52 protein-coding genes, 3 pseudogenes and 1 other annotated feature (2 of these 56 running past the window's edge) are annotated in these 57,671 nt (G+C 47.3%); of the genes and pseudogenes, 49 read left to right on the top strand and 6 right to left on the bottom strand.

Features of this window, described 5'->3' with window-relative positions; translation table 11 throughout:
- From BR63_RS10445 to BR63_RS10375, 15 genes and pseudogenes are all read left to right on the top strand, one after another.
- Window positions 1-154 (top strand): annotated as a pseudogene (locus tag BR63_RS10445) (ABC transporter ATP-binding protein) (its annotated part extends 563 nt beyond the left edge of the window); the annotation flags it as partial.
- Between the two features lie 13 nt (window positions 155-167).
- Window positions 168-594, top strand: a pseudogene (locus BR63_RS10440) (ABC transporter ATP-binding protein); the annotation flags it as partial.
- Window positions 580-1,056, top strand: a complete 477-nt coding sequence (locus tag BR63_RS10435; RefSeq protein ID WP_161781848.1) for an AAA family ATPase — start codon at window positions 580-582, stop codon at window positions 1,054-1,056. The pseudogene BR63_RS10440 and the gene BR63_RS10435, both read left to right, overlap by 15 nt.
- Complete coding sequence (locus tag BR63_RS10430) at window positions 1,047-2,081, top strand: magnesium chelatase ATPase subunit I (protein WP_034420040.1); 1,035 nt, start codon at window positions 1,047-1,049, stop codon at window positions 2,079-2,081. The genes BR63_RS10435 and BR63_RS10430 overlap by 10 nt, the downstream gene beginning before the upstream one ends.
- Window positions 2,078-2,869: a magnesium chelatase ATPase subunit I gene (locus BR63_RS10425; protein WP_153801995.1), complete on the top strand. Its 792-nt coding sequence runs from the start codon at window positions 2,078-2,080 to the stop codon at window positions 2,867-2,869. Before BR63_RS10430 ends, BR63_RS10425 begins: the two co-directional genes overlap by 4 nt.
- On the top strand, window positions 2,818-3,930 hold the full coding sequence (locus tag BR63_RS10420; protein WP_153801994.1) for a VWA domain-containing protein: 1,113 nt from the start codon (window positions 2,818-2,820) through the stop codon (window positions 3,928-3,930). Before BR63_RS10425 ends, BR63_RS10420 begins: the two co-directional genes overlap by 52 nt.
- Before the next feature lie 28 nt (window positions 3,931-3,958).
- On the top strand, window positions 3,959-7,690 hold the full coding sequence (locus BR63_RS10415; RefSeq protein WP_034420039.1) for a cobaltochelatase subunit CobN: 3,732 nt from the start codon (window positions 3,959-3,961) through the stop codon (window positions 7,688-7,690).
- A 33-nt stretch (window positions 7,691-7,723) separates the two neighbouring features.
- Entirely contained in the window at window positions 7,724-8,929 is a 1,206-nt protein-coding gene (locus tag BR63_RS10410) for an ABC transporter substrate-binding protein (RefSeq protein WP_051965393.1), read from the top strand.
- Window positions 8,848-9,441 carry a hypothetical protein gene (locus tag BR63_RS10405; protein ID WP_034420037.1) on the top strand — a complete coding sequence of 198 codons (594 nt, stop codon included), beginning with the start codon at window positions 8,848-8,850 and terminating at the stop codon, window positions 9,439-9,441. Before BR63_RS10410 ends, BR63_RS10405 begins: the two co-directional genes overlap by 82 nt.
- Window positions 9,442-9,652: 211 nt before the next feature.
- Complete coding sequence (locus tag BR63_RS10400) at window positions 9,653-10,180, top strand: FmdE family protein (protein ID WP_034420035.1); 528 nt, start codon at window positions 9,653-9,655, stop codon at window positions 10,178-10,180.
- Window positions 10,181-10,182: 2 nt separating this feature from the next.
- On the top strand, window positions 10,183-11,004 hold the full coding sequence (locus BR63_RS10395) for a class I SAM-dependent methyltransferase (RefSeq protein ID WP_034420033.1): 822 nt from the start codon (window positions 10,183-10,185) through the stop codon (window positions 11,002-11,004).
- The gene (locus BR63_RS10390; RefSeq protein WP_081907996.1) at window positions 11,001-12,104 is read left to right on the top strand and encodes a FecCD family ABC transporter permease; all 1,104 of its coding nucleotides are present in this window, start codon (window positions 11,001-11,003) and stop codon (window positions 12,102-12,104) included. Before BR63_RS10395 ends, BR63_RS10390 begins: the two co-directional genes overlap by 4 nt.
- The gene (locus BR63_RS10385) at window positions 12,101-12,853 is read left to right on the top strand and encodes an ABC transporter ATP-binding protein (RefSeq protein ID WP_034420031.1); all 753 of its coding nucleotides are present in this window, start codon (window positions 12,101-12,103) and stop codon (window positions 12,851-12,853) included. The genes BR63_RS10390 and BR63_RS10385 overlap by 4 nt, the downstream gene beginning before the upstream one ends.
- Before the next feature lie 29 nt (window positions 12,854-12,882).
- Entirely contained in the window at window positions 12,883-13,989 is a 1,107-nt protein-coding gene (locus BR63_RS10380; RefSeq protein ID WP_034420030.1) for an iron ABC transporter substrate-binding protein, read from the top strand.
- A 282-nt stretch (window positions 13,990-14,271) separates the two neighbouring features.
- Window positions 14,272-15,252: a hypothetical protein gene (locus tag BR63_RS10375; RefSeq protein WP_034420028.1), complete on the top strand. Its 981-nt coding sequence runs from the start codon at window positions 14,272-14,274 to the stop codon at window positions 15,250-15,252.
- Window positions 15,253-15,337: 85 nt separating this feature from the next.
- Here BR63_RS10375 and BR63_RS10370 read toward each other — a convergent pair whose 3' ends face one another.
- A complete protein-coding gene (locus BR63_RS10370; RefSeq protein ID WP_338055979.1) occupies window positions 15,338-16,561 on the bottom strand; it encodes a DUF438 domain-containing protein in 1,224 nt (407 codons plus the stop codon).
- Window positions 16,562-16,724: 163 nt separating this feature from the next.
- Here BR63_RS10370 and BR63_RS10365 point away from each other — a divergent pair, with 163 nt between their 5' ends.
- The 3 genes from BR63_RS10365 to BR63_RS10355 all read left to right on the top strand — a co-directional run bounded on the left by BR63_RS10365 (window position 16,725) and on the right by BR63_RS10355 (window position 20,682).
- The gene (locus tag BR63_RS10365; RefSeq protein ID WP_034420025.1) at window positions 16,725-18,791 is read left to right on the top strand and encodes a thioredoxin domain-containing protein; all 2,067 of its coding nucleotides are present in this window, start codon (window positions 16,725-16,727) and stop codon (window positions 18,789-18,791) included.
- A 126-nt stretch (window positions 18,792-18,917) separates the two neighbouring features.
- Complete coding sequence (locus tag BR63_RS10360) at window positions 18,918-19,061, top strand: hypothetical protein (RefSeq protein ID WP_153801992.1); 144 nt, start codon at window positions 18,918-18,920, stop codon at window positions 19,059-19,061.
- Between the two features lie 22 nt (window positions 19,062-19,083).
- Window positions 19,084-20,682, top strand: coding sequence for an NAD(P)/FAD-dependent oxidoreductase (locus tag BR63_RS10355; protein ID WP_034420023.1), 1,599 nt, complete (start codon window positions 19,084-19,086; stop codon window positions 20,680-20,682).
- A gap of 37 nt (window positions 20,683-20,719) precedes the next feature.
- Here the strand turns inward: BR63_RS10355 and BR63_RS10350 are convergent, their stop codons facing one another.
- A complete protein-coding gene (locus BR63_RS10350) occupies window positions 20,720-21,283 on the bottom strand; it encodes a GNAT family N-acetyltransferase (RefSeq protein ID WP_051965392.1) in 564 nt (187 codons plus the stop codon).
- An 814-nt stretch (window positions 21,284-22,097) separates the two neighbouring features.
- Between BR63_RS10350 and BR63_RS10345 the strand changes: the two are divergent.
- The 3 genes and pseudogenes from BR63_RS10345 to BR63_RS10335 form a co-directional block, all read left to right on the top strand.
- A pseudogene (locus BR63_RS10345) lies at window positions 22,098-23,861 on the top strand (sigma 54-interacting transcriptional regulator); the annotation flags it as partial.
- A gap of 8 nt (window positions 23,862-23,869) precedes the next feature.
- Window positions 23,870-24,325: an AAA-type ATPase lid domain-containing protein gene (locus BR63_RS19995; protein WP_476718258.1), complete on the top strand. Its 456-nt coding sequence runs from the start codon at window positions 23,870-23,872 to the stop codon at window positions 24,323-24,325.
- 291 nt (window positions 24,326-24,616) lie between these two features.
- A complete protein-coding gene (locus BR63_RS10335; protein ID WP_034420021.1) occupies window positions 24,617-24,838 on the top strand; it encodes a hypothetical protein in 222 nt (73 codons plus the stop codon).
- 11 nt (window positions 24,839-24,849) lie between these two features.
- Here the strand turns inward: BR63_RS10335 and BR63_RS10330 are convergent, their stop codons facing one another.
- The gene (locus tag BR63_RS10330) at window positions 24,850-26,307 is read right to left on the bottom strand and encodes a transposase (protein ID WP_243269974.1); all 1,458 of its coding nucleotides are present in this window, start codon (window positions 26,305-26,307) and stop codon (window positions 24,850-24,852) included.
- 618 nt (window positions 26,308-26,925) lie between these two features.
- Here BR63_RS10330 and BR63_RS10325 point away from each other — a divergent pair.
- Genes BR63_RS10325 through hycI form a run of 13 tightly spaced genes read left to right on the top strand, consistent with a single transcriptional unit; the run spans window position 26,926 to window position 40,502 of the window.
- On the top strand, window positions 26,926-27,501 hold the full coding sequence (locus tag BR63_RS10325) for a beta-class carbonic anhydrase (RefSeq protein WP_243269977.1): 576 nt from the start codon (window positions 26,926-26,928) through the stop codon (window positions 27,499-27,501).
- Between the two features lie 56 nt (window positions 27,502-27,557).
- Window positions 27,558-28,463, top strand: coding sequence for a formate/nitrite transporter family protein (locus BR63_RS10320; RefSeq protein ID WP_034423982.1), 906 nt, complete (start codon window positions 27,558-27,560; stop codon window positions 28,461-28,463).
- Between the two features lie 53 nt (window positions 28,464-28,516).
- Complete coding sequence (gene fdhF / locus BR63_RS10315) at window positions 28,517-30,853, top strand: formate dehydrogenase subunit alpha (RefSeq protein ID WP_476718247.1); 2,337 nt, start codon at window positions 28,517-28,519, stop codon at window positions 30,851-30,853.
- Window positions 30,846-31,409 carry a 4Fe-4S dicluster domain-containing protein gene (locus BR63_RS10310; RefSeq protein ID WP_034423986.1) on the top strand — a complete coding sequence of 188 codons (564 nt, stop codon included), beginning with the start codon at window positions 30,846-30,848 and terminating at the stop codon, window positions 31,407-31,409. Before fdhF ends, BR63_RS10310 begins: the two co-directional genes overlap by 8 nt.
- 5 nt (window positions 31,410-31,414) lie before the next feature.
- A complete protein-coding gene (gene hyfB / locus BR63_RS10305; RefSeq protein WP_034423988.1) occupies window positions 31,415-33,436 on the top strand; it encodes a hydrogenase 4 subunit B in 2,022 nt (673 codons plus the stop codon).
- A 14-nt stretch (window positions 33,437-33,450) separates the two neighbouring features.
- Window positions 33,451-34,392, top strand: coding sequence for a respiratory chain complex I subunit 1 family protein (locus BR63_RS10300; protein WP_034423991.1), 942 nt, complete (start codon window positions 33,451-33,453; stop codon window positions 34,390-34,392).
- A 22-nt stretch (window positions 34,393-34,414) separates the two neighbouring features.
- Complete coding sequence (gene hyfE / locus BR63_RS10295) at window positions 34,415-35,065, top strand: hydrogenase 4 membrane subunit (protein ID WP_034423993.1); 651 nt, start codon at window positions 34,415-34,417, stop codon at window positions 35,063-35,065.
- Between the two features lie 8 nt (window positions 35,066-35,073).
- A complete protein-coding gene (locus tag BR63_RS10290; RefSeq protein ID WP_034423995.1) occupies window positions 35,074-36,552 on the top strand; it encodes a hydrogenase 4 subunit F in 1,479 nt (492 codons plus the stop codon).
- A gap of 5 nt (window positions 36,553-36,557) precedes the next feature.
- Window positions 36,558-38,285: a hydrogenase large subunit gene (locus BR63_RS10285; RefSeq protein WP_034423997.1), complete on the top strand. Its 1,728-nt coding sequence runs from the start codon at window positions 36,558-36,560 to the stop codon at window positions 38,283-38,285.
- A 26-nt stretch (window positions 38,286-38,311) separates the two neighbouring features.
- Window positions 38,312-38,866, top strand: a complete 555-nt coding sequence (locus BR63_RS10280) for a formate hydrogenlyase complex iron-sulfur subunit (RefSeq protein ID WP_034423999.1) — start codon at window positions 38,312-38,314, stop codon at window positions 38,864-38,866.
- A gap of 1 nt (window position 38,867) precedes the next feature.
- Window positions 38,868-39,647 (top strand): NADH-quinone oxidoreductase subunit B family protein, encoded by a 780-nt coding sequence (locus tag BR63_RS10275; RefSeq protein WP_034424002.1) that lies wholly within the window; start codon window positions 38,868-38,870, stop codon window positions 39,645-39,647.
- Entirely contained in the window at window positions 39,637-40,035 is a 399-nt protein-coding gene (locus BR63_RS10270) for a formate hydrogenlyase maturation HycH family protein (protein ID WP_034424003.1), read from the top strand. Before BR63_RS10275 ends, BR63_RS10270 begins: the two co-directional genes overlap by 11 nt.
- The gene (gene hycI / locus BR63_RS10265) at window positions 40,032-40,502 is read left to right on the top strand and encodes a hydrogenase maturation peptidase HycI (protein ID WP_034424005.1); all 471 of its coding nucleotides are present in this window, start codon (window positions 40,032-40,034) and stop codon (window positions 40,500-40,502) included. The genes BR63_RS10270 and hycI overlap by 4 nt, the downstream gene beginning before the upstream one ends.
- Window positions 40,503-40,676: 174 nt before the next feature.
- Here the strand turns inward: hycI and BR63_RS10260 are convergent, their stop codons facing one another.
- Window positions 40,677-41,288, bottom strand: coding sequence for an NUDIX hydrolase (locus BR63_RS10260; protein ID WP_207724712.1), 612 nt, complete (start codon window positions 41,286-41,288; stop codon window positions 40,677-40,679).
- A gap of 130 nt (window positions 41,289-41,418) precedes the next feature.
- Here BR63_RS10260 and BR63_RS10255 point away from each other — a divergent pair, with 130 nt between their 5' ends.
- The 5 genes from BR63_RS10255 (at window position 41,419) to BR63_RS10235 (ending at window position 44,609) form a co-directional block, all read left to right on the top strand.
- Entirely contained in the window at window positions 41,419-42,009 is a 591-nt protein-coding gene (locus BR63_RS10255; RefSeq protein ID WP_034424007.1) for an LOG family protein, read from the top strand.
- A 68-nt stretch (window positions 42,010-42,077) separates the two neighbouring features.
- The gene (gene fdhD / locus BR63_RS10250) at window positions 42,078-42,845 is read left to right on the top strand and encodes a formate dehydrogenase accessory sulfurtransferase FdhD (protein WP_034424009.1); all 768 of its coding nucleotides are present in this window, start codon (window positions 42,078-42,080) and stop codon (window positions 42,843-42,845) included.
- The gene (gene mobA, locus BR63_RS10245; protein WP_051966024.1) at window positions 42,845-43,432 is read left to right on the top strand and encodes a molybdenum cofactor guanylyltransferase; all 588 of its coding nucleotides are present in this window, start codon (window positions 42,845-42,847) and stop codon (window positions 43,430-43,432) included. Before fdhD ends, mobA begins: the two co-directional genes overlap by 1 nt.
- Window positions 43,433-43,452: 20 nt before the next feature.
- A complete protein-coding gene (locus BR63_RS10240) occupies window positions 43,453-44,322 on the top strand; it encodes a DMT family transporter (protein ID WP_034424011.1) in 870 nt (289 codons plus the stop codon).
- Window positions 44,323-44,390: 68 nt separating this feature from the next.
- Window positions 44,391-44,609 carry a DUF378 domain-containing protein gene (locus tag BR63_RS10235; RefSeq protein WP_034424013.1) on the top strand — a complete coding sequence of 73 codons (219 nt, stop codon included), beginning with the start codon at window positions 44,391-44,393 and terminating at the stop codon, window positions 44,607-44,609.
- 96 nt (window positions 44,610-44,705) lie between these two features.
- On the opposite strand, the gene BR63_RS10230 is transcribed toward BR63_RS10235, so the two are convergent.
- Window positions 44,706-45,371, bottom strand: coding sequence for a lysophospholipid acyltransferase family protein (locus BR63_RS10230; protein WP_034424015.1), 666 nt, complete (start codon window positions 45,369-45,371; stop codon window positions 44,706-44,708).
- A gap of 220 nt (window positions 45,372-45,591) precedes the next feature.
- Here BR63_RS10230 and BR63_RS10225 point away from each other — a divergent pair, with 220 nt between their 5' ends.
- From BR63_RS10225 to BR63_RS10215, 3 genes are all read left to right on the top strand, one after another.
- Window positions 45,592-46,236, top strand: coding sequence for a lactate utilization protein (locus tag BR63_RS10225; protein ID WP_034424018.1), 645 nt, complete (start codon window positions 45,592-45,594; stop codon window positions 46,234-46,236).
- A gap of 212 nt (window positions 46,237-46,448) precedes the next feature.
- Window positions 46,449-47,006 (top strand): LemA family protein, encoded by a 558-nt coding sequence (locus BR63_RS10220; RefSeq protein WP_034424021.1) that lies wholly within the window; start codon window positions 46,449-46,451, stop codon window positions 47,004-47,006.
- A 31-nt stretch (window positions 47,007-47,037) separates the two neighbouring features.
- Window positions 47,038-47,796: a TPM domain-containing protein gene (locus BR63_RS10215; protein ID WP_034424022.1), complete on the top strand. Its 759-nt coding sequence runs from the start codon at window positions 47,038-47,040 to the stop codon at window positions 47,794-47,796.
- Window positions 47,797-47,955: 159 nt separating this feature from the next.
- Window positions 47,956-48,204 (top strand) — a binding site (T-box leader).
- Window positions 48,205-48,415: 211 nt separating this feature from the next.
- On the opposite strand, the gene BR63_RS19850 is transcribed toward BR63_RS10215, so the two are convergent.
- Entirely contained in the window at window positions 48,416-48,706 is a 291-nt protein-coding gene (locus tag BR63_RS19850; protein WP_338055978.1) for an iron-sulfur cluster biosynthesis family protein, read from the bottom strand.
- Window positions 48,707-48,955: 249 nt separating this feature from the next.
- On the opposite strand from BR63_RS19850, the gene BR63_RS10205 reads away from it, so the two are divergent.
- The 7 genes from BR63_RS10205 to BR63_RS10175 form a co-directional block, all read left to right on the top strand.
- Entirely contained in the window at window positions 48,956-49,255 is a 300-nt protein-coding gene (locus tag BR63_RS10205; RefSeq protein ID WP_034424025.1) for a hypothetical protein, read from the top strand.
- A 442-nt stretch (window positions 49,256-49,697) separates the two neighbouring features.
- Complete coding sequence (gene ilvD / locus BR63_RS10200) at window positions 49,698-51,362, top strand: dihydroxy-acid dehydratase (protein WP_034424027.1); 1,665 nt, start codon at window positions 49,698-49,700, stop codon at window positions 51,360-51,362.
- A 22-nt stretch (window positions 51,363-51,384) separates the two neighbouring features.
- Entirely contained in the window at window positions 51,385-53,088 is a 1,704-nt protein-coding gene (gene ilvB, locus BR63_RS10195) for a biosynthetic-type acetolactate synthase large subunit (protein WP_153802138.1), read from the top strand.
- The gene (ilvN, locus tag BR63_RS10190; RefSeq protein WP_034424029.1) at window positions 53,060-53,539 is read left to right on the top strand and encodes an acetolactate synthase small subunit; all 480 of its coding nucleotides are present in this window, start codon (window positions 53,060-53,062) and stop codon (window positions 53,537-53,539) included. Before ilvB (BR63_RS10195) ends, ilvN begins: the two co-directional genes overlap by 29 nt.
- Window positions 53,540-53,586: 47 nt before the next feature.
- The gene (gene ilvC / locus BR63_RS10185) at window positions 53,587-54,582 is read left to right on the top strand and encodes a ketol-acid reductoisomerase (protein WP_034424031.1); all 996 of its coding nucleotides are present in this window, start codon (window positions 53,587-53,589) and stop codon (window positions 54,580-54,582) included.
- A gap of 19 nt (window positions 54,583-54,601) precedes the next feature.
- Window positions 54,602-56,269, top strand: coding sequence for a biosynthetic-type acetolactate synthase large subunit (gene ilvB, locus BR63_RS10180; protein ID WP_034424032.1), 1,668 nt, complete (start codon window positions 54,602-54,604; stop codon window positions 56,267-56,269).
- Window positions 56,270-56,282: 13 nt separating this feature from the next.
- Window positions 56,283-57,671: the 5' portion of a 2-isopropylmalate synthase gene (locus tag BR63_RS10175; protein ID WP_034424034.1), read on the top strand. Its footprint extends 165 nt past the window's final position; the window shows 1,389 of its 1,554 coding nt (coding positions 1-1,389); it begins with the start codon at window positions 56,283-56,285; its stop codon lies off the right edge, out of view.

Below are 57,671 nucleotides of genomic sequence, written 5' to 3'. Positions count from 1 at the left end.
TGTGTTGATGGAACAGGGGAAGATTATGGCTATGGGTTCCCCCCGGGAGGTTATTAACCCGGAGAATTTGCGGCGCCTTTACGGGGTGGAAGTGGAGGTATGCTGGGATCAACAAGGACTGCCCCGCATTTTTATTAAAGGACTGGCCAGATAAGGGAGCTGAAAACATGCCTGTGCTAGAAATAATTAACTGCACAAAAAAATTTGGCAACTTTACTGCAGTGGATGCCGTAAAGCTGAAGGTAGAAGCGGGGGATTTTTTGGGGCTTTTGGGTCCTAACGGGGCAGGGAAAACCACGCTAATCCGGATGGTATGCGGCTTGCTCAAGCCCACAGGGGGTGAAATCAGGCTCTTTGGCCAGATTTTTTCCCGGGATCTTTACAGCATTAAGAGCAAAATAGGACTTATCCCTCAACATAATAACCTGGAAGGTGAATTAACAGCCTGGGAAAACCTGGAGTTTCACGGCCGCCTTTTTCATATCCCGGGAGAGGAAAGGGACCGTAAAATCCGAGAAGTACTGGCATTTACGGGATTGGAAAATTTCAAACCGGCAAGTAGAAAATTTTTCCGGAGGCATGAAAAGGAGGCTGCTTCTGGCCAGGGCCCTCATGCACCAGCCGGAACTGTTGGTCCTTGACGAACCCACGGCAGGTCTGGACCCGGAAATAAGGCAAGAAATATGGCAGCTTCTTTTAGAGTTGAACAGGCAGGGCATGACCATGCTTTTGACCACTCATTATCTGGAAGAGGCCGAAATCCTTTGCCAGCGCATTGTTTTTATGTACCAGGGACAAGTAGTCAGGGAGGGGAGACCCGGAGAACTGGCTAAAAACCTGGGGCAATTTGCCGTAGAAATAAAAGGACGGGAAGGAATGGAAGTCCATTATTTCCCCAGCCATGAAAAGGCCAGGGCTTACCTGGAAAAGGAAGGCAGAGAAGGAAAGCTGCGCAGAGTGAAGTTGGAGCCTTCTTGCTTTATGGCAGTGCTGTCCTGCTATGCCGCAGGGTTGAATAAAAGGAAAAAGAAAGGCGGTTTATATCTATGGAAATAACATCCTATTATCCCTTTTCTGCCCTGGTAGGTCAGGAAAGGATGAAAAAAGCCCTGATACTGAATGTGGTGAATCCTGCTTTAGGCGGGGTATTGATCAGAGGAGAGAAGGGAACGGCTAAATCCACGGCGGTAAGGGCTTTGGCCAGCCTTTTGCCTCCTTTGGAAAAAGTAGCGGGCTGTCCCTTTAACTGCAATCCTTGGGAGGAGAGTTCCCTTTGTCCTGACTGTAAGAAAAAGAAGGAAGATGGACAATTTTCCGTCATCAGAGAAAAAATGAGGGTTATAGAGCTGCCGATAAATGCTACCGAGGACCGGGTAGCGGGGACCATTGACCTGGAGCATGCCATTAAAGCGGGGGAAAAACGGTTTGAGCCGGGAATCTTGGCCTGGGCCCACCGCAACATTCTTTACGTGGATGAAGTGAATCTCCTGGATGACCACTTGGTGGATCTGCTGCTGGATGCCGCCGCCATGGGTGTGAATACTGTGGAAAGGGAAGGCATTTCTTTTAGTCATCCTGCCCGCTTTGTGCTGGTGGGCACTATGAACCCCGAGGAAGGGGAACTCAGGCCCCAGTTGTTGGACCGCTTCGGCCTTTCGGTGGAAGTAAAAGGGGAACAGGGAATTCTTATGCGCATGGAGGTCATCAAAAGGAGAATGGCCTTTGAAGAAGACCCCGCGGGGTTTGCGGCCCGCTACCAGGCAGAGGAGGAAAAGCTGCTCCGGCGCATTACAGAAGCCAGGTCCTTGCTGTCTGCAGTTGTGGTGCCCGAAAGAATTTATGAAAAAACAGCCCGCCTTTCCTTGGTGCTGGAAGTTGACGGTCATCGGGCCGATCTGACCATGATCAAGACGGCTAAAACTCTGGCTGCTTATAAAGGACAGCAGGAAGTAGGGGAAGACGAATTGTGGGAAAGCGCCCTTCTGGCTCTGCCCCACCGTATGAAACGCCTGCCTTTTCAGTCGGGGATCCTGGATGAAGAAGCCGTTAAAAAAATCATCTTTGACGGGGAGAAAAAATGAGCAGAAAACAACTATATCCCTTCGGGGCCGTCGTAGGACAGGAGGAGGCCAAGGAAGCCCTGCTTCTGAGTCTGATTAATCCCCGGGTTCAGGGGGTGCTCCTTTCCGGGGCCAAAGGGACGGCCAAATCTTCCCTGGTTCGTTCTCTGGTAACTTTGGATGACTCCTTGAAAATAGTGGAAGTCCCCCTTAATACCACGGAAGACCGCTTGGTAGGGGGGATAGATTTAGAAAAAATGTTGCAAAGAGGAGAAAAGGTGCTGCAGCCCGGTATCTTAGCCCAGGCCCACGGCCATGTGCTTTACATAGATGAAATAAATCTTTTGCCCCCGTTCCTTGTAAAAAAAATACTGGATGCGGCAGCCACCGGAGTCAACAGGGTGGAAAGGGAAGGGATTTCCCTTTGTCATCAGTCTCGTTTTGTGCTGGTGGGCACTATGAATCCCGAGGAAGGGGAGCTTTCCCCCCAGCTTTTGGATCGCTTTGGTTTATATGTAGAAGTGAAGGGCATAAAAGATGAGGAATTGCGCAAAGAAATAGTCAAGAGAAGGCTGGTCTTTGAAGAAAACCCTGCAGGTTTTCTGGCCTTGTGGCAGGAGGAAGGGGCGGAGCTTGCCCGCAAATTAAAATCAGCCCGCAGGATCCTGCCGGAAGTAAAGACCGGAGAAGAGATCCTGGGTTTAGCGGCAGAACTGGCCCAGGCAGCGGGGAGTAAAGGTCACCGGGGGAGCTGGTCATGGTGGAGTGTGCCAGAGCTTTGGCTGCTTGGGACGGAAGAAAGGCGGTAACGGTCCAGGATGTGAAGAAAGCCGCCGCCTATGCTCTGCCCCACCGTCAAAGCCGGCAGCCCGGGGAGGCTCAGGGGAAACCTCTTCCGCCTGGGGCGGGAGCACCTCCGGAAAAGGAAGATAGAAGGGAAGAAAAAAAGGGGTTACCCCCTGGTAACCACTGGCGTAAGGGCATGGGTCAGGCTGAAGAGCGAAAAGATAACCCTGAAGAAATAGTTCTTTCAGACGGTATTCTTCCCCCCGGCCTGGCAGGGGCAGGAGGAAAGGGGAGAGGAGACTGGCGAGGAACCAGGGAGTGCAGAAAGAAGAGAGGACGGTACGCCGGCTGGACTTATCCCCGGGGAAAGGAATTAAACGCAGGGGATGTGGCCCTTGATGCCACCTTAAGGGCGGCGGCCTTGTGTCAGCCTTGGCGCAAAAAGGAAGGGGGGTTCTTAAAGATAGAGCCCCGGGACTTTCGGGAAAAAATCAGAGAAAATCCTCCCCAGCATTTGCTGGTTTTTGTGGTTGATGCCAGCGGGTCCATGGGGGCCAGGGCCAGGATGGGGGCAGTAAAGGGAGCCCTCCTCTCCCTCCTTAAGGAGGCTTACCGCAAAAGGCAGCAGGTAGCCCTTGTGGCTTTTCGCCAGGATCGTTCCCGGGTTTTGCTGCCTCCGACTCCAAGTCCGGAAAGGGCCCAAAAATATCTGGCAGAATTGGCTACAGGAGGGAAAACTCCTTTGGCCGAAGGGCTGCTCCAGGGCTTAGAGGTTATCACCCAGGCCCGGCGCAAAAACAAAGCCCTGACCCCTATCCTGATCCTAGTCAGCGACGGACGGTGCAACTGGGCCCGAGAAGGGCAAAACCCCCTGGAAGCAGCCTTAAATGCTGCTGGAATCTATAGACAAAAAGGAATTATCTCTTTGGTCCTGGACACGGAAGAAGGGGCTTTTTCTCTGGGTTTAGCCCGCCGGTTGGCAGAAGTCATGGGCGGTCGCTATGTAAGGTTGGAAGAAGTAAGTCACCGGACTGTTAAGCATTGTGTGACCTGTTTTTTACACGAATTTGAACGGGAAAGATAGATACAGCATTATCAGGGGGGTGTAAATTTTGGTAGAGATAACGGTTGTTACTGTTTCTTATGCAGCCCTGGAGGACCTGGTCATCGTCAGGGATAAGCTCCTTAGTCAATATCCCGGGGCCTTCCGACTTCACCTATTTAACGGTGAGAAGAAACTTCCGCCCGCCAAGAAGGAGAAGTTAAACCAGGCCCTGGATGCCTCCCGGTTTTTGATCTTGGACCTGATGGGGGCACCCGGTGAACTCCAGGCTTATCTTTTAAACCGGGCTCAAGCTTTCCGGGGGTTTATCGTACCTTTTGGCGGGGAAAATTCGGGGATCCGCAGTCTCCTCCGGCTGGGGCGTTTGGATGGGTCCAGGATGTCCGGTGAGGGGGGAGAGGCCTCGTTGGCCAAGATGAAAAAAATGATGGAAATAGGGGAAAAGGCCGCCTCCCTGATGCCGATAGGTATTTTGAGGGATTTGCGCAATTATTTGCGTCTTCTGGAATACTGGCGTTTTGCCGGCGAAGAAAATATTAGAAACTTTCTTTTGCTGCTGTTGCGGGAGTACGGCTCCCTGACTTACCTGCCTCGGCCCGGTAATCCTCAGACAGCGGATCCTGTAAGTATTATGGATCCCTTGACAAGGGAGACTTTCCCTGATGCCCGTGCTTATTTTGCCCGTTGGGGCTATGAACAGGGGAAACCTGTCATTGCCCTCCTCTATTACGGCCATAATTATCCGGCCCGGACAGGACCTGCAGTACATAAAATCAGGACGGAACTAAGCCAGATAGCCAATGTGCTGCCGGTGGCCCTGACCTCCTTTACCGGCAGGGAAATCAGGGGTCTGGAAAAGATCCTGCAGGAGGGGGGAGAAAGAAAGCCCCGGCTCCTCCTCAATCTTTTGTCTTTCCGTTTGGGGGCAGGACCCATGGGAGGAGATGCCCAGGCCGGGGTAGAGTTTTTGCAAAGACTTGATGTACCTGTTTTGCATCCCTTTTTTATGAACAGGCGGGAGATTAAAGAATGGGAGGAGGCAAAACAGGGGATTAACAGCAGTGAATTCCTCATTTCTGTCATGCTTCCCGAACTGGACGGCAGCATTCTCACTTATCCTGTGGGCGGGATCGGGCGCCTTACCCATCAGGAGAAGGACGATGTTGATTTAAAAGAAATTGACATAATTGCCGAAAGGGTAGAAAGATTAAAAAAACATGTCCAGAGCTGGCTTAAGCTACAGAGCCTCCCGCGCGGGGAGAAAAAGGCGGCCATTGTTTGTTATAACTACCCGCCGGGAGAAGGCAGTATTTTCGGCGGTGCTTTTCTGGATACTTTCGCCTCGGTGGCCAACCTCCTTCAGTATCTCCAGGAAGGGGGCTATCGTACCAAGGTACTGACGGCCCAAGAATTGAGGGAAATATTTGCTCCGGACAGGCTGGTAAACTCACCCCGCTGGAACAGGGATTACCGGGAAAGGGGTTATATCCTCTATCCGGTGCAGTCTTTTCTGGAAAAATATCAGGGTCCTGTGCCTCTTTCTCGGTTGGAAAAAGAATGGGGAAAAGCCCCCGGGGAGGTTATGACGGCGGACGGGAACTTTTTACTGCCCGGCGTGGTGCTGGAGAATGTTTTTATCGGCCTTCAGCCTACCCGTGGGGTCCATGAAAACCCGGAAAAAGTCTACCATGATGAAAACCTACCCCCTCCTTACCAGTATCTGGCCTTTTACCAGTGGCTGAGGGAAGAATTCGGGGCCCATGTCATTATCCACGTGGGGACCCACGGTACTTTGGAATTCTTGCCGGGCAAGGAGTGCGGCATGTCCGGTTCCTGTTTCCCCGATCTGTGTCTGGGGGAGATCCCCCATATCTACCTGTATTATGCGGGAAACCCGGCTGAAGCCATGGCGGCCAAAAGGCGTTCCCATGCCCTATTGGTGGGTTATCAACCTCCGCCCTTCGGGGAAAGCCAACTTTACGGGGAGTACAGCCAACTGGAGGCTTTGCTTCACGAATACTGGGAAGCCCGCTCTTTGAGTCCAGGCAAGTGTGAGGAAATCAAGGAACTTCTTTTAGAAAGGGCCCGTCAGGTAGGAATCATGGCCGAGGATTTGCCTCAACTGGAAAAGGCACTTTACCGTATGAAAAGGGCCCTCATCCCTTTAGGTCTCCATATTTTCGGCCAGGGTTACGGGGAAGAAGAAGGCAGACATTATATGGAATACGTCCTGCGTTATGACAGGGAGGGGCAAAAATCCCTTTCCCGCCTTTTGGCTGAAGCCCAAGGGTTGGATTACGAGGGGCTCATGGAGTCTGGGGCAACTGCACAACTGGCTTCACTGGCGGGAGAAGCCCAGAGATTGGTGCAAGTTTTCTGCCGGGAAGGTAAACTGCCAAAAGATTTTGGTTATCCGGAGGAACACAAAAAAGAAATAGTACAAGCTTTACAGACAGGTTTCAAGGCCAAAGAGGAGGCCTGCAAAAATCATGAAGGGCAAGGCTTGTTAAAAGCCTTGGCCGGCTGCTACCTCTCGGCTAAACTGGCGGGGGACTGCTTTAAGAATCCGGAAATTTTCCCCACAGGCTACAACCTGTATCAGTTTGATCCCCGCTTAATTCCCGGGGAAATAGCTTGCCGCCGGGGGGCCCTGGCCCGCAAAACATGGGAGGAATACCGGCGCCGCCACGGGGTCTTTCCCCAGAGTACGGCGGTGGTGCTTTGGGGACTGGAAACTTCCCGAACCCAAGGGGAAACTATCGGGCAAATCCTTCACTATCTGGGAATTCGCTTCCGGGGAAGGAAAAGTCTGTACCAGACCCTTTATGAAATAATTCCCCTGGAAGAACTGGGGCGTCCCCGCATTGATGTGGTGATCAATATTTGTGGGTTTTTCCGGGACATGTTTCCCCAGCTGATCCATGATTTGAACAATCTTTTATATGAACTGTCCTTGCGGGATGAACCCGAGGAAATGAATTATTTTTTAGCCCATACCCGCAGGCTCCAGGCTTTGCTCTTAGAAAAGGGCTTCAGCGAAGAAAAAGCCCGGGAGTTGGCCAGGGCCAGGATTTTCGGGCCCCAGGAGGGTGAATACGGCACCAGAGTAACCAAACTCCTGGAAACCAAAAACTGGCAGAGAGAAGAGCAGTTAGGGGAGACCTTTTTTGCCAGCTTACGGAATGTATACAGTGAAAATTTCCGGGGTACCCCTATGCCCGATCTTTATGCCCGGCAGCTGGAAGCGGTGGATGTGGTGGGGCAAATTAGGTCCAGCCATGAGTATGAAGTTACGGATCTGGACCATTATTATGAATTTTTGGGGGGTTTGGCCCAGGCCGTAAAAAGCGTAAAGGGCCGGCCACCGGAAATTTTCATCACCGATACCACAGGGGAGACGGTGGAAACGGAAAAGGCAGACCAGGCCATCGACAGGGGGGTGCGCACCCGTTTCTTAAATCCCCGCTGGATCGAAGCTATGCTTAAGCATCCCTCCCGGGGAGGCCAAGAAATTGCCAAGCGCTTTTTAAATATCCTGGGGCTGGCGGCCACTACCGGTCAAGTGAGGCAGTGGGTGTTCCGGGAGCTCCACAAGACTTACGTGGCTGACGAAAGAATGAGGCAAAGGATGAAAGAAAACAATGCCTTTGCCTATCAAGACCTTTTGGAAACTATGCTGGAATACGATAAGAGGGGTTACTGGCAAGCCAGTGAGGAAGAAAGATCTCTCCTTTATCAGGTATATCTGGAAGGAGAAGGGGATATCGAAGACGGGTTATAAAAAAGACCCTTCATGAATTAGGAGGCGAAAGGAATGGCTATAAACATGAATAAAAAGAAAACCATAGCTCTTATTCTATTGATTGCCTTTTTGGTTTCCGCCCTGGCCGGTTGCGGCAAAAAGCAGGAAACGGCTTCTTCAGCTGCTTTTCTGGAAATCACCGATGATACCGGTAAAAAAGTGAAAATCAAAGAAAAACCCGAGCGGGTGGTAATCTTATCCGATGACTATATCAGCATCTATTATGCTTTAGGGGGCAAAATCATCGGTCGTCCTTCCACGGCCCAGTACATTCCCCAGGAAGCCTTCGCTGCCAAGCCTCTGGGCCATATTGCCAATCTTAACCTGGAGGAACTGACAGCCCTTAAACCTGATTTGGTCATCGGGCGGACGGCCATGCACGAAAATCTGGGGCCGGCTCTGGAAGCCAGCGGGATACCTTTATTGCTTTTAAATATGCGGACTCATCAAGATACTATGGAAAAAGTGAAACTAATGGGAAAAATCCTGGGCAATCCCCAGAAAGCCGAAGAAATTAATAAAGGGTTGGAGCAAAAAATCGGGGAAATTGTGGAAAAGAAACCGGAGAAAAAGAAAAAAGCCTTGATTATTTATGCTTCAGCCCGGGAAATAACCGTAGAAAATGAAACCAGCGTTACCGGAGGTATGCTGAAGCTCCTGGGTGCGGAAAATATTGCGGCGGGTAGCATACCCCTAAAAACTTATCATACCCGCAGTCCCTTCAGTTTGGAGAAAGTGGTGGAAGAAAACCCCGATGTCATTGTGGTTACGGTCATGGGGAGTCTGCCGGAAATCAAAGAAAGAATCCAGGCTGACTTGGGCAGCAATCCTTCCTTCCAGAAGCTGAAAGCTGTTAAGGAGGGCAGAGTCCATTACCTGCCGCCCAGGTGGTTTTTATACAACCCTGCTCTGGAATATCCCCAGGCCCTGGCTTACCTGGCCCAGATAATTTATCCTGAAGTTTATGGTTCCTTGGAAGAAAAGGCGGAGAAACCGGGAGAAGTCAAAGAAACAGCCCCGGCGGCCGGGGCAAATGTCCCTGCGCCGACAGGACAGGCGTCTTCCTTGTCGGGATCATCAGAAAGCAAAAAAGAAGGAGCTCCTGTAACTGAGAGGGCAGCCGCTTCCGCGTGGATATGGTCAATAAAGGGCAGAGCAGCATCAACGTTTTTTGCGATACACCTGGGACCTATGAATTCATTGTTTTACTTGATATAACCAAAACTGTGGGCAGCAGTTCCACCACCCAGACTTATCTGGCCTCTTTCCCTGTGACTTTTGCGGCAGCAGAAGCCCTCCAGAAAAGGGAAAGCGCCCTCTTTTTCGGTGCGTCAGCCTATATGGCGGAAGGCAAGATTTTTTCTGCCGCAAGCCCTCCCCGTTTGGTAGAAGGCGTTACTTATGTACCCCTTGATGCTCTGGAAGGGCTCCTGGATTTAAAAATTAGAAAGTCCACAGAAGATGGGGGCTTTATCTTGGAACGTTTTGAAAAAAAGGTTTTAGTGAAAGAAGGGGAGAAAACCTTCCGTGTTCTTAAGGATTCAGCATCTTCTGAAGATGTAACAGGGGAAATGGGAGGGCTGCCCTTCCGGGAGGGGGATGTGCTGTATCTGCCTTTGCGCAGTATGGCCCAAGCTTTTCTTTATAACCTGGAGGCCCTTGAAAACGAGGAAGGCCTGCTGGCCGGGGTCAGACTGATTTATGAAGGGTATGCTGGGAAGATTTTATAGATTATGTCATTGATTAAAAACTAGACAAAATTTGGCGTCTGATTTACAATGAAAAACAGACAGGGGCCAAGAAGGTTCCGCAACAAAACTTATGACTTTTGCAATACAAAAAAAGTAAGCCATGAAGGTTGGAATGGCGCAGGAAGCGTCAGGTCGACTTTTTATGGCTTTATTTTTTTTTTAAGAATATGAAAGGGGTTGGAAGAAGTTTATGACGGATCTAAAGTTATGGGAAAAAGCAGTAAGTTTCCACGGGCATGAGTGCCCCGGCCTGGCCATTGGGGTCAGGGCTGTAGAAGGGGCCATGGCCAAGATGGGGATTACTTTTTCCCGGGATGAAGAAATCGTTTGTGTTACGGAAAATGATGCCTGCGGCGTCGATGCCATCCAGGTCCTTACAGGATGCAGCCTGGGTAAGGGGAACCTTATCTACAGGGGTACGGGCAAACAGGCCTTTACCTTTTTCAGCCGGAAAACTGGCCAGGGGTTGCGCATAGTCTTAAAACCTTTCCGAGAGGAAATAGAGAGGGATAAACGCCAGGAATATATCCTCCAGGCAGAACTGGAAGAGCTCTTTGACTTCAAAAAACCCCACTTTCCCCTGCCGGAGAAAGCCCGGCTGTTTGCTACATTAGTCTGCGAAAGCTGTGGTGAGGGTGTCCATGAAGGGAAAGCAAGGATCCAGGATGGGAAAAAGGTGTGTCTTGATTGTTTTCAAGACTACAGCCGGGGTTTTTAAAGATGGATATAGCCTATTATGACAGCTTATGGAGGTCAGGGCCGGGAGGGCAGGAGAGTGAATCCTTCTGGGACGGCAGGGCTGATCATTTCGGCACCCATGTTTATAAGGGAACGGAGGGAAAGGAACGCCTGTTGAAGCTCCTTTCCCTGTTAACAGAAAAAGGGTTGCTGACCCCGGAAAGCTCTGTCCTGGATATAGGCTGTGGACCCGGCAAATATGCCGTGGAAATGGCCAGACGGAGCAAGGAAGTTACCGCTCTTGACATTTCTGCCAAAATGCTGGCCTTTGCTGAAGAGAATAAAAAAAAGGAAAAAGTGGAGAATCTCTTCTTTTTCAAACTGGATTGGGGCCAGGTCTCCCTGGAAGAACTGAACTGGGAGAAAGGTTTTGATTTAGTCTTTGCCTCCATGTGCCCTGCCGTGAACAGTAAAAAAGCCCTGGAGAAAATGATTAGGGCCAGCAGAGGCTATTGTTTTATGAGCACTTTCGCCAAAAGGGAGGAAAGCATCCGCGATGTTTTGGCGAAGGAACTGCTGCCTGGCTGGGATCAGCATAAACAGGGGAAAGGGCTCTCTTGCTGCTGCAACATCCTCTGGCTGATGGGTTACTATCCTGAAATAACTTACTGGGACAGCCAGTGGGAAAACAGGTTTACTTTGGAGGAGGCCTATACTTACTACGTTTCTGCTTTGCCTTTGCCGGGCGGCCCCTCAGAGAGACAAAGCAAGTATATCAAAAGTTTTTTGCAAAAGCGGGAAAAAGCTGGTCTGGTGACAGAACAGGTGAGGGCCAAATTTGCCTATGTCTGGTGGAAAGTATGACGAAGATTAAAGGACTGAAGGACATGACAAATAGTGCAGAAACTTCCTACATTACCCGGGGCTACATCCGGTATACGGGCAGGAAAAAAATTGTGCTGTTGTTATTGTTATTTCTGATTGTGCTGCTGTCCCTAGCTGCTATCAATGCCGGGGCCATTGCTTTTAATCCTTATCAGATCTTCCTGGCTATGCTGGGACAGGGAAGCAGTGTTTCCCATGTGGTAATCTGGAATATCCGCCTGCCCCGGGTTCTGGCAGGTGTGATAGCCGGTGCCGGTTTGGCTGTGGCAGGCTGTGTAATGCAGAACAACCTGAAAAACCCCCTGGCTTCCCCTTCAACCCTGGGTATTGCCAGTGCTGCAGCCTTTGGGGCCAATATTGCTATTATTGTCCTGGGTGCCGGCAGCTTCCAGAGCACCAGCACTGATGCAGTAATTATTAATAATCCCTATCTGGTGACCTTCTCAGCCTTTATTTCTGCCATGGCGGCAACCCTGGCCATCCTGACCCTGGCCAAGTTGAGGTCTTTTTCTCCGGAAGCTATGGTCCTGGCAGGTGTGGCCATAAGTTCCCTTTTTTCCGCCGGTACCATCGTTATCCAATATTTTGCCCAAGATGTAAAAGTGGCCGCCGTTGTTTTCTGGACTTTTGGGGATTTAGGCAGAGCTTCCTGGCGGGAAGTGGGCCTGATGGCCTTACTTGTTTTCTTTTCCCTGGTTTACTTCATGACCCGGACATGGGATTATAATGCCCTGGACAGCGGAGAAGAAGGGGCTAAGGGTTTAGGTGTTAATGTGGAAAAAGTGCGCCTGGGCGGTATGTTTGTTTCTTCCCTGATTACTGCTGTTGTTGTTTCTTTCTTGGGGGTTATTGGCTTTATCGGGTTAGTGGGGCCGCAAATGGCGCGGCGCATTATTGGCGGCGATCACCGTTTCCTGGTTCCGGCTTCCGCTTTACTGGGGGCCCTCTTGCTCCTGGCTGCCGATACCGCCGCCAGGACCATAATTAATCCTGTAGTACTGCCCGTGGGGGCTGTTACCTCTTTTTTAGGGGCACCTCTCTTCCTCTACTTACTGATAAGGGGGCCGCAGAGAAAATGATTTTGTCTGTGCAGGGATTAAAATTTTCTTATCCCAGCCGTCCTGTGCTGGAGAATGTTAACTTTGCTCTGGAAAAAGGGGAATGTTTAGCTGTGTTGGGTACTAACGGGGCCGGGAAGTCTACCCTGCTTAAATGCCTGAACAGGATCCTTAAGCCCCAGGGAGGTATAATTTGCCTGGGGGAAGAGGCTTTATTACAATTGAATCTCAATGCCCTGGCCCGGAGAGTAGGCTATGTGGCCCAAAAACAGGAAAATCCCAGGAACACTGTCTTTGATGCCGTGCTCTTGGGACGCAAGCCCTATATCCAATGGGATGTGACCAAAAAAGACCTGGAAATTACAGTCCAGGTCCTGCAGCTCTTGGAATTGGAGGATTTGGCCCTGAGATATTTGGATGAACTCAGCGGGGGGGAATTACAGAAAGTGGTCATTGCACGGGCCTTGGCCCAGGAGCCGGACCTGCTCCTTTTCGATGAACCTACCAGCAACCTGGACCTGAGAAACCAGGTGGAAGTGACAAGACTTATTAAGAAGGTAGTGAAAGAGCGGGGGCTTGCTGCCGTTGTGACCATGCATGACCTTAATCTGGCCCTTCGTTTCGCCGACAAGTATTTGTTGCTAAAAAAAGGCGCTGTCTTTGCTGCCGGCGGGGTTGAAGTGATCACCCCGGAAAATGTGGAGAGTGTCTATGCTGTTCCCGTTGTCATTAATAAATACCAGGAGATTCCTGTGGTTATCCCTCTGTAATTTTTATTTAAAAGGAGGCAGTCAATGATATGAGAAAAATTAAATTATCCCCATTATTTATTACCCTGCTTTTAGCCGCCGTTCTAGTTTTGGGGGGCTGTGTACCCAAGGGTGAACAGGATAAGGCTGCCAATTCTTTTATGGTGACAGATATGCTGGGCAGGCAGGTTACCCTGAAAAAACCGGTCGAAAGGGTGGTGGCTATTGGCCCGGGGGCCCTGCGGCTTTATTGCTACATCAATGGTATAGACAAGGTGGTGGGAGTGGAGCAGTTAGAAAAGAACAATCCCACCGGCAGGCCTTACCTGTTGGCTTATCCTTCCCTGACCAGTCTTCCCGTCATCGGTCCCGGCGGGCCCAACAATGCTCCTGATCCGGAAAAGATTGTGGCAGTCAAACCTGACGTAATATTCACTACTTATAATGCAGACAAGGCTTCTGTCGATGCTCTGCAAGGAAAAACGGGTATTCCCGTAGTGGCCTTGAGCTATGGCAAAGTATCCGCCTTTGATCCGGCCGTTTACAGCTCATTAAAACTGATCGGCGAAATTATGGGTCAGGAGAAAAAGGCTCAGGAATTGATTGGTTACATGGAGAAATGTAAGGAAGACTTGAATAATCGCACCAAGGATATTCCCGACAACAAGAAACCCACTGTGTATGTGGGAGCCTTAGGAGCCAGAGGAGCCCATGGCATAGAAAGCACACAGGGTAAATATTCTTTGCTGGAAGCCATCCACGCAAAGAATGTAGTGGATGAAACGGGCAAAACCGGGTCTATCATGATCGATAAAGAAAAACTCATCCAGTGGAATCCTGATATTATTTTTATTGATTTAGCCGGTTATTCAATTGTACAGGATGACTATCAAAAAAATCCTGCATTTTACAAAGCTTTGTCTGCCGTCAGGAAAGGAGAGCTTTATTCCCAGCTGCCCTATAATTTTTACACCACCAATATTGATACGGCCCTCGCTGATGCCTATTACCTGGGTAAAGTGATCTATCCCCGGCAGTTTGAGGATGTGGATCCGGAGAAAAAAGCCGATGAAATTTATCAGCATCTTCTGGGGAAACCCCTTTATGCCCAGATGGCTAAAGATTTCGGCGGATTTAAGAAGTTGACATTGCCGTAAATCCTGTAGTCTATAGCGGTTTTACGGCCGGAAAAAGATTAGTTTTTTTACTTTTATTGGAACAGATAAAAAACGAAGGTCGCAGCAAGCAGCAGCGGCCTTTATCTATTTTTAAACAATGCCAAACGCTTTTGGTTAACAAAATTTAACTTTGAAAAAGTTGTTGGATTTACACTATAATAGTGCCATAGAAGTTGGAACTTTAGAGAAATAGAAAATACATAGCACATGGAGAGATAAGAGATAGTGGATAAGATAATGAAGCATTTCAAGAGGTTGCAGTTGTCCATATTTAGTCTTATTATTATTGCCTCAGTATTCGGTATAAACCTTACATATCAAAGGTACTCAACCTTAAAACTGGTGGACAAGCCCCCGCAGATTGAGGAGCCTGTGGTTGAAGATTCCCCTTTGCCTGAAGCTCCCACGGAAAATATCGTTAACAAAGAGGATACAATTGGTCGGCTAAAACAAGAAGCGATTGTAAACAGGAAGACGATGTTGGCATCCGCAGAAACGGTCGCAAGGAGTAAGTCTGCAATTCCTGTCCCGGCAACAGGGGAATCTACTGCTAGTCAAGAGCAGAAAGAGGAAAAGCCAGATTCCAGCTACGATACTACGTTGAACAGCTATGTTCTAGATGTGATTAAGAGTTATCCTATAGGACGTTATCCATATTTGCTAAATAAGGATTATGCCAATTATAACGGTGTAACTGTAAACCTTTATTATAAAGATAGACTTCTCCTGAAAGCTCATCCTAGTGGAAATCGTGCCTCACATTGTTCGGGCATAACCTTTGAAGTATTCTTTAAGGCCATGCAGAACCGCAATAAAAAGCTGGGGCTCGATCCTGATGACTTTAATGGAATGTCCTATGACCAGCTCCACGATTTCGTCCTCACCTGGTATGTAGCCAATGGCAACAAAAGTGTGAATAATGTAGGCACCGCCGTAGAGAAATACGGTATTGGCAGAAGAATCACCAGTCTGGAAAATGCAAGAGCCGGGGATTTTATGGATATTAGCCGGGAAAATAACACAGGCCATACGGTGGTTTTTTTAAACTGGCTTAAGGATGAGAAGGGTAGGATTATCGGTTTAAAATACTGGTCAAGTCAGGAATCAACTAATGGTATCAATTACAAAGAAGAGTATTTCAATGTTTCTGACGCCAATGGGCAAAAGTATGGTAACGTGATGATAAATCAGGTATATATCGCCAGAGTTTCCCCGGTTAAGGATTACAAAAAGTTAGACTAGGACTGTTAGTATCAGAAGTTAATGCGACAGCCGAGAACCGTCCCCGCTGTCGCACTTATTTTTATCAACATTGTCTTAATAACGGTTAATCTGCGATTCTTTTTTCTCCGGTAATTGATTGAAGAGGTTTAATATCCTGGGTGAATTCAACAACACCAATAAATTCTCCCTTCTCGTCACGAACAGCAATATACCTTATAAATACATACTTGTCTCCCAGGTGCAGCCAAAAATCTTCGTGCTCCTTTTTACCGCTTGCGAAGTCAGCTACTAGTTTTTCAACAATTTCTACGCTGGCAGGAGGGTGACAGTTTTCTACCTTACGACCGATTATTGATCTAGCTCTTACAAAGATACGATCTTTACTTGCGGAGAAATACTTAACTATACCCTCTTTATCTACGAAGGTAATGTCAACAGGCAGGCTGTTAAAGATGAGCTCAATTTCCTTCGGCTTAAGAACCCCGGTTTCAAATTTGATGTATCCTTTGAATTTATCCGCTTCAGAACCATGTACGCTGTCGCTGACATTGAGATTAACCGGTCTCCACTCATTTTGTGGTTCAATCAGACAGTAGCCAATCTCATCACTGTCTTGCATGATATGGTACCACTCATCTTCCGATAAAACAGTTAAGGCTGTTTCAAAGAGTACTTTTTCTTCTTTTGCGATCATGTCCTGTATTTTCTGCAGTACCAGCTCCAGCTTATTCTCAAGCTCATTTCTTAAATCGGGAGTATAATTTGTCGCCATGCGCTTAGTTTCTTTAAGTAGATCCCTTATCTCGTCATCATGGGACCACATGATTTTAGAAGGCCCCGTTACTTGATATTTCTCCAGGAAGGGGAATAAAAGATTCTCTTTTTTGCTGTAATGCTTTTCCACATCCCAAAGCAGATTAAGTTTTTCGCGAAGTTGCAAAATAACAGCCTGGCTTGAATCATTCCTCAATTGCGAAAGGATGTCTTTTGTTTCCTGGACGAGTTTTTCAATTGCCCGGTTTTCTAGCTTAAAAGTATGGATCGGATGACCCGGCGATAGTTGAGTTTCGGGTGTTTTATCCAATGCTTTCTTAAAAACTGCCAGGTGTACATCACACAGCCTGCGCACTTCTTCCATGGGCAGACCTTCATTTATCAGTTCCTGTTCAATGGCCGCAAGCTCAACCGGGGCGATATCTTTGACAAGCGCATTAAATTTACTTTTCACTTCTTCTACTGTTTTTCCCTGATGCAGTTCAAGGATGATTTCTTTAATTTTCTCTTTGCGGTATTCACGATTATTTATAAGTTCACTCAAAAAAGCCACCTCCCAAAAAATATGCTCTCCAAATAGTTTAACCAGGATTCATGTTTTCAGAGATAATCTCAGTATAAGATTACAAATTTCATTAGAATTGTTTATAGCTGTGTGGAGATGATAAAAGCTGATTTCCACCTCTATTTGGGAATAACTAAAATGAGGTGATCTTATGAAAACAGAACAAAAAGCGAATAGATTAATTAACGAAAAATCCCCCTACCTGCTGCAGCATGCCCACAACCCCGTAGAATGGTATCCCTGGGGTGACGAGGCCTTTGCCAAGGCCAAGGCGGAAGATAAGCCCATCTTCTTAAGCATTGGCTATAGTACCTGCCACTGGTGTCATGTTATGGAGCGGGAGTCATTTGAAGACCCTGAAGTGGCAGAAGTCTTGAATGAGGGATTTGTTTCCGTTAAGGTGGACCGGGAAGAGCGCCCCGATGTGGACCATCTTTATATGACTGTTTGCCAGGCTTTGACAGGCCATGGAGGCTGGCCTTTAACCATCATTATGACGCCTGAGAAGAAGCCCTTTTTTGCAGGGACCTACTTCCCCAAACACAGCCGCCGGGGCATGCCGGGAATCATGGAGATTCTTACAAGGGTTAAGCAAATGTGGATAAAGGAGCGGAACACTTTAATAGAGTCCGGAGAGGAGATTACCCGGTCTCTGGTGCAAAATTACCTGGTACCCGCCTCCGGTGAGCTTTCACCTCAGGTTATTGATAGAGCTTATCACGGGCTAGGGCGCTATTTTGACCATGTGTACGGCGGCTTTGGCTCGGCACCTAAGTTTCCTACGCCTCATAACCTTACTTTTCTCCTGCGTTATGCCAGAATTAAAAAGGAAGAGACGGCCCTGGAGATGGTGGAAAAGACACTGGAACAAATGTATAAAGGGGGGATTTTTGACCACATCGGTTTTGGTTTTTCCCGCTATTCCACGGATAGAAAGTGGCTGGTCCCTCATTTTGAGAAGATGCTTTACGATAATGCCCTGCTGGCCATTGCTTATCTGGAAACCTACCAGGTCACGGGTAAGCCCCTCTACCAGGAAGTGGCGGAAAAGATATTTATCTATATCCTTAGGGATATGACTTCCCCTGAGGGAGCCTTCTATTCGGCGGAGGATGCGGATTCGGAAGGAGTGGAAGGAAAGTTTTATGTCTGGTCGCCGGAGGAAATTAATGAGGTATTGGGCGAGGAAAAGGGTAAACGGTATGCTATCCTGATGGACATAACTCCCCAGGGTAATTTCGAAGGCAAAAGCATTCCCAACTTAATTCAACACAACCTGGCCGGGCTTGATGAACAGGCTAGGAAGTTTTTAGCGGATTGCCGTATTAAGCTGTTTGAGGCCAGAGAAAAGCGGGTCCATCCCCATAAGGATGACAAAATACTTACGGCCTGGAATGCCTTGATGATTGCAGCCTTAGCTATAGGTGCCCGGGCTCTCGATAATAAAACGTACCTTGTTGCCGCTGAGAAAGCTATATCCTTTATTTTTGAGAAACTGCAGCGTGCTGATGGACGGCTCTTAGCCCGCTACCGGGACGGAGAGGCTCTCTACCCCGCTTATGTCGATGACTATGCCTTTTTGATCTGGGCTTTGCTGGAATTGTACGAGACTACCTATCAACCCTCTTACCTGGCCAAAGCTGTGGATTTGAACAAGCAAATGCTGGAGCTCTTTTGGGATGGAGAAGCAGGGGGCTTGTATATGTACGGCAAAGACGGCGAACAACTCCTGGCTCGCCCGAAGGAAATATATGACGGGGCCATGCCTTCCGGGAATTCCGTGGCCGCCTGGAATTTCCTGCGCTTGGCCAGCCTGACGGCTGACTATACCCTGGAAGAAAAAGCCCAGGAGCTTTTCCAGGCCTTTGGCGGTAATGTTAAAGAAAATCCTGCAGGTTATACCTTTTTGCTCCAGGCCTATCTTTTCGCTGCAGAGAGAACCCAGGAAGTCATTATTGTTGCCGGAGAAGAAACAAAAGAAGCCAGGGAGATGGTGGAAATTCTCCAGCACGGCTTTTTACCCCACACTACCAGCCATCTGTTAATCCCCAAAAACCGGGAGGAGCTTATTGATATCATCCCCTTCCTGCAGGAATATCAACCGGAAGAAAGGAAAACCCTGGCCTATGTATGTGAGCACTTTGCCTGCCGTGCCCCCGTTTCTGATACAGCTTCCTTAAAAGAGGCTTTAGGTCTAAAAGAGCTTGTTACTGTATAGTATTTGGTCAATAAGTCACCAGTGGAGTAATTGTCTGGTCACCGGTGACTAAAAGATTCTGCCAACTGGGAACCATCCCACTAGTAACTAAGAACTAGTAACTAGTAACTGACAGGAGGTATTTCCGTGGAAATAAACGAATTAATTAATAAAATAGTCATTGCTTTTTCCCTTTTAGGGATAGTCCTTGCTTTTCGCTATCTTGACGGCAGGGCCAAAGCCAGGAAAAAGTTCCGCAAACCCAAATACAAGCAGTACAAATTGGATTAAATGATAAGGGGATTTCATTGACATGATAAGAGTGGCAGGTCTCAAACTATCGCTGGAGGAAGGGGAAGAACGCCTTCTGCAGTTAATTGCGAAAAAACTGCATGTGAAGACTCATGAGATCAAGGAATGGCATATTTATAAACAGTCTGTCGATGCCAGAAAAAGCAAGATGATTTATTTTATTTATACCGTTGATGTGGTGGTTAAAGATGAAAAATTTCTTCTTAGCAAACTGAATGATCCGGATATCTCCCTTACTCCAGACCTGGCTTATGAGGAGGTGGAAGCGGGGGCGGAAGTTTTAAAACATCCTCCTGTTATTATCGGGACGGGGCCGGCAGGTTTATTTGCCGGTTTGCTTTTGGCCCAGAGAGGGTATCAACCGCTCCTCCTGGAAAGAGGTGATGAAGTAGACAAACGTTCCGATAAGGTCCGGCATTTCTGGAACACAGGGGAACTGGATCCTGAATCCAATGTGCAGTTTGGGGAGGGAGGAGCCGGTACTTTTTCCGATGGTAAACTGACTACCCTCATCAAAGACAAGCGCTGCCGCAAAGTACTGGAGGAACTGGTCCAGGCCGGAGCGCCGCCTGATATCCTCTATTCCTTTAAGCCTCATATTGGCACAGATATTTTACGGCAGGTGGTCAAAAGTTTGCGCCGGCGCATTCAGGAACTGGGAGGCCAGGTCTTTTTCCGGTCCAAGGTTACCGATCTGGTCCTTGAGAACCAGGAACTGCGGGGTTTGGTCATTAATGACAGAGAAAAACTTCCCTGCCAGGCGGCGATTCTGGCTGTTGGTCACAGTGCACGGGATACTTTTCTTATGTTGTTTAAGAGGAAGGTGCAGATGGTGCCCAAACCTTTCTCCATTGGTGTGAGAATTGAACACCCCCAGGCCATGATTGATAAAATCCAGTATAAACACTTTGCTGGGCACCCCCGTTTGGGACCGGCTGATTACAAGCTTGTATATCATGGGAAAAACGGGCGGTCAGCCTATACTTTTTGTATGTGTCCCGGTGGGATGGTTGTTGCTGCTGCCTCTGAACCGGGTCATGTGGTGACCAATGGGATGAGTGAACATGCACGGGATGGTAAGAATGCCAACAGTGCATTATTGGTAGGCGTGACACCCCAAGACTTTGGTGATCACCATCCTTTATCCGGTATTGCTTTTCAGCGCCGCTGGGAGAGCCAGGCTTATCAATTGGGAGGAAGCAATTATAATGCTCCTGCTCAACTGGTAGGCGATTTTCTCCAGCAGAAGCCCTCGGTTTGCTGGGGAGCAGTGGTTCCTACCTATAGAAAGGGAGTCTTTCTTACGGACCTTCGCCAATGTTTGCCGGCTTATGTTACTGCTACCTTAAAAGAAGCCCTGGATAGTTTTAATCAAAAAATGCCTGGTTTTGCCTGGGAGGAGGCTATTTTAACGGGAGTGGAAACACGTAGTTCCTCCCCCGTACGGATTGTGAGAAATGACACATTTCAAGCCAATGTGACAGGAATCTACCCGGCAGGAGAAGGAGCCGGATATGCCGGAGGGATTGTCTCGGCGGCGGTGGATGGGCTGCGGGTGGCGGAAGCTATTATTCACCGGTATCGGCCTTTAAGAATATAAAAACAAAGGATTTAAAAGATGGCTTAATCGCCATCTTTTAAATCCTTTTATGGTAAACAAGTGTTGTAAAAATAGTATCGTTATATTTTTCGTAGCGCACACCGGCCAGGGAATATTTCTGTTTAATGCGAAAATGGAGTGAAGCAAAATTAGGCGTGGGTGCGATGATGGTTTCTGCAAAAATGTTGGTGATTCCGGCTTGGGCCAAGTCAGCAAAAAGGGCCTGGTAAAGGGAGCTGCCAATACCTTTTCCCGTTAAACCGGGAAACATCCCCGTCTGGTTGATTAAGACGAAATCTTCTAAGGCGTGCCGGTTAAATTGAGGATGCCAGAAAATATCTTCTTCCCAGGATGGTACTTCTTTCAACCATTCATCCTTACGGTAAGCAATAAGAAAGCCTTTCACTTTTGTCTCTTCTTCATAAACATAGGTGTAGGTAAGGGTCTTTAAGTCCCCTTCATATTTTTTACGGTGTAAATCTTCATTTACTGTATAGTCACTCATGAGAAAACCCTGAGTAGGGTTTTTATCATTTGTGCCTAGGGCTTTTAAGATTGCCATAATACTGTCCAGGTCATGAACGCTGGCTTTACGGATCATGGACCATCACCTCTCATATTACATACTTAATATCAATTTTAGATTATTCCCCATTCCTTTAAAAATGCAGAGCTTATTAGAGTAATAGTTACCAGTTCCTAGCTGGCGAGCTATTTGCGATGTCTCAGAAGCCAAACGTGATCAGGGTTGAAAAACCATAGAAAAAAGAATTTACCCCGAATAATAGCGAAAAAATGGTCGTTTCAGCCCCCTAATTGAAGGTCAAGCAAAGAATTCACCTCAAGTAAAAAAAGGGAAACAGGTGAGCATCCTCATGGCAAAATAGTAGTGGTCAAACGACTATCTAAACCAATAAAGGAGGTTCACCTGTATGGCTATTATACCACAACTTTGTTTGTTTAAATGTAATGAAATCGAATAACTGGGAGACTTGGAGTGATCCTTTTTACGGCAAAACAGTAAGAAGTCGACAAGAATCCAATCACCTTGGGACTAAAACAGCTCCAGTGAAAACCATCATCCGGGCAGAAAAACGAAAAAATAGCACATCGCAAAAAGCTCACTAAGAACAATGCTTTTGATAAATTATCAACTATGTTAAAATTGAGAGGAAAATAAGATCCAAATCAGCATGGATGGCAAAGGCCGGGTAACCGATAATGCAATTACCGAACGGTTTTTCAGGAATCTCAAGTGGGAGAAAATCTATTACAGGGAATACCGGATGCCCCGAGAGGCTATAATCATGTAGAAGGTAAAAAAAAAACAAGCGGTTACCTCTTTCAAAATGGCTTCTTAAAACTACAATATTTGTAAAAAGAGCCTATTCAAAACAGAGGTGAGTAAAGTGACCATGAATATAGTAACCACCATTAACGGCCTATGCAAAAGATGTTATTCATGTATTAGAAATTGTCCTGCAAAGGCAATAAAGGTTGAGAACGAACAGGCCATGGTGGTGCCCGAACTGTGTATCAGTTGCGGGCACTGTGTGGTAGTCTGTTCGCAAAACGCCAAAAAGATTGCAAGTGGAAGGGAAAGCGCTATTGATGCGCTAAAATCAGATAAAGCAATTGCGTGCCTGGCGCCATCTTTTATAGCTCAGTATAACAGGTTTGCCCCGGGCCAGGTTGTGAGCGCCATAAAAAAGCTGGGTTTTGACGAAGTTTGGGAGGTAGCATATGGAGCCCTCTTAGTTGCCAGGGAGTATGAGAAAAATGTTTTGACTACCAAAGAGAAAAAACATTATATTGCTACTCCTTGTCCGGCTGTAGTAAACATGGTGGAAAAATACTATCCGGAATTAATTCAGTTTCTGGTTCCCATAATTTCTCCTATGATTGCCCTCGGACGATATCTTAAATTGCGTTACGGCAAAGAATGCAGGGTTGTATTTATCGGCCCCTGTGTCGCCAAGAAAGCAGAAGCACAGGATCCCATGGTACAGGGAGCTATAGATGGGGTGTTAACATTTCCGGAGTTGGACATGATGTTACAGGAGGCAAATATCGAACCCGGTAAGTTGGCTCCTGAAGGTTGGGACAGTCCTCCTTCCCGTTTGGGAAGATTATTCCCGGTGACAGGAGGGGTTCTGAGGACTGCCGGTTTTAAAATTGACCCTCTAAATTGTGAGGTAATGACCGTTGAGGGAAGGGAGAATTGTATTGATGTTTTGGAGGGCCTTGCCAGCGGTAAAATTCAAGCTAAGTTTGTTGATATTTTGTTTTGCGAAGGCTGTATCAACGGTCCCATGTTAAATTCTGAAGAAAACAGGTTTGAAAGGCAGCAATTGGTAACTAAATATACCAGGGAAAATTTACAAGCTGCGGAGGAATATCCGGTTGAAATTCCTGCCGAACTTGATCTTACCCGGGGATTCATAAATCGCAGCAAAAGATTACCTGAACCAACTGAAGCACAAATCAGGGCTGTTCTTGCAGAACTGGGCAAATTTACCCCTGAAGATGAATTAAATTGCGGCGCTTGCGGGTATGCCAGCTGCCGTAAAAAAGCAATAGCCATCTTTCAGGGTTTGGCAGAGAGCAAAATGTGCCTGCCATTTTTGGTATCAAGCCTGGAATTCAGTAATATACATCTCAAAAAACAATTAAAAAATTACCTTGGAATGGAAAATATGATAGGAAATTCTTCTGCCATGCAGCAGGTCTATCAAATAATAGACAAAGTGGCACCTACAGACAGTACTGTATTGATAAGGGGTGAGAGTGGAACCGGAAAGGATTTGGTTGCACAGGCTTTACACCACAAAAGCCTTCGCAATGAAAAAACTTTTGTAAGCATAAATTGTGCAGCGCTACCCGAAAATCTTTTGGAAAGTGAACTCTTTGGACATGCAAGGGGAGCCTTTACAGGAGCGGTGAGCGATAAAAAAGGACTATTTGAAGAAGCAAACGGAGGCACCTTTTTTTGGATGAAATAGGGGACCTTAATCCGAATTTGCAGGCAAAATTACTGCGCGTACTCCAACAGGGCGAATTTATAAGAATAGGGGAAACTGTACCCCGTAAGTGCGATGTCAGGATAATTGCTGCAACTAACCAGAACCTTGAGGAACTTATTGAAAAGAAGAAATTCAGGGAAGACTTGTATTATAGATTAAATGTAGTGACCATCAACTTGCCTACTTTGAGGGATAGAAAAGAGGACATACCTGTCCTTACTAAATATTTTCTGGATAAGTTTTGCAAGAAACATGCTAAAAAAATAATTTCAATTGCTAAGGAGGCAATGACGAGCCTGACTGCAGCTGACTGGCCCGGGAATGTGCGAGAACTTGAAAATGCCATTGAGAGAGCTGTAATCCTTTGTGAAGGGACAGAGATTAAAAATGAAGACCTGCCTCCTTCTATAAGTAAAGAGTACCGTAATGGGGAAAGTATTGAAGATGAAACCAATTTAAACAATTTAAATTACAAGCAGGCAGTGGAAGAATATAAGAAAAAATTAGTAAGAAACGCTATAAAGCAGGCGGGTGGAGTACAGGCGAGGGCTGCCGAGATGTTGGGAATAGGGCGAAGCACGTTAAATGAAATAATTAAAAAGCTTAATATAGATGTATAAAGCTTTAAGTACAAAAAACGAATGTGTTCAAAAAAACGAACATCGAAGATTGCTGCTACGGATAAGATTGCCGTAGCTTTTTGTTTTTATGTGTTCAAAAATGCGAACACATAAACTGAAGTTAGGTGCTAAAGTAAATGCGAAAACCATTGTTTATTCAGGAGCACAGTTATTGCTATGAAATTTGGCATGAGATTTGCATGTTAGAAATAGCAAGATGTTAACAACATCAGGGGTTAGTAAATTACTTTTTGGAATTCTATTTATATAATTTAAGGAGGAATTTCGCAAATGTGTACTGGAACCTCATCTTTAGATCATGTCATCGCCATAAAAATAAGTGATACGGAGATAATTATCACTGATGCCACATATGACTGCTTTAAGGAAGTGTGGACACGCAAGAAAAAAGAAAATCCGGCAATAACGGCACATGAAATCTGCCATATTCTAGGACACTCGGGATTATCGGCTGTTGTGAGGCCGTTTATTGATGAAACTAAATTGTTATAATATACCAGTAGTTATGCAGTTTCAGGATAATTTTCCCAATCCCATAACCTAAGTTCCAAAGAATGTGGCCAGAATTTATCAATAAGCCTTGAAAAACGCTGGGTTGCCGTGTCAAAATAGACTTGGATCAACTGCTCGCAACAGCGGATCCGACAACCGGCGTTGAAGAAGTACCTTATCACTTCGCAGAGGGAGGGGGCTTGTTCGGCGCCTTCTTTATTGCACTCCCAAGAGGCATAACAAAGAAGGGTCTTCGCTGTAAACAAGAGCTCCACATGTGCGAAATGAGCTGTTTCAGACTGAGCATAGCAAGATGTTAAACCAAGATTCTGTTTAGCGGTGCGGTAAAAAACTTCTATTCTCCATCGTTTAACATAGGCAGTTGCAGCTTCTTCCGGCGTATCTACGCGATTGCTTATCAGGAGATACGCATCCTTGAAGGTTGCTGGGCATTCTTCCTCCGGAAGAACTATGCTGCCCTCGACAGCCTGCTTCTCATAAGTGGCTGCAATGGCAGCTATGGGTAAAAAACGTTGTCTAGTAATGGGTTTTCCCTTGCGTGTTAAGGTCTCATAGGGCATTTTGATGTAAATGTCCGGAATACTGAGAACCGATTCTTTGCCAAGGACCCGAAGCTGGGAATAAACTTCTCGCAGCAGTTGCTTCGGATTAAGTTTAATGTAGCGTTCCTTTCCTAGTACCGGGTCGTAGATTTTCCTGAATAGCGCTGTGTTACGTTTGGCTTTGGTAACCCAGTCAAAATTTTGACCCATCAGCCAGTTCAGGAACTTTTTACACAAAAACCAGCGATCCATGGCTACCCATAGTCTGGCCTTGTTCAGCTGACGAGCCTCTGCGAGCATCTGTTTAGCAAGATCAAGCTTGCTTTGTTTTTCATTCTCCTGACCGGTTTTAACCCAAAAGCGCCATAACATGGGATATTCAAGACCATTCTTTAAGATAGCCAGGGTCGACACAAGATTAATACACCATACATGGCGCTTATCCGAACTGTCAAAGAGCCAACAGAGAAAGGGGATTTTTTTACCGTGAGGATGCTCAATTTTGGTATCGTCTAAGGCAATGATATCGCCGTCGGTCAGCCTGCTATCCGTATTTTCTTGTAACCTGGCAAATCTGCCCAAAGAGAACCGGAGCCACTGAAAGGGCTTGGAGAGAAACCGGCTGAAGGCACTTTGAGAGATGATTTGCCCGGAAAGCAGTTGTTGTAAAAATGGAGCTTCCGTTGAAAACTTAGCATTTTGATTTGCAGAACTTGAATGATTAACAAGGCCGCAGATGTAGGCAAAAGCCAGGAGCCACGCTGGAATTCCGGAGTGTTTGCGTATTCCGGACTGGGAAAACAGCAGAGACAGGTCAAATAAATCCCAAATTGTCTTGAGTACCGGGATTCCGGCACCTTGACCGTGATCCTTTTTTTCGAAAGTTGGTTTACACAGTTTCTTCATCAGCATCACCCATATCGCTAGAGTGATGGTAGAAAATACCATCCAAAGCGATTATGGGGGCTTTCCGAAAAAGTCAAGCCTTTTTTGTCGAAAATTAGGATCTTTTTTAAAATATTTTTTGAGTTATCATTTTCTATTTATTTCCACCAACTGCATAACTCCTGATATACTTCTATAGTCATGAGCATCTGGTTGGTAAACAAAGCTTAATATAGATGTATAATGCTAGAAGTACAAAAATACGAACATGTACAAAAAAACGAACATGTACAAAAAAACGAACACCGAAAATTTCTGCTACGGATAAGGTTGCCGTAGCTTTTTTGTTGTTATGTGTTCAAAAATACGAACACATAAACTGAAGTTCGGTGCTAAAGTAAATGTGAAAACCATTGTATATTCAGGAGCACAGTTATTGCTATGAAATTTGGCATGAGATTTGCATGTTATACTGGCTGTGTTAGCTATGTGTCGATAAATGTCGAATATCATCGAAAAAAGGAGGTGAAATCTATAGGGACCGTGGGTATTCTTTGTTAGTCCGGTTGAGCAAGCCGAGTGGTTTCAGAGGTTCTTTAGTTTGGTATTTACAAATTTGCGGCGAGGAGGGGATTATAAGTGAACGTGAAATCCGACGCAAAAGCTGAAGTTGGGCAAACTGAAAGCCTCGAAAAGGGGTCTGTTTTAAAAGAAATTCTTGAAGCTAATCAAAAATTTATTCAACAGTTCCAGCCTGTCAAATTAAGTCACCATCCCCGTAAAAAGATAGCTGTGGTTACCTGTATGGATACAAGATTGGTTGATTTCTTGGAACCTGCCATGGGCTTAAAACGTGGGGATGCGAAAATTATAAAAAACGCAGGCAATACCGTCCCGGCAGAAGTTATTCGCAGCTTGGCTGCTGCCATTTATTCGCTGGGCGTAAAAGAAGTTCTGGTTGTGGGTCACACCCACTGCGGAATGGCTCATGTGGATGAACAGAAACTGGCCAATAGCATGCGGGAAAATGGGATATCAGAGGAGGTGATCGCGGGGCTCAACTTAAAGGAGTGGATCGGGGCAATTTCTGATGAGGAGAGCAATGTTAAAGAAATGGTTAAAGAAATCAAGGCGTCTCCTGTTATTCCATCTCAGGTTCCCGTTCATGGTCTGATCATTGATATTGAAACCGGTATGCTTAGGGTTGTGGCTTGAATGCGAGCATAATCTGCAGGTTTCAACAAAATTCACGGGGAGGGAAATAAAGTTTTATGGCTTTCAAATCACCAAATGATATAGCTATGGGCATGGTACAAGTAGGGGTTAAAAAAGCTGCCCTGTCTGTCAAAAAAATGCTTATCCTCGGTTTCCTGGCTGGAGCCTACATTGCCTTAGGAGGATTCCTTGCTGTTCGAGTGGGTGGTGCAGTACCTAATGATGTGTGGGGCAGCCTGCAAAAATTTATTTTTGCCGGCGTATTCCCGGTTGGCCTGATGATGGTTATTATCGCCGGGGCTGAACTTGTTACCGGCAACTTTATGACTCAGCCTATAGCCTTTCTGGACAGAAAAATTGGAATTAGTGGGGTTATCAAAAGCTGGACTTTTGTTTACTTGGGAAATTTTATCGGTTCCATTTTTGTGGCCTTTGTACTTTCTTACTTGACAGGGTTAATTATGGAACCTGTAAAGGCTGGCGATGTAGTAACGAAAATGCCCTGGGCGGCATATATCGTTAAGGTTGCTAATGCCAAAACGGCACTGACATGGTGGGAGGCTTTCTGGCGGGCAGTTGGATGTAACTGGATGGTTGTCCTGGCAGTTTGGATGGCTTTCAGCGCAGAAGACATTGTCGGAAAGATCTTTGCCATCTGGTGGCCGATCATGGCCTTCGTAGCTATTGGCTTTGAGCACTCGGTGGCCAACATGTTTTTCATTCCCCTAGGTATCTTTGCCGGAAGCGATCCAACCTATGTCGCTTTTACCCAGACTGCGCAAGGGATTGCTGCCCAGGCTCCTGTCCTAAAGGCTACGTGGGAAACATTCTTTTTGAACAACCTCATCCCGGTAACCCTGGGTAATATCGTCGGTGCCGGGTTATTTGTTGCAATGGTTTACTGGTATGTATATCTGAAGGCCGAAAAGGGAGAGGTTGCAAGGGTCTCCAAAGGTGCCTGAAGAACTGCGTTGGGATAGAGCAAAAGTTAGTTCTTCCTAAAGAAATTGTTAAAATGACGGTGATGCTGGTGCGAGACAGCGAACTCACCAGTAGCCAGCGTGCCGCCATGATAGAAGTTTCGGAGCGCCAAAAGTTAAGGAGGGAGTTGTCCATGGTAAAGAAAGAGCAAGAACGGGTTTTGACAATATGTCCTTTCTGCGGTGGTGGTTGCGGCATCTACCTGAATATCGAGGATGGAAAAATTACCGGTACCGAGCCTGACAAGCTTCACCCTGTCAATGAAGGGGAATTGTGTGTCAAGGGCTACTACGGATATGAATATGTTCAGGATTCCCGCCGTTTGACTTCACCGTTAATTAAGAAGAACGGAAGTTTTGTTTCCGTTTCCTGGGATGAGGCGCTGGACTACGTTGCCGAGCGGTTAAAGACGATCAAGCAGGAGTCCGGGCCTGATGCCTTTGCTTTGTTTACTTCAGCCAGGTCTATTAGTGAAGACAACTATATGGCTCAGAAGTTTGCCAGAGCGGTAATGGGGACCAATAATGTGGACCACTGCGCCCGTCTCTGACACGCCCCTACCGTCGCCGGTCTGGCGATGACCTTGGGCAGCGGGGCAATGACGAATTCAATTCCTGAACTTAGTGCCCATTCAGACGTTATCTTTATAATTGGTTCTAATACTGCCGAGTGCCATCCTTTGATAGCCCGGCATGTTTTGAAGGCCAAGGAACGCGGCGCCAGGCTGATTGTGGCGGATCCGCGGATGACGGAAATGGCCAACAAAGCAGATATCTGGCTGAGGGTACCTGCCGGATATAACATTCCGCTCATTAACGGGCTGATTAACGTAATCATCAAGGAAGGACTTGCTAAGACCGACTTTATCCGGGAGCATGCTGTGGGCTTTGATGAACTGGCTAAAGCGGTGGAGGAGTATACTCCGGACTATGTTGAGGAGCTAACGGGGATTCCCCAAAAAGATTTGGTCGAGGCGGCCCGCATTTACGGCCGGGCGCAGGCAGCGGCTATTTTGTACTGCATGGGAATTACCCAGTTCAGCCACGGTACAGGCAATGTGGTAAGCCTGTCCAACCTGGCTGTGATTACAGGTAACCTGGGCCGCTCCGGGGCCGGGTTATATCCGCTGAGAGGTCAGAACAACGTTCAAGGGGCTTGTGACATGGGTGGCCTGCCTAATGTCCTGCCTGGTTACCTGGATGTAACAAAAGAAGATAACCGTGCTCGGTTTGAAAAAGTATGGGGGGTCAAGTTGCCGTCAACCCCCGGACTTAAGCTGACAGAGGTTCCCGACGCTATTCTGCAGCATCGTGTTCGTGCCCTGTATGTCTTCGGAGAAAACCCTGTTATGAGTGATCCGGATTCGGAGCACCTGCGCCACGCTCTGGAGCACTTAGATCTGCTGGTGGTCCAGGATATCTTCCTTACTGAGACTGCACGCTTGGCTGATGTGGTATTGCCTGCCGCTTGCTGGGGAGAAAAAGATGGTACTTTTCACAACACCGAACGCCGGGTACAGCGGGTGCGCAAGGCTGTTGACCCGCCGGGTGAGGCACGTCCCGACTGGCAGATTTTCGGGATGCTGGCCCAAAAAATGGGTTATCCCGGGATGAATTACCGCCATCCCCAGGAAATCTGGGATGAATTGCGGAAGCTGGTTCCGGAAAAATTTGGCGGTATCAGTTACGCACGCCTGGAAAAGGAACGGGGGATTGTGTGGCCATGTCCGTCTGAGGACCACCCAGGGACGCCAATCCTGTACCGGGGAGGTAAGTTCCTGACATCGTCCGGTAAGGCTAACCTTTATCCGGTGCTGTTTGATCCCGGTAAGCATGATTCCAAACAGCCCAATAATGTGAAAGGCGCGGCAAAGGTAATTGTGGGTAGTATTGCCGAACTACCCGACCAAGAATATCCCTTCACCCTTACCACCGGCAGGCGGGTATATCATTACCATACCAGTACTATGACCGGTAAATCATGGGCTATTACCCAGGTTGCGCCAGGGGAAATGATAGAGATAAATCCCTGCGATGCCAAGAAGCTGGGCATAAATGACGGTGAGTATATTAAAGTATCCACCCGACGGGGTTCGGTGGTGGCCCGGGCCTGGGTAACCGAGCGGGTTCCGGAAAACACCGTCTTTATGACATTCCACTACTGGGAGGCTTGCAGTAATGAGCTGACCAATACAGCCGCCGATAATATTACCGGTACGCCCGAATTAAAAGTTGCGGCTGCCAAAGTGGAAAAAATATCACCAACAGAAGCCCGGGCCATCCGCCAGGAGAAAAAAGAAAAGTACCTGGTCGGCTTGGAAAAGGAGATTACCGGACCGGCGATGGGGAAGGGAGGAAAAGCAGATGCCTAATCGTTTTATAATTGCTGATCCTGACCGCTGCCTGGGCTGCTATACTTGTATGGCCGGCTGTGCCCTTATCCATAAAAATTACGGGCTGCAGCCTTTCCCCCGGCTTTTTGTTACCCATACTTCTGAAGGAACGATGCCCATTCAGTGCCGGCACTGCGAGGATGCTCCTTGTGCAAAAGTTTGTCCCGTTAAAGCCATCGAGATTAAGGACCAGATGGTCCAATTAAACGAAGGTCTCTGTATTGGCTGTAAGATGTGTGCTCTGGCCTGCCCCTTTGGTTGTATTGAGATTCAGGGCACCCGAGCTCCCTCGGTTGAAGAAGTCGGTCTGGTTAACTTTCACCTAATTCCTCTGCTAGCCGGGGATATCGGACAGAAAACCATTGCTGCAAAATGCGATCTTTGTTCTTTCACAGAGGGTGGCCCCACTTGTGTACAAGTCTGCCCGACCAAAGCGCTGAAAGAGGTTAAAGGTGAGGAGATAGAGCGGCTCAGTAAGCTTAAGAGGGGCGCTAACACCAAAAGTGCGGTTTCCATCCTTAGAAGTGGGAGGTAAATCCTATGGTTGCTGAACAGCTTTTTATAATGTCCATACTCCTTTATGCGGCTGGAGCCGGTGCCTCGCTGCTATTAGGTAAAATGGACAGGCATGCCAACTACGTTGCTGCTATAACTGCTTTCCTTGCGGCTGTTACCGGGATGGCGTGGGCCATCCCGGTATTGGCCGGCGGGGCGGGCTTTACGCTGAATTTCACCGGATTTATTCCCTTTACACAATTTGTTATCCGAGTAGATCAGCTGTCTGCCTTTATGGCACTGGTCATTTCACTGCTGACTGCTGCTACAGCCCTTTATTCGTTGTCTTACCTGGAGGAGTACAGCGGGAAGGGTAAGGGCCTGCTGGGATTTTTTATGAATATTTTTATCGGTTCTATGATCCTGGTGGTTACTGTAGGAGATGCCTTTTATTTTCTGATCTTCTGGGAGCTCATGACTCTTGCTTCGTTTTTCCTGGTAAGTTTTGAGCAGGAGAAAAAGGAATCTACCGGTGCCGGTTTGGTTTACCTGATCATGGCCCACGTAGGTACGGCTTTGATTATGCTATCATTTCTCCTTTTCGTCAGCAAGACCGGTAGTTTTGACTTTGCAACCTTCAGTGAGGCGCCTCTTTCTGAGGGTTTAAAAACGACGGCCTTCATTCTGGCATTTTTAGGTTTCGGGGCTAAAGCAGGTATTATTCCTTTGCATATCTGGTTACCCCAGGCTCACCCGGCTGCTCCCTCAAACATTTCCGCTTTGATGTCCGGTGTCATGATCAAAACGGCAATTTACGGCATTATCCGTGTAGGAGTGGACTTTTTGGGCGCTACCAACTACTGGTGGGGTGTGATAGTTCTTCTTGCTGGCGCCGTCTCGGCTGTTTTGGGTGTAATGTACGCGCTGGCACAGCATGACTTAAAACGGTTGCTGGCTTTTCACAGCGTGGAAAACATCGGCATCATTTTAATGGGGGTAGGGGTTGGCATGTTGGGCGCGGCTTTAGAGCAACCGATGCTGGCCGTGCTCGGATTAATGGCAGGTCTTTACCACCTGATTAATCACGCTACTTTTAAAGGGCTGCTCTTCCTAGGGGCAGGTTCGGTCCTCTACCGTACGCATAGCAAAAATATGGAGAAACTGGGCGGGTTGGTAAAAAGGATGCCCTTTACAGCATTTGCTTTTCTTATTGGCGCGGCAGCTATTTCAGCTTTGCCTCCGCTGAACGGCTTTGTCAGTGAATGGTATACCTATCATTCACTGTTCCTGGCTGCTAAGTCAGGCAGCTGGTGGGTGACCCTGGTTGCTTCTGTTGTTATCGTAATGCTGGCCATTACAGGTGCGTTGGCTGCCATGTGCTTTGTTAAGGCTTATGGCGTCACCTTCGCCGGTGCCGCCCGCAGTCACCACGCTGAGACTGCCAGAGAGGTTCCGCCAACCATGGTGGCAGGCATGTTTGTTCTGGTGGTCGCCATCGTTATTTTAGGGGTGGGCGCACCCTGGCTGGTTCCTGCTTTTACTTCCGTGGCAGCGTCTTTGCTGAACCAACCGGCGGTACCGGCCGCTGCAGGGATGATTATGTATCCTGGCTTTTTAATTCAAGGTACCCTCTCTACTCCGCTGATGGCCATCCTGCTGGTAGGTCTAGTTACTTTACCTTTGCTGCTGGTGGCCCTCGGAGGCGGGTTTGGCACAGGTAGGCGGGTGGATGAAGCGCCGTGGGCGTGCGGTTATGCCTACAACCCCCGTATGGGTTATACCGCTTCATCTTTTGCCCAACCCCTTAGAGTAATTTTCCGGGCTATTTACCGGCCTCAAACTCATGTTAAGGGGCCGCGTTATACTTCTAAGTCTTACTTTGAAGGGCCTGTACATTACGAGTCTCATGCCTCATCGCTATGGGAGGACTACCTTTACAAGCCACTGGTGGCTGCCGTCATGAGAACGGGAACTTATATCCAGAAGCTTCAGGCTGGCAGTATTCACCTGTATTTGCTCTACATCATCATTATTCTGGTGAGCTTCTTGCTTATTGCCACGAGATAAGGGGGGTGTCAGATATGGATTACGGCAAATTAATCCTTGTAGGACTGCTGCAGGCAGCCTTGATTATGCTGGCCGCCCCGCTGTTGGACGGCATATCCCGACGGCTCCGGGCTAGAATTCACAGCCGTCGAGGGGGCAGTATTTTCCAAACTTATTACGACCTTTTTAAATTGTTGAAACGGGAGGAAACCGTTCCGCCCCAAGCCAGTTGGGTGTTTGCTGCTACTCCGTATATCCTGGTGGCAACTCTTCTGCTGCTGGCCATGATAATTCCATCCATTACGCTAATGTCGCCGCTGGGATTAGTTGGCGACTTATTTGCGGTAATATATCTGATGGCTTTAGTGCGATTTTTCTTCTCGCTATCGGGGCTGGATTCCGGAAGTACCTTTGCTGCAGCAGGAAGCAGCCGGGAAATGATGCTGGCTGTGCTTATTGAGCCTGCCATGGTAGTGGTTTTGCTTACACTGGCTTTGTTAGCCGGGTCAACTAATCTGGGGTCAATTAGTGTTCAGGTGGCCTCCGGACAAATATCTTTTTTGCATCCCGCATTTATCATCGGCTTACTCGCGTTTCTTATTGCTACTGCTGTCGAGACGGGAAAACTTCCCTTCGACTTGGCCGAAGCAGAACAGGAACTGCAGGAAGGGCCTCTGACTGAGTATTCAGGGCGCGGCATGGCTCTCATGAAACTTGCCCTGTTAATGAAACAAGTGATTGTGGTTGCACTGTTTTTAGCCCTTTTCCTGCCGTTTGGCGGTGCGGTTGATATTACCTCAGGCTCATTGATACTGGGGAGCATCATCTTCCTGGGTAAGCTGCTGGTTTTTTATACTTTGGTTGCGCTGATAGAAAATGCTGTAGCTAGGTACCGAATTACTGATGTGACGGTTATTACATCGTTATCATTTGGCATCGCCCTGATTTCCTTTGTGTTTTATCTGGCGTTAAGTTAAGTAAAGATGGAGGGGTTTTAAGATGACTGCTACAGCAATTGTAAACAGCCTGGCGGTGTTGCTTATCCTGACCTCCCTTTTGGTGGTAGAAAGCCGCCGGCTGAAGGTTTCGGCTTATTTTTACAGTCTACAATCACTGGTGTTAATTAGCATCTTCCTGTCGCTTGCAGTAATAAACGAGGCCGAACAACTTTACCTCTGGTCTATTACTTCACTAATAACCAAGGTCTTTCTGGTGCCGTTTATCTTGCTCCGGGCAGTTAAGGCTACTGGTATAGTTGAAGAAGAGCCTCCGCTTGTTGGAACCACCTGGTCGGTGATTTTGGCAGCATTAATGGTCGGACTTGCCTTTATTTTGGTACAGCCGTTTCACATGCTGGCGGTGCTTGATTATAAAACGGCGCTGGCGGTTTCTCTGGCCCATTTCCTACTGGGACTTCACTGCATGATTACGAGAATAAATGCCTTGAAACAACTGCTGGGATTTTGTTTAATGGAGAACGGTTCACACCTGACGCTTGCCATTATGGCCTATAATGTGCCCGAACTTGCGGAAATAGGTATTCTTACCGATGCCGTATTTGCTGTGCTGATTATGTCCCTGATAGCCGTAAAACTTTATAAAGCTTTCGGCACTATGGATGCTAGTCAGCTAAAAATGCTGAAAGGGTAGGTGATTTCATGTCCCAGGAATTATTGCTCCTGGTTATACTGACTATTCCCCTGGTGGCGGCGTTGGCTTCTTTTACCTTTCGGTTACGACGTCCCCTGGAGTTTATTCAAGTTGCCGCTACTGCCGGGATTCTGCTTGTTGCTTCTCTTTTGATCAAAGAGGTACTTGTGGCAGGGCCGGTTAGCGCCCTGGGAGGAAACCTTTACCTGGATGAACTTTCGTTCATCGTGCTTATGATTATCGGCGGTCTCGGCTTTATACTAGGCGTATACTCAATTGGCTATCTGGGTTATGATATTAATAAGGGCGAGATCAAACCCAGCGACCTGGGTCTTTACTATGGCCTATACCATTTGTTCCTGTTTACTATGTTGCTTACCGTGCTATCCAATAACGTCTTTATAATGTGGGCGGCAGTAGAAGCTACTACCCTTGCTTCTGCTTTTTTGGTAGGCTTCTACCGGCATCGTTCGTCTGCCGAAGGCGCCTGGAAGTACGTTCTGATCTGCAGTGCCGGAATTGCTTTTGCGCTGTTCGGTACGGTACTCATCTTTGCCAATGCGTATCAGCTGATTGGACAGGTGCACGAAGCCGTCTTATGGACCGAAGTGCTCAAGGTTGCCGGGGAATTGGACCCTGTCGCTCTTAAAATAGCCTTTGTATTTATTTTGATTGGATTTGGTACTAAGACTGGCCTGATGCCCATGCATACCTGGCTTCCCGATGCGCACAGCGAAGCGCCGAGCCCTGCCAGCGCACTCCTTTCAGGAGTTCTGCTCAATTGCGGTCTCTTGCTGGTGATCCGGTATTATGCTCTGACCGGGCAGGCCATTGGATTTGATTTCCCGCGTACTTTATTGCTGTTCCTGGGTCTGGCTTCTGTTGTGATTGCGGCCTTCTTTATCCTGGTGCAGAAGGACCTCAAGCGGATGCTGGCCTACAGTAGTATTGAAAATATGGGTATTATCGCATTTGGTCTGGGTATTGGCGGCCCGGCGGGCATAATGGCTGCCCTCATCCATACGGTCAATCACAGCGCTACCAAGGCTCTTATGTTTGGTGCGGCAGGAAACATAGTCCATAAGTTCGGTACCCGGAATACGGATAAGATTAAAGGTGTGCTGAAGATTGCCCCGGTTACTGGTGTCCTCCTAATTGCCGGTGCACTATCGCTGGGAGGTTCTCCACCCTTTGCTATTTTCGTTAGTGAATTCCTGACAGTGGCGGCGGCTCTCAAGGAAGGATATTTGGTAGTGACCATCATCTTTCTGGCTGCACTGGCTGTTGTTTTTGGTGCTATGCTAAACTTCATTGTTAAGTCAGTTTTTGGGGCTCCTTTGGAAGGAAAAGAAAAAGGGGACCTTAATTTACTGATGTTGGCTCCTCTGGTAGCACTATTGATAATTGTATTAACCTTGGGTATCGGTATTCCTGAATTTCTAAACCAGCTACTGGAGCGATCTGTTGAAATTATCTTGGGAGGTTGATGAATATGTCGTTTAGCAGCCAGATGAAGCGGGGGAAGAAATATCCGGACGCCTTGAAGGATAAATTTGGCACTGCTGTTATTTTGGAAGAGACCTATCAAACACCCGAGCAGCTAACCATTACGGTAGACCGCAACAATCTTCCGGATGTGGTAACCGAGCTTTATTACGGTCATAACGGCTGGCTTTCCAACATGATTGGCAATGACGAGCGCAGTATTAACGGGTGTTATGCTTTGTATTACATTCTCTCCATGGAGGGCAATCAAAACCCTCAAGATAACATGTGGGTAACGGTAAAGACCTTGATTCCTGAAAACGATCCCCAGTTCCCATCGGTCACCCCACGGGTTCCGGCTGCCGTATGGTACGAACGGGAAGTTCGTGATATGTTCGGCCTGGAGCCAGAGGGAATCCCTGATGCCCGGAGGTTGGTACTGCCCGATGATTGGCCGGATAACCTGTATCCTTTGCGTAAGGACGCCATGGATTATCGCTACCGTCCTGAGTCTGTGGAAGAAAAGTACGATTTCATCGAGGTAGAAGGGGAGGGAATTGTGGAGGTTCCCCTGGGGCCACTTCATATTACCTCTGATGAGCCCGGGCATTTCCGCCTGTTTGTAGACGGGGAGTATATCGTTGACGCTGATTACCGCCTTTTCTACATTCACCGTGGTATGGAAAAGACGGCGGAGAACCGTATGGATTACGATCAGGTTAACTTTTTGGCCGAGCGGGTTTGCGGTATCTGCGGCTATACCCACAGTGTGGCTTATTCCGCTGCGGTGGAAAGCGCCAACGGGATTGAAGTACCTCTGCGAGCCCAGTATATCCGAACCATTCTACTGGAAGTAGAGAGGTTGCACAGCCACTTTTTAAATCTCGGGTTGGCTGCTCACCTGGTGGGCTTTGATTCCGGTTTTATGCACTTCTTCCGCGTGAGGGAAAAAGCAATGAAGATGGCCGAGATCCTTACAGGCGGCCGGAAAACCTATGGTATGAACTTGGTCGGCGGGGTACGCAGGGATATTTTAAAAGAAGAGAGAGATCAAATTCTACGATTGATTACAGAACTGCGTAAAGAGTTGGATGAACTGTTGGATATCCTGATAAATACTCCTAACTTTTTAATGCGGACCCGTGGTGTGGGCAAGCTGGAACGGGACGTAGCCCGTGACTTCAGTCCGGTGGGTCCCAACATGCGGGGTTCCGGATATGCCAGGGATAACCGGGCGGATCATCCTTTTGCTGCCTATGACCGGGTACCCTGGGAGGTAGTTAGTAAAGACGGCTGTGATGTACTTTCTCGGGAATTGGTTCGGGCAGGGGAACTCTATCAAGCTTTCAATATCATCGAGAGGTGTCTCCAGGAAATGCCTCCCGGGCCTATCCTGGTTGAAGGGTTCTCCTATAAGCCCTACACTTATGCCCTCGGCGCTACCGAAGCTCCCCGGGGTGAAAATGTTCACTGGGTGATGACCGGGGATAACCAGAAACTGTATCGCTGGAGAGCTAGGGCTGCTACTTATAACAACTGGCCGTCCCTCAGGTATATGTTTAGAGGCAATGCCATCTCTGACGCACCACTCATTGTGGCCAGTCTTGACCCGTGCTATTCCTGTACCGAACGGGTTACCGTGGTAGATGTGCGGAAAAAGAATGTAAAAACCGTTTCTTATAATGAACTGGAAAACTACTGCCGGGAGCGGAAGTATTCGCCGCTTAAACTTTAGTTTAATTACTGAAAGGGGGTCAGAGGATGTTTAAACTGCTTAAGAAAGCGCTGCAGGTGGGGGAGGCTACTGTTGAATACCCTTTCAAGCCGCTGGAAGTTGCTCCTGGCTTTCGCGGGAAACCTATTTACAATTTTCAGCAATGTATAGCCTGCGGTGCGTGTGCGATTGCCTGTCCCGCCAACGCTATTACTATGGATTATAATTTAGAAAAAGGAATTAAATCCTGGAAGGTTTTTTACGGTCGTTGTATTTTCTGCGGCCGTTGTGAGGAAGTTTGCCCGACCGGGGCTATCACACTGTCACCGGATTTTGAGCTGGCGGCTACAGCAAAGGAAGATCTCTATTGTAAGGCGGACTTCCGTTTGACCAGATGCCATTTGTGCGGTGAATATTTTGTCCCGGCCAAAGAACTGGAATATATACTGGCAGCTTTGGAACAGGCCGGGCAACCGGGTTCAGCTTCCCATATCACCAGGCAGGTTATGGAAGTATGCCCTCAGTGCAAGCGTCGGCAGGGAATTAAGACAGCTGTTAAATCCCTGCCCAGGGCAGTTGGCCAACAGCAGGGGAGGGGATAAAATGATAACCGTTAAAGGAGATTTTAACGACAATCGGGATACAAAGCTGGTAGAACTTAAGGAAAAGCTTAAGAAGGTTATCAAGCGGTCGGTGAATGTATACCGGGTCGATTGTGGAGGATGTAACGGTTGCGAAATCGAGATCTTTGCTTCTATCTCGCCGGTCTATGACCCGGAAAGGTTGGGTATTAAAGTGGTTGCTTCACCGCGGCATGCCGACGTGCTACTTTTTACCGGACCTATGACCAGGCCTATGCGCCTGCCGGCGTTGCGGGCTTACCAAGCGACTCCCGATCCCAAAATTGTAATCGCTTATGGAACCTGTGGTTGTAGTGGTGGTATTTTTCACGATGCTTACTCCGTCTGGGGTGGAACTGACAGTATTTTTCCGGTTGATGTTTATATTCCCGGCTGCCCCCCAACACCCGGTGCGACGCTCTACGGGATAGGAGTTGCCCTTGACCTTCTCCAGCAAAAGATTAAAGGTGAGCACCATGTGGAAGACGAGGTTAGCCGGGTTCAACCCAGGCACCCGAATATCCATCCTGACTTGCGTAAAGACATTGAGCGGGAAGCTCGCCGTTTAAGTGGGTACTTGCACGGCAAGCAGATAGCGGATAAGTACCTGCAGTTCCTTGAAGAAGGTGATCTACAGGCGGTTGACGGGAAGGTTAAGGGTTTTTTAAAGAAAGAAAAAGATCCGCGACTGGTAGAGGTTTATTTGAAGTTACACCAGATTTTTACGGCTAGAATGGAGAGGGTGACTGGTAATGTCGGGTAAAGTTGAATTTTACCGGCTGAGTAAAAAGTTTGTTGACGAAAAGGAAGCCCCTCCCCAAGTTAAGCAGTTAGAATATTATGCCTTGGCCATCGGTCATCATGTGGGAGTGGTAGACTGCTTTTCTCCCGTTATGAATATGGCGCGGGAGGAGTATTTAAAATGGATAGCGAAGCTTCCTCAAACAGAGGCCAGGCGTAAGATGGAAGGTGTAGTCAAGTGGGGAGAAGTAGAAATAACTAGAGAGCATGTGCGGCCGTTAATTAAAGCCTTGACCAGCGCTGCTCCCGTATTTCTACCGGAAGAGAAAAAATGGGTCGACTGCCTGCTGCAGCTCCTGTGGTCCATGGAAAGGGAACCGGCAATCTATCTGGTGGTGCGGTCTTTATGAAGAGACTTGTTATCACGGTGGGCAACGACATGATGGGGGATGATGGGGCCGGGCCACTACTGGCCCGGACCCTGGAGCAATCGCCGCTTCAGGGCTGGCAGGTTATCAATGGCGGGCCGGCGCCTGAGAATTACCTGTACGTGGTCAATGAACTTAGGCCGGATGTGGTGGTGGTTGTGGATGCCGCTGAAATGGGGCTTGAACCGGGGAGCATTCGGCTTCTTTCTGAAAAAGATATTGCCGGGCAATTTATTATGACTACGCATAACCTGCCTCTCTCGTTTTTTATCGGTGCTCTCAAGGAAATAGTTCCGGCAGTTTACTTTATCGGCATTCAGCCCCGGGTGGTTGCATTTGGTTTTCCTTTATCAACTGAAATTAAGCGGGCAGTTGAAATTATCTATCAAAAATTACAAGCCGGAAGTTTAGACTTTCCGGCTCTTGAAAACAACCAGGAGATGAGATAATACACATGCTGACCCTAAATAACCTTCTTTGAGTTCATCAATTCGGTTTTCGATATTGGCCCGACCGTTGTAAAAACCATAAAGGTCGACCGGTATCATCTAACCGGTTGCAAGAAAAAAGTCCATTTTTTTACTCAATACTCGTCACTCGCTACTACCACTATCAACTGCCAACTACGAACTCTTTATGACCTCAAGGAAGTGGGCCACGATGCGAGCTGTAAGGCCCCAAATGATATAGTTTTCATAGAGGTAAAAGTAGACTGGGTAGTTTCCCGTACGCCAGTTATAAGCTTTGCCATTTTGGATGAGTTGGAAAGGGAAGTTTTCAGCGGGGATGATTTTAACCCCCATTTGATAGATTAAAGGTTGGGTGTTAAGGAGGAAACTTAAGGGAACGTAGAATACATGGTCTACTTCACTGTTAGGAATTATCCTGGTACCCTCTTTAATTTCGCAGACAAAAGGATACAGTATCAACTGAAAAGGGGTAACGAGCACATCAAGAGGTCCCCATACTGCCAAATGCTCTTTCTTGATCCCCAGTTCCTCGCAGGTTTCCCGCAGGGCGGCCTCCTGGGGCGAAGCATCATTTTCTTCAATATGGCCGCCGGGAAAGCAAATTTCACCCGGCTGTCCTTTTAAATCTTGTGAGCGCACTTCAAACAAAAGGGAAGGTTGGCCTTCATGAATGACCAGGGGCAGAATGACTGCTGATTTTATGGCAGTCTGGTGGTCCAGGATATTTGCTTGTCGATGCTCCAGCTTAATTCTAAAGTGCTGCAAGAACAACACATCCTTGAAGATGATTTATTAAACATTATATCAAAAAGAAAATGATGCAGTATGTGGTAGAATTAAAAAGTATTAATGATTCAGGATGTTGCTTAGGTTTTCAAAGAAAGGCGGAAAAATTATGGCCAAAGCAATTTGTGTCTATAGTTCATCCAGTTGTGCCATTGACGAAAAGTATTTTCGCGCAGCAGCTGAGTTGGGAAGGGAAATGGGGAAGAGGAAGTATGACCTGATTTTTGGTGCAGGTACTGTGGGCCTGATGGGCGCTACGGCCAAAGCCCTGCATGAAGCAGGGGGGAAGGTAATAGGAGTAATTCCTGAAGCCCTTAATATTAGGGGAATCGTTTACGATACCTGTGATGAAATCTTTATCACTAAAGGCTTACGTGAAAGAAAAGCCATCATGGATGAGCGTGCGGATGCTTTTATTGCTTTGCCCGGCGGATTCGGCACTTTAGAGGAGTTATTGGAAATCATTACCTTGAAACAGCTGGGTTATCATGACAAACCCATTGTGATACTTAATGTTAGCGGCTTCTACGATGACCTGGTAGAGTTATTTGAAAAGATCATTCATGAGAAGTTTGCCAAACCTCAAAGCCGTAACCTGTACTATGTCACAGGGGATGTGAATGATACCCTTAACTATATCGAAAATTATCAAGGGTTTACGCGGGAAGATAAGTGGTTTGCTGATGTGCACAAAGGATAAGGCGGGTTTTTGGGTGAGAGTAAATGATTAAAGAAGTTGGTATCAGAAAGGTTTTTGGGTGAGAGTAAATGATTAAAGAAGTTGGTATCAGAAAGTATATTTCTCAAAAAAAGAGTGAAACAGTGGACTGGGTGGCGGAAGAAAGACCTCTCACGATTGTCCTCAATGACGTGGAGATAGTCACTTTATTATGTTCTCCCTCTCATCTTGACGAACTGGCTGTTGGTTATGTGCTGGGAGAGGGACTGATGCACAAGGGGGAAGAACTTGAGGTTAATTTGGATGAAAAGAGAGGGATTGCCAGCATAAGCACTGCTGCCGCCAATCTGGTAAACCTGCAGGCCTGGGGAAAGCGTTATGTCACTTCTGGGTGTGGTAAAGGAACCAGCTTTTTTCAGCTTAATGATGTTAGACAACACGACTCTGTCTCTATTTTAATGAAGGTCAAAGTGGAAGAAATATTTTCTGCCATGAATATACTGCAAAGAAAGTCTCAGGTTTTCTTAAAAACGGGCGGTGTGCACAGTGCAGCCCTGCAAATACCGGGTTCTTTCATATTCAGAGAAGATGTGGGCAGGCATAATGCCGTAGACAAACTATTCGGTTACTATGTACTTAATAAACTCGATTCAAGGGAAAAAATTCTTTATCTGAGCGGGCGTATCTCCTCGGAAATCATCGGCAAAGCAAGGAGGATGGGGGTGCCGGTTATCGTTTCCCGTTCAGCGCCCACTTCTTTAGCCATACAACTGGCGGAAGAGGTAGGCATAACCCTGGTGGGGTTTACCCGGGGCAATAAGGCCAATGTGTATACGCATTATACAAGAATTGAGTGATGACTGTGCAGGTAACGGGAATTGTCCTGGCAGGGGGCAAAAGTACACGTATGAACTTTAACAAAGCTTTGCTTCCCTGTGGCCCGGTGACAATGCTGGAAAAGATAGTGGATGAACTGCGTAAATCATGCACCCAGGTAATTATTGTTGCCGGGAAGAATGAATATGACTTCAGGGACTGCCTGGTAATTCCGGACATCTACCCGGATGGAGGGCCTTTGGGGGGAATATATGCCGGTTTACGGGCCTCCAGGACTGAATACAATTTTTGTATGGCCTGTGATATGCCCCGCTTTAAAGGGGAACTGGTCAAGATTCTGGCCCTGAGGGCACCGGGGTATCAGGTGGTGGTACCTCAGGTGAGAGGTTGTTATGAACCGCTGCTGGCCCTCTATCATCAGAGTTGCCTCAGTGTAATTGAAGAGGTCCTCAAAGCAGGCCAGCGCAAGATTACGGCCATTTATCCTTATTTGAAAGTTAACGCCGTCACCCATGAAGAGATAGCGGAAAAACTGGGGGAAAGTGAATATTTTTTAAATATTAATACACCTGAAGATTGGGAGTCCTATCGAGGTTCATCCTTTTAAGACATAAGGCTGGGGGAAATATGCAAAGCAAATTGGGTATTGTGTTTACACTTCTTTCTGCCTTGGGATACGGTTCTACGGCCGTAATTGTCATCAATGCCTATAAAGCAGGAGCTACACCGTGGCAAGTACTCTTAGCCCAGAGTACTACCAGTTTGGGTTTTATCCTCCTTCTTCTTTTCTTGCGCTGGAAAAGGGTATTAGAATTAAAAGAGAATTTGCCGTTGTTATGTTCCATCGGTATCTTCGGCTACACCTCCATGGCTATTTGTTATACCCTGGCTTTACAATACTTACCAGGCAGTCTTGCTACTTTAATCTTTTTTACTTATCCCATTTTTGTGGCTCTGGGCGCCAGGTGGTTTTATGGGGAGAAATTTACCAGGTCTAAAACCATAGCCTTATATCTAGCCATAGCGGGGGTAGTCCTTACCTGCCAGGTATTTGAAACAGGCTTCGGCTTATTCCGGGGAGCAGGGGTGATTCTTTGTTTGGCTGCTGCGGCAGGTGCTACTGTTTTAACACTTTTAAGCGAAAGGCTTGTCCGGAACAATGACCCTTTAGATCTTGCTTTAGCAGAGCATTTTGCAGCTGCACTGGCTTTAACCTTGTTTATCGTCTTTGGTAGGTTAGCGGAGTGGAGGGATATTACTTCTACTGTATGGCTGCTGGGTCTTTTATTAACCATCATAACATCATTACTGCCAACTTTTTTTGCTTTAAAGGGGATAGCTTATCTGGGGGCCACTAAAGCATCTATCGTAGCAGTTGCAGAGATTCCCATCACTTTGTTCCTGGTTTTTATATTTCTTCAAGAACAGCTTACCGGGGCTCAGTGGCTGGGAAGCAGTTTAATCATGGGCAGTGTCTTTATATTGAGGAAAAAATAGGTATAAAAAGCAAAAAAATTAAGCAAGCTATGGTTAGAACATCATTTTAATTTTGAGGAGTGAATTAGATGGATACCATAGCTTTATTGTTGGTAATCATCGGCGCTTTAAACTGGGGACTCATTGGTCTATTTAATTTTGACCTGGTGGCAGCCCTGTTTGGAGGTCAGACTTCTTTGCTCAGCAGGATTGTTTACTCCCTGGTGGGCTTAGCAGGACTTTATTCTATTACTTTCCTCCTGGGCAACCGTGTGGGTAACCGTATTGGCAATCGTGACCGCAGATAAACCAGGGAATAAAAAAGAGGTGCTTCTTCGGGAGCGCCTTTTTTTGTGTATTTCTCCGATATTTTGCTAAACATACTACCAACTATCAACTACCAACTATAAGTATATCCCCCGGTAGTCTTCCGGCAGCAGCCGGGCAATTCTTTTCATGAGACTTTCAATCGCTTTTTCCTCATCCAGTTCTGTTAAGGTAAAGGGCTGGCCAAAGACAACGTTCACTTGAGCTTTTTGGAACCATTCCTGGTCCATTTTGCCGCTTTGGATAGGGAGAAGTTTTTCTGACCCCCAGATACCAACGGGAACCAGGGGTACTCCCGCCTGCTTAGCAATCAACAAAACCCCTGAACGTCCTTCAATCATCTTTCCGGTTCGGCTTCGTGTACCTTCAGGGAAGATAAAGATGTCCTTACCTCCCCGGGAAGCCTCAATAGCTTCTTTTAAGGCCTTGCGGTCCGGTTGATTAGGGTGAATGGAAATATGGTCTATCGTCTCTAAAACCAGGTTAGTCAGGTATTCGCCCTGCAGTTTGACTCCTGCCATAAAAACCACATGCCGGTGAGCCAGGATATCGCGAAAAATAATACCATCGGCATTAGAGAGATGGTTACAGACAAAAATGACAGTTTCTTCCGGTATATTTTCCAGACCCGTTATCTTGAGGTCGGCATAATAGTCTATTAATTTTTTAGTTAGAAAGCGCACGATTTTTACTCGTATGCGGTAAGGCAAAATTCCCAGAAAGTAGAGGAGTGACTTTAGCAATACAAACACCTCTTGTTGCTAATTTTCACTTATGATTATACGCCAAGAATGGTATTATTTAAACTTAGATATTTCCCGGGAAAATATGACAAAAAATCTTTAAAATATTTCCAACCTAGAGGAGTAGGGCAAAAAGTGTAGAAAGAAAATAAACAAATAATTGAGTTGCTTTGCTTATAATTTCTTTGAACAACTAACGATGGACGAAGGAGTGAAGATTATGACAACACCTAAGGAGTGGCACCGGGAGACGCTGGGGAAAAAGGTTGTAGAGGCATTGAAAAAGAATCATTTTGCTGCGGAATATCTACCTGACAAAGAAGCAGTCCGTCAAAGAATTCTGGAGTTGATTCCTACGGGAGCAAGCGTAGGTATCGGTGGCACGGTCACTATACGAGATGAGCTCAATATCACGGATGACCTGAAAAAAAGGGGTCATAAGCTTTTTATTCACAATTTACCGCACTTAAGTCCGGAGGAGAATGCAGCCCTTCGCCGACAGCAGTTGACAGCTGATTGCTTTCTAGCGAGCACCAATGCTTTAACCTTAGATGGTGAGCTGGTAAATGTGGATGGTGTAGGGAACCGGGTGGCTGCCATGATTTATGGTCCCCAAAAAGTGATTGTTGTGGCAGGGATTAACAAAGTGGTGGAAAACGTGGATAGCGCCCTGAAGAGAATCGAGTTATGGGCGGCGCCTATGAATAATAAACGTATTGGCTTGCCTAATCCCTGTACAACAACCGGTGTATGCATGGATTGTCAGGGGGCTACGAGGATTTGTAATGTAACAACTATTATTCGGAAAAAACCCAGTCAAACGGATATGACAGTTCTGGTAGTTGGTGAGGAATTAGGATACTAATAGAAAACTCCCTACTTGTAGGGAGTTTTCTATTACCAATCATAACCAGCCTCTTGTTTCATGGCTTCGCTGCCCATATATCTACCTGAAAAACCTGTACGGAGACTGGAGGTTTTCCTTGCACAATACAATAAGTAATGGTACTCTTTAATTAGGCCCGAAAGGTCAAAGATGGACAAAAAAGTTGTTTATACTAAAGGAGGCTGAAAACCATGAAGAAATGGTTAATTCCCGTAGCGATTATTGTTGTTTTAGGGATGATGATGATTTCCGGATATAATAGTTTGGTTAGCTTGGAGGAGAATGTTAACGGCAAATGGAGCCAGGTGGAAAACCAACTTCAGCGCCGTGCCGATTTGATTCCCAATCTGGTAGAGACGGTGAAGGGCTTTGCCGCTCAGGAAAAGGAGATTTTTACACAGGTAGCCGAAGCAAGGGCTAAACTGGCCGGTGCCCAGACTGTTGGACAGGCCGCCCAGGCCGATCAGGCGCTGACAGGCGCTTTGGGAAGGTTGTTAGCCATTGCCGAAAACTATCCCCAATTAAAATCTGATGCCAATTTCCGGGCTTTACAGGATGAACTGGCCGGTACGGAGAACCGGATAGCCGTAGCCCGTAAAGACTATAACGAAGCAGTACAGGTGTATAATGCCAGGATTAAACGTTTTCCTACCAATATCTATGCCGGTATTTTCGGCTTTGACGCCAAAGAATACTTTAGAGCTGCCGAGGACGCTAAAGCCGTGCCCAAGGTTAACTTTGGCAAATAAAGAATTTTTTTGAAAGAAGGGAATGAACCGGATGAAAAGATTAACCCTTCTGGTTTTGGTTTTACTCAGCCTTATAGTCTGGTCTCTTCCCGCCTGGCCGGCTAACCCGCCTATTCCCAGTCCCGGTAGTAATTTCTATGTACTGGATAAAGCCAACATCTTGAGTGAGGGCACGGAACGAACCATTATACAAACCTCTGCTGAGCTGGAGCGGAAGACTAAGGCCCAGGTCGTTGTTGTTACTGTCAACACATTAGAGGGCTATTCTCCGGAGGAGTATGCTCTGGCTATCCTCAGGCAGTGGGGAATCGGGGACAAGCAGTTGAATAACGGCGTTCTTTTACTGGTGGCTCTCCAGGATCGAGTATCCAGGATAGAAGTGGGCTATGGGCTGGAAGGCGCTCTGCCTGACGGTAAGACCGGTCGTATTCAGGACGAGTATATGATCCCTTATTTTCAAAAAGGGGAATTTGATACGGGTATTTTAAACGGGTATTTGGCTCTGGTTCAGGAAACGGCCAAAGAATACCAGGTGAATCTTGAAATCAAAAATCCTCAGAAAGTACGCAGCACCCAACGGGAAAGTGCGCCTCTGCCGGGCTGGGCTAAAACCGCCGGTATTATCTTCTTATTACTCCTCTTGTGGCTTGATTACCGTTTTATGAACGGCTTCTTCCTCAGCCTAATCCTTAGCATGCTCATGCGCGGCGGAGGAAGAGGCGGTGGAGGCGGTGGCTTTGGCGGGGGTGGAGGTTCCGGCGGAGGAGGAGGCAGCTCCAGGCGCTGGTAATTATAATAAATTAACAGAAATACCCCATAAGGGGTATTTCTGTTTAAGTATTATCTTATTGTCTATTATATTACTAATTTCATTATAAATTTTACCAATTTATAATTGACAAGTAAAACTCACCCCATTATACTATACATAACTAATCCTAATTATATAATATCAGCTGTGAAGGGAAACTGTTATATAAGATGTGTTGCAGAGAGCCGGGTTTTGCTGGGAACCGGTACACAGAAATATAATTTCTCGTCCCCGAGCTGTTTATCTGAAAGCAAGTAGGATAAACCGGTGGCAGCCGTTACATGCTAAGGAGTGACCTATAAGAGTGTCCTGCAGAGCGTTTTCTCAGAGGCACTTTGCCCATAGGTAAACAGGGTGGTACCGCGTGAATATCCTCTCGTCCCTGACATAAATGTCAGTGGCGAGAGGTTTTTTATTTAGTAGAAAAAAGCGCCCCACAGGGGGGGCCAGACCAGTAGCTAAATACCCATTTCTGCTCTTTTCTTATTAATATGGGCCTAGCTTTGGTTACGAGCTAGTTTTTCCCAAGAAGCCAATCTCTTATTAATGAAAAAAAGAGACTTCCATAATTAGAAAGTCTCTAAAATAAAACCTTAGGTTAGCAGCATGCACCACTACCGGCATAAACCACAAAACCCTTACCCATCCAGGAATCGCGGTAATCAATGCGTACTTCCGGCCAGCTTTTAGCCAGGTGTTTCTCCACAATAAAATTAAGCTTGTCAACCTGGAAGTGGGCATCGTCTTCTTTAGGCTCATCCAGAGCCAATCCCAAACGGGGGCCACCTCAACCATAACCTTTAACAAGCACCCGTATATAGGGATTCTCGTTCTCTTTAAGCTGATCTTGCAACTGTTTTTTAGCCTCTTCTGTAACAGACAACTTCATAGTAACATCCTCCTTTCGGGAACAGACTGGCAATACCCGTTAGGGGTATAATAACAATTATCCCCTGCGCATGCAATACTTTTTCTTAAAATTCCATTTTAAAAATTTTTTATGCCTACGATCGGGTCCCATGTAGTGCTTATTTTTTAAAAAATAAATTATGAGTTAATTTTTAATGAAAAACCCGCAGGAAATTCCTTTGTCATGTGGTAAAACTTAATTCATGAGTAACATTCATTGAGGTTTAGTATGAAGTACGAACGAGTATTGAAGGAACTAGTTTTGCCCGTGATGACGGTGGTCTTGTGTGATCTTTTCCTGGGTTTATGGTATTGGGCGGCCGGGCCCTGGAAACTGATGGTTTATGCAGGTATCTCCTTTGTACCGGTTTATCTTACCCAGAAAGAACGTTACAGCAGGGAAGAATTAAACCGGACAGAATATTTTGTGGCCTTTGTCATTGAACTATTTCTGGGGACGTGTACTATCCTGGTCCTGGCCGTTCTGGTACGTGTATTAATTACGCAAATTTTTATCCGGGTTTTTTAGGAGAAAAAACACAATATACTGCATACAACATTGCAAAATACTGTTGACAACATACGCTCTACCTTATATCATAATACTCAAAGCTGTTATACAATAAGAGGTAACTGTTGCGTCTGTTATAATAAATTCGACAATCTTTAACAGTACTTCAACCATACGAGAGAAGTGTACCTAGGGTTCCAGCCGCGATTTAGTTGGTAGTTGGTAGTTGTTAGTTGATAGTTGTTAGTGGAATATACCAACAACTACCAACCACCAACTAGTAACTAGTAACTAATAACTAGTAACTAGTAACTAATACGCGGTGTTCGCGACCGAGCGGTACAGGCAGAAATTGCTACACCGTGGGGATAAAAGACCCGAGCGGATAGGTTCTACTCGTTTAGAACTTATGCGCTTGGGTTTTTATATATAGGTTACACAGTGGAAGGAGAGAAAAGAAGTGGGCAGCAGTCTAATTAAGGAAGGGGCTACCAAGGCGCCCCACCGTTCATTGCTAAAAGCCCTGGGCATTACCGATGGGGAAATGAAGAGGCCTTTTATCGGCATCGTCAATTCACAAAATGACTTTGTACCGGGACACCAGCACTTGCGGGAGATTGGCGAGGCTGTAAAAGCCGGTGTGCGTAATGCGGGCGGAGTTCCCTTTGAGTTCTCCGTTATTGCCGTATGCGATGGTATTGCCATGAACCATCCCGGCATGAAATATTCTTTAGCCAGCCGGGAACTTATTGCCGATTCCATCGAAACCATGGTGATGGCCCATCCTGTAGATGCCTTGGTTTTCATACCTAATTGTGACAAAGTGGTTCCAGGGATGCTGATGGCGGCAGCCAGATTGAATCTACCCAGCATTTTTGTAAGTGGCGGGCCTATGCAATCGGGAAAATTTCAAGGCAAGCGCATTGCCCTCAGCGATATTTTCGAGGCGGTAGGACAGTATAGCAAAGGGACCATGACTGAAAGTGAATTAAAAGAGATGGAAGACTGTACATGTCCCGGCTGTGGCTCCTGTGCCGGCATGTATACGGCCAACTCCATGAACTGTTTAACCGAGGCTTTGGGTATGGGATTACCGGGAAATGGTACTATTCTTGCCGTTACCGCGGCCCGCAGGCGTTTAGCCAAGGAGGCGGGGGAAAAGATCATGGCCATCCTGGAACAGGATTTAAGACCGCGCGACATCCTGACCAAGGCGGCATTTACTAATGCTCTGCGTACAGATATGGCATTAGGCTGCTCCACCAATACCGTCCTGCACCTTACGGCCATTGCCCATGAGGCAGGGATTAAGCTGGACCTGGAACAGATAGATCAAATCAGTCGCACCACCCCACAATTGTGTAAACTTAGCCCTGCAGGTCCCAGTTTTATCGAGGACCTGGCAGAAGCAGGCGGCATTATGGGAGTGATGAAGGAATTGGCCAGGGGTGGGCTCATTGACGGGACGGTGAAAACTGTGTCCGGGGTCAGCCTGGAAGAAGTATTAAAGGTAACCCGTAACGAAACAGGAGGAGTTATTCGCACCATAGAAAATCCCTATCGTGCCGAGGGAGGGATTGCTATCTTGAAAGGTAACCTGGCCCCTGACGGTGCAGTCGTTAAACAGGGGGCAGTCATCGAAGAGATGATGGTCTACCAGGGACCTGCCCGCATTTTTAACAGTGAGGAAGAAGCGACGGAAGCCATTTTAAACGGAGGCATCAAATCTGGGGATGTTATTGTGATCCGTTACGAAGGGCCCAAAGGTGGCCCCGGCATGCGGGAAATGCTTACTCCAACGTCTGCCCTGGCGGGTATGGGTTTGGATTCTTCCGTGGCCCTAATTACTGATGGTAGATTTTCCGGCGCCTCCCGTGGGGCCTCCATAGGCCATGTTTCACCGGAGGCGGCAGCAGGGGGGGTGATTGCCCTGGTTGAAGAGGGCGACATGATTCGTATTAATATTCCCGAACGGAGCCTGGAATTATTAGTTGATGAGGGAGAGTTATTACAGCGTAAAGAGAAGTGGGCTGGACCTCCCCAAAAAGGCCTCACGGGTTATTTAGCCCGTTACGCCCGCATGGTCAGTTCAGCCGATAAAGGAGCTGTAATCTCTCCGGCATGAAAATATCCGGAGGTGTATTAATATGAATGGAGCGCAGTATGTTGTTAAGTTTCTGGAAAATAAAGGTGTGGATGTAGTTTTTGGTTATCCCGGGGGAGTGGTTATTCCCCTCTATGATGTGCTGGGGCGTTCTTCTCTCCGTCATATCCTGACCCGGCACGAACAGGGAGCGGTTCATGCCGCAGACGGCTATGCCCGTGCCACCGGTAAACCCGGTGTATGTATTGCTACTTCCGGTCCCGGTGCTACCAATTTGGTCACAGGGATTGCCAATGCTTATCTGGATTCAGTTCCTTTGCTGGCTATCACCGGACAGGTAGGACTGGACAGCATTGGCCGGGATGCTTTTCAGGAAGCTGATATTATGGGCATTACCATGCCTATCACCAAACATAGTTATTTGATAAAAGATATGAAACATTTGCCCCCTGTTCTGGAAGAGGCCTGGAACGTGGCCACCACAGGCAGGAAAGGGCCTGTATTAATTGATATACCTAAAGATATCTTTACGGGTTCTGTGGATTTAACCAAGGCCTATCCGGGGATTACTACCCGTAAAGGTAATCATAAAAACGGCTTAGAGAACCAACTGCCTAAAATAATGGCAAGCTTAACTGAAGCCAAAAAGCCCCTTATCCTGGCGGGAGGAGGGGTTATAGCCTCCCAGGCCTGGGAGCAGTTGCTGCAGTTAGTACGCTACACCAATCTTCCAGTAGTAACTACCTTTATGGGTAAGGGAGCATTGCCTGAGAACCATCCTGCATGTTTAGGTATTGTGGGAATGCACGGTTTACCTGCTGCTAACCTGGCCTTAAGTGAATGTGATGTTTTATTGGCTATCGGGACCCGTTTTAGTGATAGGGTCACAGGCAAACCCCAGAATTTTATACCTCATGCCCAAATCATCCATGTGGACATAGACCCCGCTGAACTTTGTAAAAATGTAAGAACCAATATACCGGTCGTATGTGATGCGCAGAAATTTTTAGTCCATTTACTTAAAGTGCTTAAAGAAGGAAATATTCGTTTCCAGACTGAAGACTGGTGGAATGAAATTAAGAATTGGCAAAAGAAATATCCCATGAAATATGAAAAATGTCCTAACCTGAAACCACAGCATATAGTAGAAGAAGTGGCCAACCATGCCGGGGATAAAGTGATTGTGGTCACGGATGTGGGACAGCACCAGTGGTTTACTGCCCAGTATTACCCGGTGGGAGGGAAACGCAGCTTTATAAGCTCCGGGGGCCTGGGTACCATGGGTTTTGGTTTACCGGCTGCTATCGGTGCCAGCCTGGGCCGGCCGGGAGAAATGGTGGTGCTCTTTACCGGTGACGGCAGCATTCAGATGAATATCCAGGAACTGGCGACCCTGGCTCAACACCAGCTGCCTGTAAAAATCTTTATCTTAAATAATGCCTGCCTGGGTATGGTACGGCAGTGGCAGGAGTTGTTCTTTAACCGGCATTATGCGCATACCATTTTTAACTACAACCCGGATTTTGTACGCCTAGCGGAGGCTTATGGCATTAAAGCCTTAAAAATTACAGAACCCAAAGAGGTCACAGGTGTAGTAGCCCAGGCCCTGCGTACACCAGGCCCTGTGATTGTGGAATGTATGGTTGATACCGGTGAGAATGTATTTCCCATGGTGCCTCCTGGAGGAAAACCCAATGAAATGTTAGGGAGGTGGCAGGATGAGACACACATTAGCCGTATTAGTTGAGAACCACCCCGGTGTCTTATCCAGGGTTGCAGGACTTTTTGCCCGCCGAGGCTATAATATTGAGAGCCTGGTAGTGGGTGAAACTGAAGATAAAACGGTTTCACGGATCACCCTGGTAGTTGAAGGTGATGAAAAGGTCATCGAGCAGGTGAGCAAACAACTGAATAAACAGGTAGATGTTATCAAGGTAAATGATATTACCAACGAGGAGACGGTGGAAAGACAGCTTTTGCTCCTAAAGGTGGCGGCTGACCCCCCGGTGCGCCAGGAGATTATGCAGATTGTGGAGATTTTCCGTTGCCGCATTGTCGATATTGGACGGCGTTCTCTCATTATTGAAGCTACCGGAGACGAGGAAAAAATCCAGGCTATTATTAAATCTCTCCAGCCCTTTGGCATCCAGGAACTGGTAAGAACCGGCAAAGTGGCTATGGTAAGAGGACAAAAATAACAGAAAAACACAAAAAAACAAAGGATAAATTGAAGGAGGAGATTCTCATGGCAAAAATGTTTTATGATGACGATGCTAATTTAAGTTACCTGGAAGGGAAAAAAGTGGCGGTTATCGGTTATGGCAGCCAGGGTCATGCCCAGGCCCAGAACCTTAAAGATAGCGGCGTTGACGTTATTGTTGGCTTAAGAGCGGATAGCGCTTCCTGGGCCAAGGCCGAAGAGGATGGCCTTAAAGTTTATACGGTACCTGAGGCGGCCCAAATGGCTGATGTGATCCAGATCTTAATTCCTGATGAAAAACAGGCGGAAACCTATAAAAAAGAAATTCTTCCCGGTTTGGCTCCCGGTAAAGCCTTAGTTTTCTCCCATGGTTTTAACATTCACTTTGGCCAAATTAAACCTCCTGCTGATGTGGATGTCTTTATGGTGGCCCCCAAGGGTCCTGGTCATATGGTAAGAAGGTTATACAAGGAAGGAATCGGGATCCCCGGTTTAATTGCCGTACACCAGAACGCTACCGGTAAAGCCATGGAACTGGGTTTGGCTTACGCCAAAGGCATTGGCTGCACCAGAGCCGGAGTCCTTTTAACTACCTTTAAAGAGGAAACAGAGACTGACCTCTTCGGCGAGCAGTGTGTCCTGTGCGGTGGCCTCACCGAACTGGTAAGAGCAGGTTTTGATACCCTGGTAGAAGCCGGTTACCAGCCAGAATCCGCTTATTTCGAGTGCCTCCATGAGTTAAAGCTGATTGTTGACCTGATGTATGAGGATGGTATTGCCGGCATGAGATACTCTATCAGCGACACGGCTGAATATGGTGATATGGTGATTGGACGGCGTATTATCAACGAAGAGACCAGAAAAGAAATGAAAAAGATATTACGGGAAATTCAGGATGGATCTTTCGCCAAGGAATGGATCTTGGAGAACCAGGCGGGTCGGCCCCGTTATAATGCCATCAAACGTATGGATGAACAACATTTGGTGGAAACAGTTGGTAAAGAACTAAGAAGTTATATGCCCTGGTTGAAGAGAAGATAGAAATCGGAGGTGTGATGCCATGCTGCTGGGTGCGGAGATACTGGTAAAATGTCTGGAAAAGGAAGGTGTGGAAGTTATCTTCGGATACCCAGGAGGGGCAGTCCTGGAGATATATGATGCCCTGATGAAGTCAGAGGGGATCAGGCATGTGCTTGTACGACACGAGCAGGGGGCAGCCCATGAGGCCAGCGGTTATGCCAGGGCCAGTGGTAAGGTAGGGGTATGCCTGGCCACTTCCGGGCCGGGGGCAACTAATCTGGTAACGGGTATTGCTACCGCCTACATGGACTCTATTCCCCTGGTAGTCATTACAGGGCAGGTTTCCACCAGTATGGTGGGCACTGACGCTTTTCAAGAGGTGGATATTACGGGGATTACCGATCCCATTACCAAGTATAATTACCTGGTCAAGGACCCCCGTCAGTTACCCCGCATTGTGAAAGAGGCCTTTCATATTGCCAGATCCGGCCGCCCTGGTCCTGTTGTCATCGATATTCCCAGAGATGTCTCGGCCAGTCTTCTGGAGTATGAAGCCTGTGACCATATTGAATTGCGGGGTTATAAACCCAATGTCAATGGGCATGCCGGTCAGATCAAGCAGGTAGTCCAGCTCTTGATGGATGCCAAACGCCCCTTAATCTGTGCAGGGGGTGGGGTCATCAGCGCCGGAGCAGGCCAGGAGCTAACGAAAATAGCGGAAATCCTCAATGTACCCGTGGTAAGTACCATGATGGGCTTGGGCGCCATTCCCGGTGATCACCCCTTAGCCCTGGGGATGCTGGGTACTTATGGGGTAGCCAGGGCAAACCTGGCCGTTAGCCGCTGTGATTTGTTCGTCGCTTTGGGGATGCGTTTTGATGACCGGGTTACCGGAAATACGGCCAAATTTGCTCCTGGGGCCAAAATTGTGCATATCGATATTGATCCGGCAGAAATAGGTAAAAATGTTCGGGTGGATATACCTTTGGTAGGAGACCTAAAAATCGTGTTAAATCAGTTGGTTGGCAGGTTAGTGAATAAGGAAAATGCAGCGTGGTGGGAAGAGATTGCTTCTTTTCCGCCTATCTTCGGTGAAGACCAGGGGGAAAATCCCGAAATCACGGTACCAGAGATCATGAAATCCATCAATGAGCTGGCCCCAGACAATATCATCTTTACTACCGATGTGGGACAGCACCAGATATGGGCAGCCCAGCTCCTAAAAGTGAAAAAACCCCGGACCTTCATTAGCTCCGGGGGATTAGGAACCATGGGTTATGGCATTCCTGCCGCTGTAGGGGCCCAGGTGGCTTGCCCCGGACATACAGTACTGGTTATCACAGGAGACGGGAGTTTCCAGATGGGGATGCCTGAACTGGGAACCGCTCTGGAGCAGGACTTACCCCTTAAGGTATTAATCATTAATAACCAGACTCTGGGCATGGTTAAACAGCTCCAGGATCATTACTGTGGTGGAAGGTATGCGGCTGTGCATTTTAAAAAGAATCCCGATTTTCATTATCTGGCCAAAGCTTATGGGGCTTTAGCCTTAAAGATCACCCGGCGGGAAGAAATCAGGGGAAAAGTAAGTGAATTTCTCCAACATCCCGGCCTGGCTGTACTGGAGGTTATCGTTACGGCTAAAGATAACGTGTATCCCATGGTGCTGGCCGGTTGCGGTTTAGCAGAAATGATTGGTAGGGAGTAAAGGAGGGTATGAGATGGGAGAAGCGGAAAAGCGCATCTATATTTTTGACACAACCCTGCGAGACGGGGAACAGTCCCCTGGTGTGAGTCTTAATCTTGAAGAAAAATTGGCTATAGCCCACCAGTTAGCCCGTTTGGGAGTTGACATTATTGAAGCTGGTTTTCCCATTGCCTCACCGGGTGATTTTGAGTCCGTGAAGCGCATTGCCAACGAGGTACGGGGACCCATTATCGCCGGGTTGGCCAGGACCAACAGGGAGGATATTATGGCGGCTTTTGAAGCCGTAAAGGGCGCCGAACGTCCCCGTATCCACACCTTTGTGGCTACCTCGGATATCCACATGAAGCATAAACTGCGTAAAACCAAGGCAGAAGTGAAGGAAATGGCTGTGGCCGGTGTGAAATTAGCCAAAAGCCTGGTGGAGGATGTGGAATTTTCGGCGGAAGACGCCTTCCGCAGTGACATACCTTTTCTGTGCGAGGTCTTTACCGCAGCGATAGAGGCGGGGGCGAATGTCATCAATATTCCGGACACCGTTGGTTATGCCACTCCCTGGGAGTTCGGAGAATTTGTCAAAGCCATCCGTCAGGGTGTTCCCAATATCGAAAAAGCCATTATTAGTGTCCACTGTCATAATGATTTAGGTTTGGCTGTAGCTAACTCCCTGGCCGCCATTCGTAATGGCGCCCAGCAGGTAGAAGTTGCTGTTAACGGTATCGGTGAGAGGGCCGGTAACGCTTCTTTAGAAGAAGTGGTGATGGCCTTATACACCAGGAGAAATTATTTAGGGTTTACCACCGGCATCAATACCCGGGAGATTTACCGTACCAGCCGGATGGTGAGTACTTTAACGGGTATGTTGATCCAGCCCAATAAAGCCATTGTGGGAAGAAATGCCTTTGCCCATGAATCAGGTATTCATCAGGACGGCGTGATTAAAGAAAGAGAAACCTACGAAATTATGAATCCCGAGCTGGTGGGAATCAGCAGCAATAAACTGGTCTTAGGCAAACATTCGGGGCGGCATGCCTTAAAGCTGCAGCTCCAGGAACTGGGCTATGACCTGGAAGGGGAAGCTCTGGACAAAGCCTTCCGGGAATTTAAGCAGCTAGCTGACCGCAAAAAAGAAATACTGGACGAAGACTTAATTGCTTTGGTGGATAGCCAGGTTGTCGGGAGCGGTGAAGAGATTTATAAGCTTGCTAACCTGCAGGTTTCCATTGGTACCAATATCTCGCCCACAGCTACTGTGGGGCTGGAGATTGAGGGCCGCCTGGTAGAGGAGGCTGCCTGTGCCGATGGACCGGTGGAAGCCACCTACCGGGCTATCGATAAAATTGTCAAACTGCCTGTGAGGCTTGATTCCTACAGTATCAGCGCCGTTACGGGAGGAACCGATGCC

Origin of the sequence: Thermanaerosceptrum fracticalcis (genome assembly GCF_000746025.2) — a bacterium.
GTDB classification, from domain to species: Bacteria; Bacillota; Peptococcia; order DRI-13; family DRI-13; genus Thermanaerosceptrum; species Thermanaerosceptrum fracticalcis.
The sequence above is the reverse complement of the archived record's forward strand: the minus strand, read 5'-3'. Positions and strand labels throughout refer to the sequence as shown.

Bases quoted from the DNA above. Each gene is read 5' to 3' on its own strand.
- BR63_RS10435 (WP_161781848.1), top strand. From the start codon at position 580: ATGAAAAGGAGGCTGCTTCTGGCCAGGGCCCTCATGCACCAGCCGGAA.
- BR63_RS10290 (WP_034423995.1), top strand. From the start codon at position 35,074: ATGTCCCAGGAATTATTGCTCCTGGTTATACTGACTATTCCCCTGGTG.
- BR63_RS10205 (WP_034424025.1), top strand. From the start codon at position 48,956: ATGAAGTACGAACGAGTATTGAAGGAACTAGTTTTGCCCGTGATGACG.
- BR63_RS10225 (WP_034424018.1), top strand. From the start codon at position 45,592: ATGACAACACCTAAGGAGTGGCACCGGGAGACGCTGGGGAAAAAGGTT.
- BR63_RS10215 (WP_034424022.1), top strand. From the start codon at position 47,038: ATGAAAAGATTAACCCTTCTGGTTTTGGTTTTACTCAGCCTTATAGTC.
- BR63_RS10310 (WP_034423986.1), top strand. From the start codon at position 30,846: ATGCCTAATCGTTTTATAATTGCTGATCCTGACCGCTGCCTGGGCTGC.
- BR63_RS10390 (WP_081907996.1), top strand. From the start codon at position 11,001: ATGACGAAGATTAAAGGACTGAAGGACATGACAAATAGTGCAGAAACT.
- BR63_RS10275 (WP_034424002.1), top strand. From the start codon at position 38,868: ATGATAACCGTTAAAGGAGATTTTAACGACAATCGGGATACAAAGCTG.
- ilvB (WP_153802138.1), top strand. From the start codon at position 51,385: ATGAATGGAGCGCAGTATGTTGTTAAGTTTCTGGAAAATAAAGGTGTG.
- mobA (WP_051966024.1), top strand. From the start codon at position 42,845: ATGACTGTGCAGGTAACGGGAATTGTCCTGGCAGGGGGCAAAAGTACA.
- BR63_RS10330 (WP_243269974.1), bottom strand. From the start codon at position 26,307: ATGAAGAAACTGTGTAAACCAACTTTCGAAAAAAAGGATCACGGTCAA.
- BR63_RS10380 (WP_034420030.1), top strand. From the start codon at position 12,883: ATGAGAAAAATTAAATTATCCCCATTATTTATTACCCTGCTTTTAGCC.
- ilvN (WP_034424029.1), top strand. From the start codon at position 53,060: ATGAGACACACATTAGCCGTATTAGTTGAGAACCACCCCGGTGTCTTA.
- hycI (WP_034424005.1), top strand. From the start codon at position 40,032: ATGAAGAGACTTGTTATCACGGTGGGCAACGACATGATGGGGGATGAT.
- BR63_RS10400 (WP_034420035.1), top strand. From the start codon at position 9,653: ATGACGGATCTAAAGTTATGGGAAAAAGCAGTAAGTTTCCACGGGCAT.
- BR63_RS10235 (WP_034424013.1), top strand. From the start codon at position 44,391: ATGGATACCATAGCTTTATTGTTGGTAATCATCGGCGCTTTAAACTGG.
- BR63_RS10365 (WP_034420025.1), top strand. From the start codon at position 16,725: ATGAAAACAGAACAAAAAGCGAATAGATTAATTAACGAAAAATCCCCC.
- BR63_RS10420 (WP_153801994.1), top strand. From the start codon at position 2,818: ATGGTGGAGTGTGCCAGAGCTTTGGCTGCTTGGGACGGAAGAAAGGCG.
- ilvB (WP_034424032.1), top strand. From the start codon at position 54,602: ATGCTGCTGGGTGCGGAGATACTGGTAAAATGTCTGGAAAAGGAAGGT.
- hyfE (WP_034423993.1), top strand. From the start codon at position 34,415: ATGACTGCTACAGCAATTGTAAACAGCCTGGCGGTGTTGCTTATCCTG.
- BR63_RS10300 (WP_034423991.1), top strand. From the start codon at position 33,451: ATGGATTACGGCAAATTAATCCTTGTAGGACTGCTGCAGGCAGCCTTG.
- BR63_RS10385 (WP_034420031.1), top strand. From the start codon at position 12,101: ATGATTTTGTCTGTGCAGGGATTAAAATTTTCTTATCCCAGCCGTCCT.
- BR63_RS10240 (WP_034424011.1), top strand. From the start codon at position 43,453: ATGCAAAGCAAATTGGGTATTGTGTTTACACTTCTTTCTGCCTTGGGA.
- BR63_RS10395 (WP_034420033.1), top strand. From the start codon at position 10,183: ATGGATATAGCCTATTATGACAGCTTATGGAGGTCAGGGCCGGGAGGG.
- BR63_RS10350 (WP_051965392.1), bottom strand. From the start codon at position 21,283: ATGATCCGTAAAGCCAGCGTTCATGACCTGGACAGTATTATGGCAATC.
- BR63_RS10255 (WP_034424007.1), top strand. From the start codon at position 41,419: ATGGCCAAAGCAATTTGTGTCTATAGTTCATCCAGTTGTGCCATTGAC.
- BR63_RS10425 (WP_153801995.1), top strand. From the start codon at position 2,078: ATGAGCAGAAAACAACTATATCCCTTCGGGGCCGTCGTAGGACAGGAG.
- BR63_RS10405 (WP_034420037.1), top strand. From the start codon at position 8,848: ATGGTCAATAAAGGGCAGAGCAGCATCAACGTTTTTTGCGATACACCT.
- BR63_RS10355 (WP_034420023.1), top strand. From the start codon at position 19,084: ATGATAAGAGTGGCAGGTCTCAAACTATCGCTGGAGGAAGGGGAAGAA.
- BR63_RS10430 (WP_034420040.1), top strand. From the start codon at position 1,047: ATGGAAATAACATCCTATTATCCCTTTTCTGCCCTGGTAGGTCAGGAA.
- fdhD (WP_034424009.1), top strand. From the start codon at position 42,078: ATGATTAAAGAAGTTGGTATCAGAAAGTATATTTCTCAAAAAAAGAGT.
- BR63_RS10410 (WP_051965393.1), top strand. From the start codon at position 7,724: ATGGCTATAAACATGAATAAAAAGAAAACCATAGCTCTTATTCTATTG.
- BR63_RS10320 (WP_034423982.1), top strand. From the start codon at position 27,558: ATGGCTTTCAAATCACCAAATGATATAGCTATGGGCATGGTACAAGTA.
- BR63_RS10220 (WP_034424021.1), top strand. From the start codon at position 46,449: ATGAAGAAATGGTTAATTCCCGTAGCGATTATTGTTGTTTTAGGGATG.
- BR63_RS10285 (WP_034423997.1), top strand. From the start codon at position 36,558: ATGTCGTTTAGCAGCCAGATGAAGCGGGGGAAGAAATATCCGGACGCC.
- hyfB (WP_034423988.1), top strand. From the start codon at position 31,415: ATGGTTGCTGAACAGCTTTTTATAATGTCCATACTCCTTTATGCGGCT.
- BR63_RS10280 (WP_034423999.1), top strand. From the start codon at position 38,312: ATGTTTAAACTGCTTAAGAAAGCGCTGCAGGTGGGGGAGGCTACTGTT.
- ilvC (WP_034424031.1), top strand. From the start codon at position 53,587: ATGGCAAAAATGTTTTATGATGACGATGCTAATTTAAGTTACCTGGAA.
- BR63_RS10335 (WP_034420021.1), top strand. From the start codon at position 24,617: ATGTGTACTGGAACCTCATCTTTAGATCATGTCATCGCCATAAAAATA.
- BR63_RS10270 (WP_034424003.1), top strand. From the start codon at position 39,637: ATGTCGGGTAAAGTTGAATTTTACCGGCTGAGTAAAAAGTTTGTTGAC.